This window comes from Bradyrhizobium sp. BR 1433, assembly GCF_051547665.1.
Lineage (GTDB): Bacteria > Pseudomonadota > Alphaproteobacteria > Rhizobiales > Xanthobacteraceae > Bradyrhizobium > Bradyrhizobium australafricanum.
The window spans coordinates 4218643-4275865 of sequence record NZ_JBPUGG010000001.1 but is presented as its reverse complement, the minus strand read 5'-3'; the positions used below and the strand labels follow the sequence as shown (position 1 = coordinate 4275865).

The following is a 57223-nucleotide window of genomic DNA, read 5'->3' as shown; positions in this document are numbered from 1 at the left end:
GGTGACCTGATCCTGTCGGGCGAAGTGCTCGGCGACATCTATCTCGGCAAGATCACCAAGTGGAATGACGCGGCGATCGCCAAGCTCAATCCGAAGCTGACCCTGCCGGGCGATGCGATCACCGTCGTGCGCCGTTCGGACGGTTCGGGCACCACCTTCAACTTCACCGACTATCTCTCCAAGTCGAACGCCGACTGGAAGTCCAAGGTCGGTTCCGGCACCGCGGTCGAATGGCCGGTCGGCGTCGGCGCCAAGGGCAACGAAGGCGTTGCCGGCAACATCAGCCAGACCAAGAACGCGATCGGCTATGTCGAATATGCCTACGCCAAGCAGAACAAGCTGACCTACACCGGGCTGGTCAACAAGGCCGGCAAGACCGTGCAGCCGACCATGGCTGCCTTCCAGGCTGCCGCCTCGAACGCCGACTGGGCCAAGGCTCCCGGCTACTACGTGATCCTGACCGACCAGCCGGGCGAGGCCTCCTGGCCGATCACCGCGGCGACCTTCATCCTGATGCACAAGGACTCGACCGACAAGGCGGCCTCGCAGGAAGCGCTCAAGTTCTTCAAATACGCCTTCGAGAAGGGCGACAAGGCGGCCGAAGAGCTCGACTACATCCCGATGCCGGACTCGGTCGTCAAGCTGATCGAGAAGACCTGGTCGTCGGACATCAAGAGCTAAGTCCGACGCTGCGACAGGACCTGTGCCGATCGCGGCACAGGTCGAGCGACCAAGACCCGGTCTCCATCACCGCGGCGACAAGCGCGGGATCGAGGCCGGGGTTCGCGCCTCAAGGGGCGTGGCTGGAACGACGACGCCCGGCCAAATGCGTCAGTGACGATCGCTTCGGGGCGTAGCGGTTTGCGTGGCTTTTGCATACTAAAGAGGGGATCGGCGTGGCAGACATGGCTGTTCAGAGCGATGTGATGGAAGCCGCGGGACCTTACGATCGCGCCAAGGCCCTCAGCGCCTTCAAGCTCGGTGACCTCACTTTCTATTGGATCACCCGCATCTCGGCGATTTCGGTTCTGTTGATCCTCGGCGGCATCATCCTGTCGCTGATCGTCGGCGCCTGGCCGGCGATGAAGGAATACGGCATCGCCTTCCTCTGGACGCAGCGCTGGGCACCCTCGGCCGATCCACCGGTGCTCGGCGCGCTCGGCCCGATCTACGGCACGCTGATCACCTCGGTCATCGCGATGCTGATCGCCATTCCGGTCGGCATCGGCATCGCCGTGTTCCTCACCGAGCTCTGCCCGCAAATGCTGCGCCGCCCGATCGGCATCGCGATCGAGCTGCTCGCCGGCATCCCCTCGATCATCTACGGCATGTGGGGCTTCTTCGTGCTCGGCCCGTTCCTTGCCAACACGTTCCAGCCCTTCATGATCCGGATCTTCGAGGGCGTCCCGGTGCTGGGTGCGGTGTTCGCCGGCCCGCCGTCCTATCTCAGCCTGTTCAACGCTGCGCTGATCCTTGCGATCATGGTGCTGCCCTTCATCACCGCGATCTCGGTCGACGTGTTCAAGACCGTGCCGCCGGTGCTGAAGGAAGCCGCCTACGGCATGGGCTGCACCACCTGGGAAGTCGTTCGCAGCGTCGTGATCCCCTACACCCGCGTCGGCGTGATCGGCGGCATCATGCTGGCGCTCGGCCGCGCCCTCGGCGAGACCATGGCGGTGACCTTCATCATCGGCAACTCGTTCCGCATCTCGTCGTCGATCTTCGCGCCGGGCACCACGATCTCGGCGGCGATCGCCAGCGAATTCGCTGAGAGCGACGGCCTGCACCAGTCCGGCCTGATCCTGCTCGGCCTGCTGCTGTTCGTGCTGACCTTCTTCGTGCTCGCCGGCGCGCGGCTGATGCTGATGCGGCTTGAAAAGAAGGCGGGGAAGTAACGCCATGAACCCGATCTACAAATCCCGCCGCCGCAGCGACATCGTCATCCGCGCACTCTGCGTCGGCGCGGCTCTGTTCGGCGTCACCTGGCTGGCGCTGATCCTGATCACGCTGCTCTATAACGGCCTTGCCGGCCTCAGCGTGCAGCTGTTCACCCAGAACACGCCGCCGCCCGGCTCGACCGAAGGCGGCCTGCTCAACGCCATCGTCGGCTCGGTCATCATGACCGTGATCGGCGTCGGCATCGGCGCGCCGCTTGGCCTGTTCGCCGGCACCTACCTCGCCGAATACGGCAAGCACGACAAGCTGACCTCGGTGATCCGCTTCATCAACAACATCCTGCTCAGCGCGCCCTCGATCATCATCGGCCTGTTCATCTATGGTGCGGTGGTGGTGCCGATGCGCGGCTTCTCGGCGATCGCAGGCAGCCTCGCGCTCGCGGTGATCGTGATCCCGGTCGTGCTGCGCACCACCGAGGACATGCTGCTCTTGGTGCCCAATCCGCTGCGCGAGGCCGCCTCCGCGCTCGGCCTGCCGCGTTCGCTGGTGATCAAGCGGATCGCTTATCGTGCTGCGCGATCGGGTCTGATCACCGGCGTGCTGCTGGCGACCGCCCGCGTCGCCGGCGAGACCGCGCCGCTGCTGTTCACCGCGCTGTCGAACCAGTTCTTCAGCCTGGATCTGACCAAGACGATGGCCAACCTGCCGGTGACCATCAACAACTTCGTGCAGAGCCCCTACGCCTACTGGAAGGAGCTGGCGTGGAGCGGTGCGCTGCTCATCACATTCACCGTGCTCGCGTTGAATATCGGCGCGCGTATCCTTGGTGCCGAAAGGGCCGCAAAATGACCGAGCTTTCCGTCTCCACGACTGCCGCAGGCCACGTTCCGCAGGTTCCGCTGCCGGAAGCGCCGCCGAAAGTCACGGTGCGCAATCTCAACTTCTATTACGGCGAGCACCACGCGCTGAAGAACATCAACCTGACGCTCGGCACCAACCGCGTCACGGCGTTCATCGGCCCGTCCGGCTGCGGCAAGTCGACCCTGCTGCGCATCTTCAACCGGATGTATGACCTGTATCCGGGCCAGCGCGCGGTCGGCCAGCTGATGCTGGACCAGACCAACATTCTCGACCCCAAGCTCGACCTCAACTTGTTGCGCGCGCGCGTCGGCATGGTGTTCCAGAAGCCGACGCCGTTCCCGATGACGATCTACGAGAACATCGCCTTCGGCATCCGCCTCTACGAGAAGATCTCGAAGTCCGAGATGGACGACCGGGTCGAGAAGGCGTTGCGCGGCGGCGCGCTTTGGAACGAGGTCAAGGACAAGCTGAACGCCTCCGGCCTGTCGCTCTCCGGCGGCCAGCAGCAGCGCCTGTGCATCGCGCGCACCGTGGCGGTGCGCCCCGAGGTGATCCTGTTCGACGAGCCGTGCTCGGCGCTCGACCCGATCTCGACCGCCAAGGTCGAGGAGCTGATCCAGGAGCTCTCCGAGGACTACACGATCGCGATCGTCACCCATAACATGCAGCAGGCGGCGCGCGTCTCCGACAAGACCGCCTTCATGTATCTCGGCGAGCTGATCGAGTTCGACGACACCAACAAGATCTTCACCTCACCGAGCGATCGGCGCACCCAGGACTACATCACCGGCCGGTTCGGTTGACCGGCGCATGATCCGGAAAAGTGGAAACCGGTTTTCCGATCAGGTCATGCTAAAATTCACGACACGATACCATGATCCCCGGGATCATGGTTGAGGGAGACAAGCGATGGCTTCTGAACATACCGCCAAGGCATTCGACAGCGACCTGCAGGAGTTGACCCGCCTGGTCGCCGAGATGGGCGGCCTGGTCGAACGGATGATTACCGAGTCGGTCGACGCGCTGATCCGTCGCGACGTCGCGCTCGGCAAGCGCGTGGTCGCCGCCGACATCGAGATCGACAATCTGCAGCGCAACATCGAAGAGCGCGCGGTGCTGACGATCGCCCGCCGCCAGCCGATGGCGATCGACCTGCGTGAGATCGTTAGCGCGATGCGCGTCGCCACCGACCTCGAGCGGATCGGCGACCTCGCCAAGAACATGGGCAAGCGCGTCGCGGCGTTGGAGAGCGATTTCCAGCCGCTGAAGCTGATCCGCGGCCTCGAGCACATGACCGACCTCGTGCTGTCGCAGGTCAAGTCGGTGCTCGACGCCTATGCCGCGCACGACCTGCCGGCGGCGATGAACGTCTGGAAGGGCGACGAGGAGGTCGATGCGATCTGCACCTCGCTGTTCCGCGAACTGCTCACCTACATGATGGAAGATCCGCGCAACATCTCGTTCTGCATCCATCTGATGTTCTGCGCCAAGAACATCGAGCGGATCGGCGATCACGCCACCAATATCGCCGAGACCGTGTTCTACATGATCGAGGGCCAGCAGATCACCGACAAGCGCCCGAAGGGCGACATGACCACTTTTGCCACCACGGTGCCGGGCAACTGAGGCATGATCGGCAAGCGCGGAACCGGCAAGAGCGAAACTGGATGATCCTCGCGACAACTCGTTTCCGCGGGGACTATGCTCGAGGAAGTAAGCGTTTCGGTTTGCGTCTGGGCAACGGATCACCACAGAGAAAGAACTTAGACCGATGAGCGCACGCATTCTGGTAGTCGAAGACGAGGAAGCGCTGACGACGCTGTTGCGCTACAATCTCGATGCGGAAGGCTACGATGTCGAGACGGTGGGGCGCGGCGACGATGCGGATACAAGGCTGAAGGAGCGCGTTCCCGACCTCGTGGTGCTCGACTGGATGTTGCCGGGCCTGTCCGGCATCGAGTTGTGCCGCCGCCTGCGGGCGCGGCCCGAGACCAAGCAGCTTCCGATCATCATGCTGACCGCGCGCGGCGAGGAAAGCGAGCGCGTGCGCGGGCTTGCCACCGGCGCCGACGATTACATCGTCAAGCCGTTCTCGGTGCCGGAGTTGCTGGCGCGGGTGAAAGGCCTCTTGCGCCGGGCCAGCCCGGAGCGGCTTGCGACCGTGCTGACCTATGGCGACATCGAGCTCGACCGCGAGAAGCGCCGCGTGGCGCGCTCGGGCCGTCCCATCGATCTCGGGCCGACCGAGTATCGCCTGCTCGAATTCTTCCTCGAGCATCCCGGCCGCGTGTTCAGCCGCGAGCAACTGCTCGACAGCGTCTGGGGCCGCGACATCTACATCGACGAGCGCACCGTCGACGTGCATATCGGCCGCCTGCGCAAGCTGCTCAATCCGGGCCGCGAGCAGGATCCGATCCGCACCGTGCGCGGCGCCGGCTACGCGCTCGACGACCGCTTTGCCAAGGCCGAGCCGCAGCCGTAACGGGCGTTGGCTTAGCCCCGGCCCATCCAGCGTCGTCATTGCGAGCGTAGCGAAGCAATCCATTTCACCGCAAACGCGGAACGATGGATTGCTTCGTCGCTAACGCTCCTCGCAATGACGGTGGAGGCCACAAAAAAATCCCCGCTTTCGCGGGGATTTGTTTTTGAGGTCTTCCGTCGTTTTCCCGAGTGCTCACTTGATCTGCGGTTTCGCCGACGGCCGGCGGCGATCAGCGGCGGGCTGGTAGGCGACGCGCGAGTGATGCGCGCAATAGGGCAGGCCGCCGAGCGCTTTGCCGCCGCAGAAGAAGAATTCCGGGCTCGAGGGATCGCCGACCGGCCAGTGACAGGTGGCCTCGTTGAGCTCGAGCAGCGACAGCCGCTGGCTCATCGGCACCACATTGTCGTAGGAGATCGGATCGGGCTCCATCTCGGCCTCGAAGGCGTGCGCCAGCGCGGTGTTGCCGCGCGAGACCGGGCGCGCCACCCGCATCATGTGCTGGGCGGGGCGGGCCTTGCGCTGCCGCGGCGCGGCCGTGGAGGGTGCCTTGGCGCGGCCGGAGAGGCCGAGCCGATGCACTTTGCCGATCACGGCGTTTCGCGTCACATTGCCAAGTTCCGCCGCGATCTGGCTGGCCGACAGGCCGGACTCCCAGAGCTTCTTCAGCTGCTCGACGCGATCGTCGGACCAGGTCAATACAGTCATCGCATTCTTCCCTTCGCGTAGCGCCGGCCAAGCATTGGAGCGGCGCTGCGAGCCAATCTGGACAAATATCCCTGCGGCCAGAATCCCTTAGCCCTCGCCGGGCACGGTGTTGCGCCCGAACGTTTACGCGAGACACAAAGGCTACTTAGAGGGTCCAGTACCGCCGCACGAGATGTCGTACCCGACAGGCCAAACGCTACAATATGGCGTGACTCTGGCGCAAGAGTCCGCGGCCGTGCGTCCACATGTTCCCACACAGTTAAGCGTTGCGATGAGGCTTTTCCACCGCACCGGAATGCCCCGGATTGCGCTCGTTTCGCATTGCAGGAAGGCCACTTCGTGGCGATTGACACTTACCGACCGCAGCATACAATGCCCGCCACGTGCCGCCCGCAAAGGCGGCCGTTTTGTTTTCCGAAGCTGGCCGTTGCTGCGCTGGCGTCAAGGCGCGCGGCAATTGTCGGCTCAAAAGCCGTCAGTGATCGCCATGACCAACGCTGCCACGTCGCATCTGCTCCCCGTCTTCGCCAGGGTCGATCTCGGTTTCGAGCGCGGTGAGGGCGCCTGGCTGATCGCAACCAACGGCGACCGCTATCTCGATTTCACCTCGGGCGTCGCGGTCAACGCGCTCGGGCACGCGCATCCGTATCTCGTCAAGGCGCTGCAGGAACAGGCGACCAAGCTCTGGCACATGTCGAACCTGTTCAAGAGCCCGGACGGCGAGGTGCTTGCCGCGCGGCTGTGCGAGCAGAGCTTTGCCGACTTCGTGTTCTTCTGCAATTCCGGCGCCGAGGCGATGGAGGGCGTGATCAAGCTGGTCCGCCATTATCACTTCTCCAAGGGCCATGGCGAGCGCTACCGCATCATCACCTTCGAGGGCGCCTTCCACGGCCGCACGCTGGGCACGCTGGCGGCGACCGGCTCGGCGAAATATCTCGAGGGCTTCGGCCCGCCGATGGACGGTTTCGACCAGGTGCCGCATGGCGACATCGAGGCGGTGAAGAAGGCGATCGGCCCGCACACCGCCGGCATCCTGATCGAGCCGGTGCAGGGCGAGGGCGGCGTGCGCTCGGCGCCGCAGGCGTTCTTCAAGGCGCTGCGCGCGCTGTGCGACGAGCATGGCCTGCTGCTCGCTTTCGACGAGGTGCAGACCGGCATGGGCCGCACCGGCGAGCTGTTCGCCTACAAGCGCACCGGCGTCACGCCGGATGTGATGTCGCTGGCCAAGGCGCTCGGCGGCGGCTTCCCGATCGGCGCGGTGCTGGCGACCGCGCAGGCTGCTGCCGGCATGGCGCCCGGCTCACACGGCTCGACCTTCGGTGGCAATCCGCTCGCGGTCGCCGCCGCCAATGCCGTGCTCGACGTCATGCTGAAACCCGGCTTCTTCGAGCATGTGCAGAAGATGTCGCTGCTGCTCAAGCAGAAGCTCGCCTCCGTCGTCGACCGCTATCCCGGCGTGCTGTCGGAGGTGCGCGGCGAGGGGCTGTTGATCGGCGTCAAGGCCGTGGTGCCGTCGGGCGACCTGATCGCCGCGCTGCGCAGCGAGAAGCTGCTCACCGTCGGCGCCGGCGACAATGTGGTGCGGTTCCTGGCGCCGCTGATCGTGACCGAGGCCGAGATCGACCAGTCGATCACCGCGCTCGAGCGCGCCTGCGCGACATTGTCGGCGGCGCAGCCGAAGAAGGCGGCTGGATAATGAGCAAGCCGGTCCGTCACTTTCTCGATATCAACGAGCTGCCGCTCGGCGAACTGCGCAACATGCTGTCCGCCGGAGCCGCCATGAAGGCGAAGCTGAAGGCGCATGAGAAGGGCAGGAAGCCGCTCGAAGGCAAGACGCTGGCGATGATCTTCGAGCGCCCGTCGACCCGCACAAGGGTGTCGTTCGACGTCGGCATGCGCCAGCTCGGCGGTGAATCCATCATGCTGACCGGCGCCGAGATGCAGCTCGGCCGCGGCGAGACCATCGCGGACACCGCGCGCGTGCTGTCGCGCTATGTCGATGCGATCATGATCCGCATCCTCAACCATGACGCGCTGCTCGAACTCGCTGCTCACGCCACCGTTCCCGTCATCAACGGCCTGACCCGGCGTTCGCATCCCTGCCAGGTGATGGCCGACCTCATGACCTATGAGGAAAACCGCGGCTCGATCGAGGGCAAGACCGTGGCCTGGACCGGCGACGACAACAACGTGCTGGCCTCCTGGGCGCATGCCGCCGAGCGGTTCAAGTTCCAGCTCAATGTCGCGACCCCGCCGGAGCTCTCGCCGAAGAAGCCGATGCGCGACTGGATCAAGGCGACCGGCGCGCCGATCATGCTCGGCGCCGATCCGGAAGCCGCCGTGCGCGGCGCCGACTGCGTCGTCACCGACACCTGGGTGTCGATGGGCGACAAGGAGGGCGAGCACCGCCACAACGTGCTGCGGCCCTATCAGGTCAATGCCAAGCTGATGTCGCTCGCCAAGCCGGACGCACTGTTCATGCACTGCCTGCCCGCGCATCGCGGCGAGGAGGTCACCGACGAGGTGATCGACGGGCCGCAATCCGTGGTGTTCGACGAGGCGGAAAACCGCCTGCATGCGCAGAAAGGCATTCTGGCCTGGTGTTTCGACGCGGTCGCGTCGTCGTAGATCAGTATGCGTTGTCGTCCCGGGCAAGCGAAGCGCGACCCGGGACCCATAACCACCGCTGTCAATTGTTGCGAAGGCTGGGGCACCAGCTTGATGCAAGCAACTCACATCGGTGGTTATGGGTCCCTGCTTTCGCAGGGACGACGGAACCATCCGCGTTAGTGAACCCCTTTATTTCATGGTCCGAGATCCCAGATAGAGCGCCATGGTTTCACAATCCCCCGACATCAAAATCACGCCCGAGGCGCCGGTTCGCGCGCCGTCAGCGGTTCCGGTCGACGATGCCGTGCTGGCCTTCGAGGTCGGCGCGCTGGACCTGCGCGGCCGGCTGACCCGGCTCGGCCCCGCGCTCGACGAGATCCTGCACAAGCACGATTATCCGCCCGCGGTCGGCAAGCTGCTCGGCGAGGCGATCGTGCTGACCACACTGCTCGGCTCGTCGGTCAAGTTCGAGGGGCGCTTCATCCTGCAGACCCGGACCGAAGGTCCGGTCTCGCTCCTGATCGTCGATTTCCAGGCGCCCGACCGGCTGCGCGCCTATGCGCGCTACGACGCATCGCGCCTGAAGAACGGCCAGAGCTCGGGCGAGCTGCTCGGCAAGGGCCACCTTGCGATGACCATCGATCAGGGCTCGAACACCAGCCGCTACCAGGGACTGGTCGCGCTCGACGGCGGCGGCCTGGAAGAGGCGGCCCACGAATATTTCCTGCGCTCGGAGCAGATCCCGACCCGGGTGCGGCTTGCGGTCGGCGAGGAGATGCGCGGCGGCGAAGGCGGCAAGCTGCGCTGGCGCGCCGGCGGCATCCTGCTGCAATTCCTGCCCAAGGCGCCCGAGCGCGCCAAGCAGGCCGATCTGCATCCCGGCGATGCGCCGGAAGGCACGGGCACGCATAGCGTGCCGGACGATGACGCCTGGGTCGAGGGCCAGTCGTTGATCTCGACCGTCGAGGACGTCGAGCTGATCGATCCCGATCTGTCCGGCGAGCGGCTGCTCTATCGCCTGTTCCACGAACGCGGCGTTCGCGTCTTCAACCCGCAAACGCTGCGCGCGCAGTGCTCCTGCTCGCGCGATGCGGTGTCGTCGATGCTGAAGAGCTTTGCGCCGAACGACCGCGCCGAGATGGTCAAGGACGGCAAGGTCGTCGTGACCTGCGAGTTCTGCTCGTCGGTGTATGAATTCACGCCGCAGGAAGCCGGCGTGGAGTAGACGCGTTCGTCATCGTAGCCCGGATGAAGCGCAGCGAAATCCGGGGCCGCTCCAACCGCGGATGCATCTGCCCCGGATTGCGCTTCGCTCCATCCGGGCTACGCAGGCGTCAGTTCAGCACCCTTTTGCCGCCCGGGCTCGGGCTGTCCAGCGAGAATGTCGGCACGTCGATGTCGAAGCGCTCGCCGGCTTCGGTGACCATCTGATAGCTGCCGGTCATGAAGCCGGAGGCGGTCGGCAGCGGCACGCCGCTCGTGTATTCGAAGCGTTCGCCGGGCGCGAGCACCGGCTGCTCGCCGACCACGCCCTCGCCGCGCACTTCCTGTCGGCGGCCGGTGGCGTCGGTGATGATCCAGTGCCGCGTCCGCAGTTGCACCGTTTCCGGGCCCGAATTGACGATCACGATCTTGTACGACCAGAAATATTCGCGCCGGTCGACCGACGAGCGCTCCGGCATGAAGTTCGGCTCGACGGTGACTTCGATCTGGCGGGTAACGGCGCGGTACATGCGGCTCAATCCGATGGTCCTGGCGCATGGTCCGTTTTCGACCGGATCATGCTCAAACAGGGCGCTATCATAGCCAATTGAACCGCCGGAACCAATCGCCTGCCAGGCCGCGAAAGGGCGGGCTTGGAAAGCCGGATTTGGGGCGGCCCGTTCATCGCGGTTTCAACATAGTTCCGCTCTAAAGCGCGGCCGCATGCCGCCGCACTCCGTGCTTTGTCGGCAACTCGCGGACCGATATTATCTTTTCAGCACGGCGTGCGGGGCGTCCGCGGCCGACACGGTGTTTGATGAGCTCGATTGCCGACCCCATAGCCGGTTCGCCGGTGGCTGACGCCAAGGCCGAAGTAAAGGTTGAGGCCGAGGCGAAGGTTGCTGCGCCCGCGATCACGCTGCCGGCGACCGGCGAGCGCGAGCTCCGCCTCGATCTGTTCCGCGGGCTCGCGCTGTGGCTGATCTTCATCGATCATCTGCCGACCAATCTTCTGACCTGGCTGACGATCCGCAATTACGGCTTCTCCGACGCCACCGAGATCTTCATCTTCATCTCCGGCTACACCGCAGCCTTCGTCTACGGCCGCGCCATGCTGGAGGGCGGTTTCGTGATCGCGACGGCGCGCATCCTGCGCCGGGTCTGGCAGATCGATGTCGCGCACGTCTTCCTGTTCACGATCTTCCTCGCCGAGATCTCCTATGTCGCGACCTCGTTCGAGAACCCGCTCTACAGCGAGGAAATGGGGATCATGGATTTCCTCAAGCAGCCCGACGTCACCATCGTCCAGGCGCTGCTGCTGCGCTTCCGTCCGGTCAACATGGACGTGCTGCCGCTCTATATCGTGCTGATGCTGTTCCTGCCGCTGATCCTGTGGCTGATGAAATGGAAGCCCGACGTCACGCTCGGCCTCTCGGTCGTGCTCTACGCGCTGACCTGGCAGTTCGACCTCTATCTCTCGGCCTATCCGAATGGCTTCTGGGCGTTCAATCCGTTCGCCTGGCAATTGCTGTTCGTGTTCGGCGCCTGGTGCGCGCTCGGCGGGGCGCGGCGGATGTCGCGGATACTGTCGTCGAATATCACGATGTGGATCTGCATCGTTTATCTGGTCGCGGCGTTCTTCGTGACGCTGACCTGGTACGTGCCGCAGCTCGGCCACATAATGCCGAAGGTGATCGAGCAATGGATGTATCCGATCAACAAGACCGACCTGGACGTGTTGCGGTTCGCGCACTTCCTGGCGCTCGCCGCGCTCACCGTGCGCTTCCTGCCCAGGGACTGGCCGGGGCTGAAATCGCCCTGGCTGCGACCTTTGATCCTGTGTGGCCAGCATTCGCTTGAGATATTCTGCCTCGGGGTCTTCCTCGCCTTCGCCGGTCACTTCGTGCTTGCCGAAGTATCTGGCGGTGCTGCACTGCACGCCTTGATCAGCGTCTGCGGCATCCTCATCATGTGCGGCATGGCGTGGATCATTTCGTGGTACAAGCACTCCGCCGACAAAGGCGCCTCGAAAAAGGCGCCGCCGGCAACGCCGATCTGGCGGGAGGGGGAGCATGAAGTCCGCGCGGACGATGCTGGGCCTGACGCTGCTCGCAGCCTGCCTGACGGCCGGTTTGGCGGCGGCGCCCGCGTGCGCCGGCGACACCGCGGAGCCGCCCCCGCCGCCGCCCTGCGACGTGCCCGCCTATCTGCTTACGAGCGAGAGCTCGCTGCCCAAGGTCACCGACGCCATCAAGTCCAACCGGCCGCTCAACGTGCTGGTGGTCGGCAGCCGCTCCTCGACCATCCAGGGCAACGAGGCGAGCGCCTATCCGGCCACGCTGCAGGCGGCGCTGAAGGAAGCGTTGCCGTCGTCGACGATCGATCTATCCGTAGAATTACAGGGAAAGAGCACCGCCGAGGAGACCGCGGGAACTCTTGTTAAGCTTGTTGAAGCAAAAAAGCCTACTTTGGTTATCTGGCAGACCGGAACCGTCGATGCTATGCGAGCAATCGATCCCGACGATTTCCGTACCGCCATCAACGAAGGCGTTGTTGCGTTGCGGGACGCCGGGACCGACGTGGTGCTGGTCAATCTGCAATACAGCCCGCGTACGGAGACGATGATCTCAGCACCGCCCTATCTCGACAACATGAAGGTGGTGGCGCAGCAGCACGACGTTCCGCTGTTCGACCGGTTCGCGATTATGAAGCAGTGGAGCGACGCCGGATATTTTGACCTGTTCAGCACCTCGCATGGTGTCGATCTGGCCAAGAAGGTTCATGCCTGTCTCGGCCGCGCACTGGCGAAATTCGTGATCGATGCGGCCCATCTGGGCCCGGTGCAGCAGAATTAAGGAAGCAGAGTAAATGCGTTTTGCCTTCCCTTTTCGCGCTTCCGCAGGGCGAGGTCTGTGCGCCGTGGCGATGCTGGCGCTGCTCGCGGTCGCGCCGTCGCGCGCGCAGACCGACCAGCATGCAGCGCTTTCGTCCGACGGCAAGACCGAGGCTGCAAAGCCTGATGCGACGCAGCCCGCTGCGACGGCCGATGCGACCAATTCGCCGCAACCCGGCGTCGCCGCGAAGGCGCTCGACAAGGTGAAGCAGGCCGCGAAATCCGCCAGCGACATCTTCCACCGCGTGCCCTGTCATCAGCCCAAGGGCGTGCCGAACAGCACCGGCTCGCTGCCGCATGTCGCGGCCAAGCTCGCCGCCGGCAAGCCGGTCGTCATCATCGCGTTCGGCTCGTCCTCGACCCAGGGTTATGGATCGTCGGCGCCGGAATTCACCTATCCGAGCCGGCTCGCCGGACAGTTGCGCCGGCAGTATCCGTCCGCGGACATCACCGTGCTCAATCGCGGCAAGGGCGGCGAGGACGCGCCCGAGATGATGGCGCGGCTGCAAACCGAGGTGATCGACGTCCATCCCGACATGGTGATCTGGCAGGTCGGCACCAACGCGGTGCTGCGCAACCTCGATCCTGCCGAGACCGCCAAGCAGGTCGAGGACGGCGTGGCGCGCCTTCAGGCGTCCGGCGCCGACGTCGTGCTGGTCGATCCGCAATATTCGCCGCGCGTCACCGAGCGCCCCGAGAGCGCGCGCGGCATGGTGAAGCTGCTCGGCCGCATCGCCGCGCTGCGCCATGTCGGCATCTTCCCGCGCTTCGAGGTGATGCGCGACTGGCACGAGAAACAGGCGATCCCGATCACCGATTTCGTCATCGCCGACGGCCTGCACATGAACGACTGGGGCTACGCCTGCTTCGCCCAACTGCTCGGCGACGACATCATCCGCTCGGTCGGTGCGATCAAGATCGGGGTCAACGTCCCCGCCGATGTCAGGACGTACCGGCCGATGTGATCGGGCTGCCCGGCCGCTCCAACCGTCATTGCGAGCGAAGCGAAGCAATCCATTCGTCCGCTTGCGCTGATGGATGGATTGCTTCGTCGCTTCGCTCCTCGCAATGACGGTGGAGGCGGTGTGCTCATTTCCATCACCGTCACCCTGAGGTGGCCGCTTCTTCAGCGGCCCTCGAAGGGTCGACGGCCCGGCTGGTGGCCGTGCATCCTTCGAGGCTCGCTCCGCTCGCACCTCAGGATGACGGGACTGATACCCTTGCGGACTCTTGCCTCGACCATCCGGCCACGCCCGCCTCCAATCTTGACCTCGCCGCGGTAATCCGCTCCCTTGGCGCTTGCACCAATCCCGCTCGGGATGAAGCTCTCTAAGGGAAACGCTCATGTCTTTCGTGCTGGCCATCGATCAGGGCACCACGTCGTCGCGCGCCATGGTGTTTCGCGGCGACATCTCCATCGCCGCCGTCGCGCAGCAGGAGTTTCCGCAGCATTTCCCCGCCTCCGGCTGGGTCGAGCACGAGCCGGAGGACATCTGGACCTCGACCGTGATGGTGTGCCGCGAGGCGCTGGAGAAGGCCGGCCTCAAGGCGAAAGATATCGCCGCGATCGGCATCACCAACCAGCGCGAGACCACCGTGGTGTGGGACCGCGCCACCGGACAGGCCGTGCACCGCGCCATCGTCTGGCAGGACCGCCGCACCGCCGACATCTGCGCAAAACTCAAGGCCGAGGGCCATGAGCCGGCGATTTCGGCCAGGACCGGTCTCATCATCGATCCCTATTTCTCCGGCACAAAAGTCGCCTGGATCCTCGATCACGTGCCGGGCGCGCGCGAGCGCGCCGAGCGCGGCGAACTCTTGTTCGGTACCGTCGACTGCTATCTGTTGTGGCGGCTCACCGGCGGGAGAGTCCACGCCACCGACGCCACCAACGCCTCGCGCACGCTCCTGTTCAACATCCACACCGGCGCCTGGGACGATGACCTCGTCAAGCTGCTGCGCGTACCGCGTTCGATGCTTCCCGAGGTGAAGGATTCCTCCGCCCGCTTCGGCGAGAGCACGGCGGACTTGTTCGGCGGCCCGATCGCGATCTCCGGGATCGCCGGCGACCAGCAGGCCGCGACCATCGGCCAGGCCTGCTTCGAGCCCGGCATGATGAAGTCGACCTATGGCACCGGCTGCTTCGCGCTGCTCAACACCGGCACCACGCCGGTGGCCTCGAAGAACAAGCTGCTCACCACCATCGCCTACCAGCTCGGCGGCCAGCGCACCTACGCGCTCGAAGGTTCGATCTTCGTCGCCGGCAGCGCGGTGCAGTGGCTGCGCGACGGGCTCGGCATCATCAAGCACGCCGCCGAGACCGGGCCGCTCGCCGACAAGTCGGACAGCATGCAGAGCGTCTATTTGGTGCCCGCCTTCGTCGGCATGGGCGCGCCGTACTGGAATCCGCGCGTGCGCGGCGCGCTGTTCGGGCTCACCCGCAACACCGGCCCGGCCGAGCTCGCGCATGCGACGCTGGAAAGCGTCTGCTACCAGACCTTCGATCTGTGGGCCGCGATGCGCACCGACTGGCCGGAGGCCGAATGCCGCCAACACCGTGCTGCGCGTCGACGGCGGCATGACCGCTTCGGACTGGACCATGCAGCGCCTCGCCGATCTGCTCAACGCCCCGGTCGACCGCCCGATGATCCAGGAGACCACCGCACTCGGCGCCGCCTATCTCGCCGGCCTCGATGCCGGCGTCTATCCGGAGCCCACCAAGTTCGCCGACAATTGGCGGCTCGAGCACCGCTTCAGGCCGGCGATGAGCCAGGCGACGCGCGAGCGCAAGCTCGCCGGCTGGGCCCGCGCCGTGAAGGGCGTGCTGGCGAGCGACGAGGGGGAATGATGAACTGATGCTGCGGCAAGCTCGCTGCACCTCTCCCGCTAGCGGGGTCGAGACGAGCGAAGCTCGCTCTTAGGTCGTAGTGCATCATCAGATGCGCTACGGGTGGGGGCTCTCTCCACACCAAGCAAGCGGCGCCGCTACGGCTGCCGCTCAATCTCGCCAAGTGTGCGCAACAATCAATAACAACCATCGGAGAACAACATGAACACGGATCTCAACCGCGTCGCCAAGCTACTCACTGCCGCACTCTGCGCCGCAATACTTGTTGCACCCGCCACCGCGCGCGAGAAGCCGAGCCCGCTCGTCGCGGCGCGCGAGGTCAAGACCGACGTCGCCGGGCTGAAGGCGCCGGGGCAGATCCTGGTCGATGTCTGGGGCATACCGCACATCTATGCCGGCAACGAGCACGACCTGTTCTTCCTGCAAGGCTTCAACGCCGCGCGCGATCGGCTCTGGCAGATCGATCTCTGGCGCAAGCGCGGGCTCGGCCTCTTGGCGAAGGATTTCGGCCCTGCCTATGCCGAGCAGGACAAGGCGTTGCGCCTGTTCCTCTATCGCGGCGACATGAATGCGGAATGGGCCGCCTATGGCCCGAAGGCGAAATCCTATGCAGAGGCGTTCGTCGCCGGCGTCAACGCCTATGTCGCCGACGTCCAGGCGGGCAAGCGCGCGCTGCCGATCGAGTTCAGGATCGCAGGCACGATGCCGGATTTGTGGTCGGCAGAGGATGTCGTGCGCGTCCGCAGCCATGGCCTGACCCGCAATGTCGCCTCCGAGGTGAAGCGCTCGCGGGTCGCCTGCGCTGCAGGCCTCGATGCCGATCGCTTCCGCGTCAAGCTGGAGCCCACCTGGACCACCAGGATCCCCGATGGGCTCGATCCCTGCAGCGTGCCGAAGGCGGTACTCGCCGCCTACGATCTTGCCACGCGGCCGGTGAAGTTCGCCGCGCCGAAGGACCAGAAGGCGGCGCTGGCGCATGATCCCGACACCTACCTCGCCGAGGCCGACCAGCAGCGCGACACCATCGGCTCCAACAACTGGGTGATCGCGGCATCGCGCACCGCGACCGGACGTCCGATCCTCGCCAACGATCCGCATCGCGAGCACTCGGTGCCGTCGCTGCGCTACATCGTCGGCCTCAACGCGCCCGGCATCTCCGTGATCGGTGCCGGCGAGCCTGCGCTGCCGGGCATCTCGATCGGCCACAACGACATCATCGCGTTCGGGCTGACCATCTTCAACGTCGATCAGGAAGACCTCTACGTCTACGAGCTCAACCCGGACAATCCGAACCAGTACCGCTACGGCAGCGGCTGGGAGGACATGCGGATCGTGCATGAGAAGGAAGCGGTGAAGGGCGAGGCCGACCGCGATCTCGAGTTGAAGTTCACCCGCCACGGCCCGGTGATCTTCGTCGACGCCGACAAGAAGCATGCGTTCGCGGTGCGCTCGATCTGGTTCGAGCCGGGCACCTCGGCCTATTTCGGCTCGTCCGACTACATGACGGCGAAGAATTGGAACGGCTTCCTCGGCGCGATGCGGCGCTGGGGGGCGCCGTCGGAGAACCAGGTTTATGCCGACACGTCAGGCAATATCGGTTGGGTCGCCGCCGGCAAGACGCCGCGCCGCGCCAGTTTCGACGGCCTGATGCCGGTGCCCGGCGACGGCCGCTATGAGTGGCAGGGCTTTCTGTCGCTCGACGAATTGCCGAAGCTGTATCAGCCGAAGCAGGGCTTTATCGCCACCGCCAACCAGATGAACCTGCCGGCGGATTATCCGGTGGGTGAGCGCAGGGTCGGATTCGAATGGGCCGACAGCGCGCGCTGGCTGCGCATCACCGAGGTGCTGCAGGCCAACAGCAAGGTGACGCTGGCGGACGCGATGGCGCTGCAGAACGACGACACCGGCATGCTCGCGCGGCGCCTCGTCGCGCTGCTGAAGCCGCTCACGTCGGATGATGCGAACGTCAGGAAGGGCCTCGATCTGCTCAAGGCGTGGGATGCGCGCGACGCGGCCGAGAGCGCAGCCGCCGCGGTCTACGAGGTGTGGATCGCAAACCATCTCGGCCCGGTGCTGCTCAAGACCACCGCGCCGAAGGCAGCCGAGCTGATCGCGCCGGAGGCCTCCAGCATCTCCGCCATTGTCGGCTATCTCGAAAAGCCGGACGCGGCGCTCGGCAGCGATCCCTCAGCCGAGCGCGACCGCGTACTGCGCGACAGTCTCGGCGAGGCGGTCGCCGATGTTGCCGACAAGCTCGGCCCCGATGCGTCGACCTGGCGCTGGGGCCGGCTGCATGTCGCGCAATTCAATCACGCGCTGATGCCGCTCGCCGACAAGGCGACCGCGGCGCAGATGCAGGTCGGCCCACTCGCCTTCGGCGGCGCCGCCAACGTGCCGCGCGCCGCCACCTATCGCCGCTCCGACTATCATCTGATCTCCGGCGCTTCATTCCGCATGGTGCTCGATGTCGGCAATTGGGATGCGAGCCGCGCCGTCAACACGCCGGGCCAATCCGGCGATCCCTTCAGCGGCCACTACCGCGACCTCGCGCCGCTATGGGCGACGGGCCAGTATGTGCCGCTGCTCTACAGCCGGCCGGCGGTGGAAGCCGCAACTGCGGAGGCGATCACGCTGACGCCGAGATGAGGGAGCGAGTACGTCTCATCGGCTGCGCCACAAACTCTAATGTCGTCCCGGCGAAGGCCGGGACCCATAACCACGAATGCCAATTGTCCTGCGATGTTGGGGCCGCAGCGTCGTTCAACAACGTAGTCCTGTGGTAATGGGTCCCGGCTCCCGTGCGCAATTGCGCACTGGGCCGGGACGACGTCAAGCGTGTGGCGAGCACCGCGCTCACTCTTCCTGCTTCTCCTGAAGGCGGAAGCGCGACCCGGGATTAACCGATGCGAATGCCGACGCGGACAGCAGCCGTCAGCCACTATTCACTTTGTGCCATCAACTTGGCGCATCTGGATCACTACAAGTTGACGTTTGCGATTTGCGCACGGACTTCCCGCGACGCTGTGCGCGGGGGTCCAAGAAGCGTCGGCTTCTGCCTGCTAGTCTGACCGATCGTGATCGGCGCCGGCCCGTGACGGTTTTCACATCCGGCGCGAGCACGTATTTTCTGGAAGCGATTGAAAGCTCAGCTGGTTACTTCACAGGAGCTGACCATGACGAAAATCATTCTTGTTTCGATAGCAGTTGCTTCTCTGTCCACAGCGGCACTCGCCGATGCACGCACGGCACAACACCGGACCCACCAGCGTCTCGTGATGGGTACCGCACTAAGTCCAGCCGTGCTCAATGCCAACGCCAGTCTCAATGGCGATGTCAGCGACCGCGCGATGCGTATGCGGAGTCTTCGCGAGTCCGGCTACAACCCGAAGAACGATTTCGACGCCAACGGCAACGTGTGGGTCGGCAACTAACCGGGTACGGGAGGGCCTGGGAGCCCTCCCTCAAAGCGCGTTCAAGCTGGTTTATCCCGCTCGTTGGACCTGGCCGCTCGAATGAGCAGCAGCGGATGCGGCGGGTTACCTCGTCTGCTTCTCCTGACCAGGCATTGCGCGCAGCGTTGCATTGCATCCGCGGCGACGTGCGGTTATGTCCCGCCGACAGCCTGCAAACAGAGGTCGCGATGCTGCTGCCCGACGGTTACTCCGACATCCCCCACGGCAAGATCGCTGCCGTCGTCACCCATCTGGAAATGACCGCGCGTCCGCCGCTGCGCGACGATCCGCCCGGCGCGTGGCGCCTGCGCAAGGTCGATCCGCCCGCGCTCGACTGGTATCGCGATATCTATCGCCGGGTCGGCGAGGAGTGGCTGTGGTTCACCCGCACCGGGCTCGATGACGCCGATCTCGCCTCGAGGATCCACGGCCCCGGCAACGAGCTCTACGGGCTGGCCGTCGACGGCCAGGATGAGGGTCTGCTCGAACTCGACTTCAGCGTGGCCGGCGAATGCCAGCTGCTGTATTTCGGCGTCACCGCAAAATTCATCGGCACCGGCGCCGCGCGCTTCCTGATGAACCGCGCGCTCGAGATTGCCTGGTCGCGCGACGTCAGCCGCATCTGGGTGCACACCTGCACGTTCGATCATCCCTCGGCCGTCGCGTTTTACCAGCGCTCCGGCTTCCGTCCGTTCCTGCGGCAGATCGAGGTGGCCGATGATCCCAGGCTCGACGGCAAATTGCCGCGCGATGCGGCGAGGCATGTGCCGGTGATTTAAGATTGAGTTGGGCCCTTAGGTGGTGCTGGGGTGCGGACCGCAACAAATGGTTCGGGCGCGCCCTTGAAAAGCCCTGATCGCAACCCACTTAGATCAAGCACTTCTCTAGGTTGTTTGGATTGGTGTTATCTGGCTACGATGATTTGTTCGGGGGAGCCAGAGCAATTGTTGAAACTGTCAAGGTTGACGTTCGCGATGATGCTGATCGCCATGATTGTGGTGAACTCCGTATCGTTGTCGACGCCGCCGAGCCAAGCGCGTAGCGCCTGGACTGCAGTGTAGACTATATAGTCGATATGTTGCGGACTGAGAGTCTTCGACGAGGACTCGCTTACTAACGGTGCAGGGTGAGGCAATAGCCGGACCGCAACCGGCTGCCTCACCCTCTCTCGCATTTCGGGGGAATGGATGCTGACTTGGCAGCTTAAGTCGCCTGACCTGAAGCGGTATCCTCATTTCGACTCGGAGCTATCTGTCCAAGATGCTACTGCCCTAGCGACCAATCCGGTAGCTGTAGCGAGCCACAAATTCTATCCATTTATGCTCTATAACAATCGTTGGACGCGCTTCGCAAAGAAGGGTGAGTTTGGCGACGTCAAAACGCGTCCGATCCGTTACGCTTCTCGGGCTGACGCCTATATCTTCTCCTACTATCGGCATCAGCTGTCGATGGCTTACGAGGCGGCTCTATCGAAGTACGGCTTGAGCGACTTGATCACCGCCTATCGACGCATTCAAGATGCGGATGGCAAAGGGAAATGCAATATCCACTTCGCTCGCGATGCCTTCGATAGAATTTCAGCTTTAGGCAATTGTTGCGTCGTCGCACTTGATATTAGTGGATTTTTCGAGTCGCTCGATCATCAGATTCTGAAGGCAGCTTGGTGCGACCTTCTCGGTGTTAACAAGCTGCCCGAGGACCATTTTAGGGTCTTTAGGGCTATCACCCGCTACGCGGTCGTTGAGAAACAAGATGTCTATCGACGGCTCGGTTATTTTGGTAGCAAGCATAATCCGACGACGGGAAGCATAAGTAATGGCTATCTTGTTCCGTACAAGAATATGCCGAGGCGGCTTTGCTCGGGCCAAGAGTTTCGGCAAAAGATTGGTGGCGGTGATGGCTCAAAAAGCCTCATTGATGTGAATCTGAAAACTTACGGAATTCCGCAAGGTTCGCCTGTCTCAGATCTCCTAGCTAACGTCTACCTACTGAAATTTGACTGTGCCGTCCGCAAGCGTGTTTCTGACCTTGGCGGCTACTATTATCGCTACTCTGACGATATCCTTATTATTTGCCCGGGAGATGAAGCAACGGGCGCAGCGCTTGCTGCAGAAGTTAGGGAGATGATTAAGCATCATGGCTCGAAGCTTCTCATCAAAGAGAAGAAGTCGTCGGTGTTCGAGTTCAAGGCGACGGCATCGGGCCAAGCTTGTAGACTCACCGAAGGCACGCAGGGTGAGAATGGCCTCGAATATCTCGGGTTCAAATTCGATGGCAAACGGATTTTTATCCGCGATAGTACACTTTCAAATCTCTATCGGAAGGTTACGCGCTCTGCTCGTTACGCAGCCATCGCAACTACGAAACGGTATCCAGGAAAAGGGATAGCTTTCCTGGAAGCAAATTTTGACTACGAGCAGCTTATCGAAAAGTTCGGCAGAGTGCAGGACTTTGGGGAATTCGGCGACGACTTCAGGAATTGGACATTTTGGACTTATGCTCGCCGGGCCGCCGCAATTTTCGGTCCCAGGGGCTCCTCGATACATCGCCAACTTCGAAAGTTTCGAAAGAATGTGAGAGAGCGAGCTATCGAAGAGTTAAAGAGAGCCGTCGGAAAAGTTTGACCCCGGACGCCGCTGACAAATTCAATGCGTGTTGCAAAGCCGCGCGGTCCATCTACCCTTGACCTCGGCTTGGCCGCCACACCTCGAAAGCCCTGCTTTCGCGGCAACGGCTTGCCGCGGCATGACCGACGAGATGAAAGATGTTTTTGATCGGCCAGTACGACTCGCCCTTTGTCCGCCGCACCGCGATCGCGCTACGGCTCTATGGATTGCCGTTCGAGCACAAGCCGTGGTCGACCTTCGGCGATGCGGAGAAGGTTGCGGCCTACAATCCGGTACGGCGGGTGCCGACGCTGGTGCTCGATGACGGCGAGGCGCTGATCGAGAGTGGCGCGATCCTGGATTATCTCGACGAGCTGGTCGGGCCGGACAAGGCGATGATCGCGCGCTCGGGCGAGGGGCGGCGCAAGCATCTGCGCATCACGGCGCTGGCGACCGGGCTTGCCGACAAGGCGGTGAGCCTTGTCTATGAGCGCGTGCTGCGCAAGGAGCAGTTGAAGCTCTGGGTCGAGCGCTGCGAGGCGCAGATCGCGGGCGTGCTCGCGGTGCTGGAGCAGGAGCGCGCGGCCGTGCAGACGCCGTACTGGCTGGAGAATCGCATCGGTCATGCCGACGTCGCGGTGGCATGCGCGCTGCGCTTCACCGGTGAGGCGCATCCGCACCTGTTCGACGCGCGCTATCCGGCGCTCAAGGCCCACGCCGCGCGCTGCGAGGCGCTGCCGCCGTTCCAGGAGATCGTGCAGCCGCTGGCGCCGCCGAGCGGTTAGTGGATGGCGCGACCCGCGCTGATTGGCTGTACCCCTCGCGCGCGGATGTCGCGAGAACGCGTGATTATGACTTCACAAGCGGCACCACACATTTGCTGTCGTCCCTGCGAAAGCAGGGACCCATAGCCACGAACGGTCATTGTTGAGCGATGCAGGAAGGACAGATCCCGTTCACCACTTCCGCCGCGGAGTATGGGTCCTGCTTTCGCAGGGACGACGGTTGTGTTTGCGGCGCGCCCGCCAATCTCCCTCAGCAACGCCACGCACTCGCCCCGCGACCCCGAGGCGCGCGCTTCGGGCTACCCATTGCTGGTCCGATCTTCTATGGTGAACCGTTCGGGTCGCATGAAGCGAACTCGATAATTCCATGATATCAAAGGCTTAAGGCTCGGATCGAAGCCTTTGGAGGGCGGTTTGACGCGGTATATTTCGACCAGGGGTGAGGCCCCGGTGCTTGGCTTCTGCGATGTGATGCTGACCGGGCTTGCCCGTGACGGCGGGCTCTACGTGCCCGAGACTTGGCCGCAACTGTCGCCCGAGACCATCGCCACCTTCTTCGGCCGTCCCTATTGGGAGGTCGCGGTCGAGATCATCCGTCCGTTTGTCGCCGGCGAGATTTCCGACGCCGAGCTCGGCCGCATGGCCAACGAGGCCTATGCCACGTTCCGCCATCCCGCGGTGGTGCCGCTCGACCAGGCCGGGCCGAACCAGTTCCTGCTCGAGCTGTTCCACGGGCCGACGCTGGCGTTCAAGGACGTCGCGATGCAGCTGATCTCGCGGCTGATGGATCACGTGCTGGCCAAGCGCGCGCAGCGCACCACCATTGTGGTCGCGACCTCGGGCGATACCGGTGGCGCCGCGGTCGAGGCTTTTGCCAATCTCGACAATGTCGACCTCGTGGTGCTGTTTCCGAACGGCCGCATCTCCGAGGTGCAGCGCCGCATGATGACGACGACCGGCGCCGCCAACGTCCACGCGCTCGCGATCGAAGGCACCTTCGACGATTGCCAGGCGCTGGTGAAGGCGATGTTCAACAACCATCGCTTCCGCGACCAGGTGGCGCTGTCGGGCGTCAACTCGATCAACTGGGCGCGCATCGTGGCGCAAGTGGTCTATTACTTCACCTCGGCGGTCGCGCTCGGCTCGCCGGCGCGCACCGTCGATTTCACGGTGCCGACCGGCAATTTCGGCGACATCTTCGCCGGCTATGTCGCCAAGCGGATGGGCTGCCGATCCGGAACTTGCGCATCGCCGCCAACGTCAATGACATCCTGGCGCGCACGCTGAAGACCGGCATCTACGAGGTCCGCGAGGTGCACGCCACGACGTCGCCATCGATGGACATCCAGGTGTCCTCGAACTTCGAGCGGCTATTGTTCGAGGCGAGCGGCCGCGACGCCGATCAGGTCCGCCGCCTGATGGCCTCGCTGAAGCAGTCCGGCCGCTTCGTGCTGCCGGATGCGACGCTGGCCGCCGTGCGCCGTGATTTCGACGCCGGCCGCGCCGACGAGACCGAGACGGCGGCGGCGATCCGCGCCGCCTGGCGCGAGGCGGGCGATCTGGTCGATCCCCACACCGCGGTGGCGCTTGCGGTCGCCGACCGCGACAGCTCGGATTCCAGGATCCCGAACATCGTGCTGTCGACCGCGCACGCGGCCAAATTCCCCGACGCGGTGGAAGCCGCCTGCGGGGTGCGTCCGCAGCTGCCGGTCTGGCTCGGAGGCCTGATGAGCAAATCCGAACACATCACGGTCATGAAGAATGATTCCGCCGAGGTCGAGCGCTTCGTGCTGTCGGTCAGCCGTGCTGCCAAGCAGGGAGTTCGCCTGATGGGCGTTGAAATCACCAAGCTGCCGAGCGGGCTGACAATCGTCACCGACACCATGCCGCATCTGGAAACCGCGGCGCTCGGGGTCTGGGCTGGCGTCGGCGGGCGCGACGAGAAGCCGAACGAGCACGGCATCTCGCATCTGCTCGAGCACATGGCGTTCAAGGGCACGGCGCGGCGCTCCTCGCGCGAGATCGTCGAGGAGATCGAGGCGGTCGGCGGCGACCTCAATGCCGGGACCTCGACCGAGACCACGGCCTATTATGCGCGGGTGATGAAGGCGGACGTGCCGCTGGCGCTCGACGTGCTGTCCGACATCCTCGCCAACCCATCCTTCGTGCCGGACGAACTGGAGCGCGAGAAGAGCGTCATCGTGCAGGAGATCGGCGCGGCGCAGGATACCCCCGACGACGTCGTGTTCGAGCACCTCAACGAGCTCTGCTATCCGGAGCAGCCAATGGGGCGCTCGCTGCTCGGCACCGCCAAGACGCTGAAGGCCTTCGACCGCGACATGCCTGCGCGGCTATCTGTCGACGCATTACCGCGCCCCCGACATGGTGGTCGCGGCCGCCGGCGCGGTCGATCACGCGCGGATCGTCGAGGACGTCACGCAGAAGTTTGCAAGCTTCGACGCCACGCCGGCGCCGAAGCCGCAGGCCGCGATGTTCGGCAAGGGCGGCTCGCGGGTGGTGCATCGCGATCTCGAGCAGGCGCATCTGACGCTGGCGCTCGAAGGCGTGCCGCAGACCGACCCGTCGCTGTTCTCGCTGCAGGTCTTCACCAACACGCTCGGTGGCGGGATGTCGTCGCGGCTGTTCCAGGAGGTGCGCGAGAAGCGCGGGCTGTGCTACTCGATCTACACCTTCCACGCGCCCTACACCGACACCGGCTTCTTCGGCCTCTACACCGGGACCGATCCGGCGGATGCGCCGGAAATGATGGAAGTCATCGTCGACGTCATCAACGACGCGGTGGAAACCCTGACCGAGGCCGAGGTCGCCCGCGCCAAGGCGCAGATGAAGGCCGGCCTGTTGATGGCGCTGGAAAGCTGTTCATCGCGGGCCGAACAATTGGCACGCCATGTGCTAGCCTATGGCCGGCCGCAGACGGTGGAAGAACTGGTGGCCCGGATCGACGCGGTCAGCGTCGAATCGAGCCGCAACGCCGCCCGTGCCCTGCTGGCGCGCAGCCGGCCCGCCGTTGTCGCGCTCGGCAGCGGCAGGGGTCTGGACACGGCGGTGGCTTTTGCGGAAGGATTGACGAATTCGAAGGCAAAGACGCTGTTGCATTGAGAATTCTGCTTACCTCGCCCCGCGCTTGCGGGGAGAGCATAGGCCGCCTACCGGCGGCCGTTGACGGACATACGCCGAGGCGGAGCCTCAGCTATGGCCGAAGGCTTCGGGTGAGGGGTAGAGCCGCAAGACCGAATCTGCGGTAAGACCCCTCACCCCGACCCTCTCCCCGCAAGGGCGGGGCGAGGGAGAAGTGGCGGGGAGTGTTGGGCCATGGCCCTGTTTCGTTTGCCGTCCAATGGACCCGCTGCACTGATGCCGCGCGGTCACGGGCTCTTGCTGCGCGCGCCGCAGATGTCGGATTTCCCGCAATGGGCGCAATTGCGCGAATTCAGCCGCGCCTATCTCACGCCATGGGAACCGATCTGGCCCTCCGACGACCTGACCCGCGCCGGCTTCCGCCGCAGGCTGCGCCGCTACACCGAGGATATCGCCGCCGACCGCTCCTATCCGTTCATCATCTTCCGCGAATCGGACGGGGTGATGATCGGCGGCATCACGCTCGCCAATGTCCGCCGCGGCATCGTGCAGGCCGGCACGATCGGCTATTGGGTCGGGCTGCCGCATGCCCATCGCGGCTACATGACGACGGCGCTGCGGGTGCTGCTGCCCTCGCTGTTCGGCGAGCTCAATCTGCACCGCATCGAGGCGGCCTGCATTCCCTCCAATGCCTCGTCGATCCGCGTGCTGGAGAAGTGCGGCTTCACCCGCGAGGGCCTGGCGCGGCGCTATCTCTGCATCAACGGGATCTGGCAGGACCACCTGCTGTTCGGCCTGCTGCACGAGGATTTCCGCGGCTGATCCGTAAGCCTTTTTGCGGATGGCGGTGCCGCCCTCGATGCCTTGGGTTCGCCGCCATTGCCTTGCTATAACGGCCGCGAAACAGGGAACCTGGTGGGGAAATTAGAGGATATTGATGGGTGAAAGGGTGATCAGGTTCGCGCTCGCAGCGGCGGTATCGATCGGTCTCGGTGCCACTTTGCTGCCTTCGGCAGCTCCTGCGCAGTCGCTGAGCGACCGCTTCAAGAGCCTGTTCGGCGGCGGCTCGTCCGACCAGGACAAGCCGGCGACGCCCGCGGCGCCGCAGCAGCTCAACGATGCCGACGCCGAACTGACCTGCCCGCCGGTGCAGATCCGCTCCGGAGCCTCGACCTATTCGGTGGCCGCGAACGGCAAGGAAGCGGTCGGCAACGACGTCAGGTTCCTCGCCTCGATCACGCGCACGGCGCGGCAATGCAATCTGAACAGCGGCCAGATCACGGCCAAGATCGGTATTCAGGGGCGGATCATTGTCGGTCCCCAGGGCGCGCCACCGAGCATTCAGGTGCCGCTGCGCGTTGCCGTGGTGCAGGGCGGCGTCGGCGAGAAGACCATCATGACCAAGGCCTACACCACCACGGTGCAGATGGACGAAAGCGGCAGCGTGCCATTCAGCTTGGTCGCCGAGGACGTCGTCTATCCGGCGCCGTCTCCGGCCGACAACGACAATTACATCTTCTATATCGGCTTCGACCCGCAGGCCCTGAAGCCGGAGCCCAAGGCCCGCGCGCCACACAAGAAGAAGTAACAGCGCGTTTTCGAGCGAAGTGGACGCCGGTTCGCGTGACGAAAACGCGTCAAACGGACGAATTTGGACAAAACAAAAGGCCGGCGCGATGAGCTCGCGCCGGCCTTTTTTAAGGAGTTCAGATCGCGTCAGTTCAGCTTGGAGCGGACTTCGGCGATGCCCTTGCCGACGAGGTCGTCGGCAACCGAGCCCTTGACCGACTGCGACAGGATGGTCGAGGCGGCCGTCACCGCGGCGTTGGCCGCGGCGGCGCGGACATCGGCCACGGCCTGGGCCTCGGCCTGGGCGATCTTGCTCTCGGCGGTCTTGGTCCGCCGCGCGACAAAATCTTCCATCTTGGTCTTGGCCTCGGCCGCGATCCGTTCGGCTTCGGCCTTGGCGTTGGAGATGATCTCCTCGGCCTCGCGCTCCGCGCTGGCGCGGCGCGCCTTGTACTCGCCGAGCAGCTTATCGGCCTCGTCCTTCAGACGGCGGGCGTCTTCCAGCTCGGCCTTGATGCGCTCGGCGCGGTGGTCGAGCGCCGTCAGCAGGGTGCGATGAACGCCGAGATAGCCGAACACGACCAGCAGAAGGACGAAGGCGATCGCAACCCAGGTTTCCGGTTCGTAAAACATCGTCTATCCCTTCAGCGACGCGTCGACGGCGCTGTTGACCGCATTGGCGTCCGGCGTGACGCCGGCAAGTTGCTGGACGATGGCGCCGGCCGCATCCGCCGCGATGCCGCGGACGTTGCTCATGGCGTTGGTCCTCGTCGTTGCGATCTGCTTCTCGGCGTCGGCGAGCTTTGCCGCCAGCTTCTCTTCCAGCGCCTTGCGCTCGGCTTCCGAGGCCGCGTTCAGCTTCTCGCGGGTCTCGTTGCCGATCGCCTGCGCGTTGGCGCGCGCATTCGCCAGTTCGGTCTCGTAGGCCTTCAGCGCCGCGTCGGACTCGTCCTTCAGCTTCTGCGCCTCGGCCAGATCGCCCTCGATCTTGTTCTGACGTGCATCGATCGTCCCGCCGACGCGCGGCAGGGCGATACGCGACACGATCAGGTAGAGCGCGACAAATGCAATCGCCAGCGACACCAGCTGCGAGGCGAAGTTGGACGAATCGAACGGCGGAAAGGCTCCGCCGTGATGTCCGCCGTCGGTCTCGGTGTGGGCGCCGGCTTTCTGGCCTTTTGCCTCGCCATGACTCTCAGCCATGGTGTTCTCCTGTCGCTGTCATGCGCGCCGCCCTTGGGACGATCCTTGGGAGAGCCCTTGGGCGGCGCGAAGGGGTTACCGCAGAGCGGAACCGGGTTGCCGCAGAGCGGAACCGGAGTGCCGCTCAGAGCGGAACGAACAGCAGCAGCAGCGCGATCAGCAGCGAGAAGATGCCGAGCGCTTCGGTCACGGCGAAGCCGAAGATCAGGTTGCCGAACTGGCCCTGAGCGGCCGACGGGTTACGCACCGCAGCGGCGAGGTAGTTGCCGAAGATGATGCCCACGCCGACGCCCGCGCCGCCCATGCCGATGCACGCGATGCCCGCGCCGATAAGTTTTGCTGCTGCCGGTTCCATATGTAGCTCCTTGAGAAAGATAGACAGATTGGTGGGTGGAGATTCCCCGGACCGCTTAGTGTCCCGGATGAATGGCGTCGTTGAGGTAGATGCAGGTCAGGATCGCGAACACGTAGGCCTGCAGGAACGCGACCAGCAGTTCGAGGGCATACAGCGCAATCGTGAGCGCCAGCGGCAGCACGCCGCCGACCCAGCCGAGCGCGCCCAGCGAGAAGCCGAGCATCGCGACGAAGCCCGCGAACACCTTCAATGCGATGTGGCCGGCCAGCATGTTGGCGAACAGACGAACGCTGTGCGAGACCGGCCGCAGGAAGAACGACAGGATCTCGATGAACATGACCAGCGGCAGGATGTAGATCGGAACGCCGTGGGGGACGAAGATGCTGAAGAATTTCAGGCCGTTCTTGTAGACGCCGTAGATCAGGACGGTGAAGAACACCAAAAGCGCGAGCGCCGCGGTGACGATCAGGTGGCTCGCGATCGTGAAGGTGTAGGGGATGACGCCGACCAGGTTCGAGACGCAGAGGAACATGAAGAGCGAGAAGATCAGCGGGAAGAACTTCATGCCTTCCGCGCCGGCCGTGCTGCGAATCGTGGTGGCGACGAACTCGTAGGAGATCTCGGCAACCGACTGCAGCCGTCCCGGAACCAGTTCCCGGCCGCTCGCCAGCATCAGCAGCGCAATCAGCAGCACCGCGATGAGCATGAAGAGCGAGGAATTGGTGAAGGCGATCGTGTGATTGCCGATGTGGCCGAGCGTGAAGAGGGGCTCGATATTGAACTGGTGGATCGGGTCGATTTTCATCCGCGCGGCTCTTGGTCCACCGGCTATCGTGCCGGTAATCGAATTTCAAATGTCGTGACTTCCCGCCAGCGCTCAGCGCTTGCCCGAGGCCACGCCCGCGGACCTCACCACGTTGACCACCCCGGCGACGAAGCCGAGCAGCGTTAACACGATGAAGCCGAATGGCGACGTCGACAGCAAACGGTCGAACCCCCAGCCAATCGCCGCTCCGACGGCAACGCCCGCGATCAGCTCCGAGGAAAGACGAAAACCGAGCGCCATAGCCGAAGCTCTGGCCGCACTGTCCCCGCTTTCATTACCGGATTGATCAGTCTTGCTCCTGCGGCTGTCGCGAATTTCTGACAACCGATGATCGAGACTTCCGAGCCTTGCGGAAAGCGCAGCTTCGTCAGGAGGCGATTGATCGCGACTTCCATTTGCGCCGTCGTTGGTGTTCTCAGCCATGCTGCAAACACTAACCGATGCCGCGGATGATGGAAATTGCGCCCGTCCCCGTCAAAAGCCGCGCGGACCATACTTACCGCGTCTAATCAAGTCAAGATTGCGTCGTAACCAGTTATTGCTTTGATTCTGCTGGTTTTATTTGGAGATATTCAAGGTCAGAGTGACGCAGTGATCGCAGTGCAACAGCTTGCGTGGCATTGAGCGATATTGCGTGGCTATTCCCGCTCTGCTGGGATCGCCGAAAGTCCCGTCCTCTCACGCAGTCAGGTTCCGCATGTCGCGCCAGATCGATTACTACTTCTCGCTGCAATCCCCCTGGGCCTATATCGGCCACAAGCCCTTCGTTCGGCTCGTAAGCACTTACGATCTCAAGGTAAATTACCGGCCTGTGCTGCTGGTCGATCTGTTCTCCGAGACCGGCGGACTGCCGCTCGCCAAGCGCCATCCGGTGCGGCAGCGCTATCGGATGATCGAGTTGCAGCGCTGGCGCGACAAGCGCGGACTGAATTTTCATTTGCAGCCGGCCAACTGGCCGTTCAACGGGCGCCTTGCCGATGGCGTGGTGATCGCGATGCTCGAGGCCGGCCTCGACCCCGAGCCGTTCTTGCAACGGGCCTATCCCGCGGTGTGGGAGCAGCAGCTTGATCTTGCTGATCCTGAGACGCTGGTGAAGCTCGCCGACGATGCCGGTTTGCCCGGCCGGCAGCTGGTCGAGCGCTCGAGCACTGAAGCGATCAGCGCGGCCTATGAGCAGAATCGCCAGAATGCATTGGACGCCGACGTGTTCGGCTCGCCCGGATATGTGCTCGATGGCGAGGTGTTCTGGGGCCAGGACCGGATCGAATTGCTTGAAGACGCGTTGAAGTCGGGCCGCAAGCCCTATAGCTCTGTGGTCTAGGGGCAGGAATCAGGTTGAGGCGGAGCAAGCCATGCCCATCGCGATGTCGCCGTCGAAATTGTCCATCGCAATTGCTGCCATCCTGATCGCAAGCGGCGGCACGGCGATCGCGCAAACCGCGCCTGACACCGAGAATGGCCGCTACGCCTTATCACCCGCCGGCGATGGTTTCCTGCGGCTCGACACGCGCACCGGCGCGGTGTCGACCTGCACCAATTCCAGCGCCGGCTGGGCCTGTTACATGGTGCCGGACGAGCGGGCGGCGCTGGATGCCGAGATCGGGCGCCTGCAAGCCGACAATGACAAGCTCAAGGATGAGCTCGCCGCGCGCGCACCGTCGGCCAAGACCGACGAAGCGTTGCCGAAATCCGATCAGCTGAAGAAGCCGGAGCCCAAGACCGAGCCGAAGGTCGCCGAGGGCGAGCGCAAGATCGAGATCCCGCTGCCGAGCGACCGCGACATGGATCGCATGATGTCGTTCGTGGAGCGGGCCTGGCGGCGGCTGATCGAGATGGCCAACCGCGTGCAGCGCGACGTCAATGGCGGCAAGATTTGATACGGCTCTCTCGTAGTGTGCAATTGCGCACGCAAGCCGGGACCCATAACCACCGCTGGGAGTTGGGTGGCTAAGCTGGCAACTCCAAATCTTCGTAGCTGAGGGGCCGCGGAGTATGGGTCCCGGCTTTCGCCGGGACGACATAGTGAGAGTTACAGATGAACTCATCGAGGACCATCACGCACTCGGCGCCATCCTCCGTCGCGGCAACCAGCATCGTGTCGTCGCGCCTGGCGGTCGAAACGTCGGGCGCCGGCTTTGCCGACATCACGCGCGAGGTCACCAAATTCCTGCGCGAGGTGCGTGCCGGCGAGGGTGTGGTCACGCTGTTCATCCGCCACACCTCGGCCTCGCTGACGATCCAGGAGAATGCCGATCCGACCGTGCAGGTCGATCTGATGACGGCGCTCGATCGTGCCGCGCCCGAAGACGGCGGCTGGCGTCACGACACCGAAGGCCCTGACGACATGCCGGCGCACATCAAGACCATGCTGACGGCGACCTCGCTGCAGGTCCCCGTGCTCGACGGCGAGATGGCGCTCGGCACCTGGCAGGGCATCTATCTGATTGAGCATCGCGCCCGCCCGCACCGGCGCGAGATCGTGCTGCAATTCGTCGGCGCCACGCGCTGACGCGCTGGACCTGTCCGGAGATCTGGCTTCCAAAATGACATCGGCCGCGGATCGCTCCGCGGCCGATGCATCTTGATCCCGATGTCGACGGGTCAGGTTTTGCTAATGTCGACGTCCTTGGTCTCCGGCAGGAAGATCAGGCCGACCACCGCCGTGATGGCGGCGAAGATGATCGGATACCAGAGGCCGGCATAGATATCGCCGGTCGAGGCCACGATCGCGAACGCGGTCGCAGGCAACAACCCGCCGAACCAGCCGTTGCCGATGTGATAGGGCAGCGACATCGAGGTATAGCGGATCTTGGTCGGGAACAGCTCGACCAGCATCGCGGCAATCGGGCCGTAGACCATGGTGACGAAGATCACCAGGATGAACAGCAAGCCGATCACGGCCGCGACCTGCGGGCGGAAGATGTCGAACGGATGCGCCATCTTCACGATGCCCGCATCGCCCGCCTTCGGATAGCCGGCGGCGGCCACCGCGGTGGTGATTGCCGCGTTGCCGTCCTTGGCGTTGGCGTAGAGGACGTCCTTGCCGTTGACGACGACCTTCACGCCGGAGCCGGCCGCGCCATAGGTCGTCGAGTACTTGACCGACGATTGGGCGAGGAAGGCGCGGGCAGTGTCGCAGGGCGCGGTGAACACACGGGTGCCGACCGGGTTAAACAGGTCGCCGCAGCCTGCGGGATCGGCAACCACCTCGACCTTGGTCGATTCGATCGCCCTCTCCAGCGCCGGGTTGGCATTGGAGGAGATCATCTTGAAGATCGGAATAAAGGTCAGCGCCGCGATCGCGCAGCCCGCCAGGATGATCGGCTTGCGTCCGATCCGGTCGGACAGCGCACCGAACACGATGAAGAAGCCGGTGCCGAACAGCAACGACCAGGCGATCAGAAGGTTCGCGGTGTAGCCGTCGACCTTGAGGATCGATTGCAGGAAGAACAGCGCATAGAACTGGCCAGTGTACCACACCACGCCCTGACCCATGGTGCCGCCGAGCAGTGCCAGGAGCACGATCTTGGCGTTCCCCCAGTTGGCGAAGGCCTCCGTCAGCGGCGCCTTCGAGCTCTTGCCTTCGTCCTTCATGCGCTGGAACACCGGCGATTCATTCAGCCGCAGCCGAATCCAGACCGAGATGCCGAGCAGCAGCACCGACACCAGGAACGGAATGCGCCAGCCCCAGTCCGCGAAGTCCTTCTCGCCGGTGATCGAGCGGGTGAACAGGATCACCAGCAGCGACAGGAACAGGCCGAGCGTTGCGGTGGTCTGAATGAACGAGGTGTAATAGCCGCGCCTGCCGTTTGGCGCGTGCTCGGCGACATAGGTCGCCGCACCGCCATACTCGCCGCCGAGCGCGAGGCCCTGCAGCAGGCGCAGCGAGATCAGGATGATCGGCGCCGCGAGGCCGATGGTCTTGGCGTTGGGCAACAGGCCGACGATGAAGGTCGACAGGCCCATGATCAGGATGGTGACGAGGAAGGTGTATTTGCGACCGACGATGTCGCCGACCCGGCCGAACACGATCGCGCCGAACGGGCGCACCAGGAAGCCCGCCGCGAAGGCCAGCAACGCGAAGATGTCGCGGGTCGCCGGCGGATAGTCGGAGAAGAACTGCGCGCCGATGATGCCGGCCAGTGAACCGTAGAGATAGAAGTCGTACCACTCGAACACGGTGCCGAGCGACGACGCGAGGATGACGAAACGCTCATCCTTCGTCATGCCGGCGGGCCGCGCCGAACTTGCAGTCATTGTGGACATCTGGATAGCTCCCCCGAAATATTGCTGCCATGCTCGCCCCCGGCTGGCGGGTGAGGCCCGAATGGGCCCTCGGCTTGAGATGAAGGTAACATCGCAGTGAAACCCGCCCCAATAAGACTTTTGGCCTTTTCAGGATCGAACCTATCTTCAGAAGGAAGAGCAGGATGGAACGCCTCCGCATGCGTCTATTGCGGCGCACAAGCTGCGCGGGTTAACCGCGTTGGCATCTGGTATTATCAAGCGCTTGCGTGATACTGCCGCGCGGGCGAAAACCGAGCGACGCGGGTTTGCCTAAGCCCGCTTGTGGGACTGAGATGACTGCTGCTGCCAATACTCATCTTGTCATCGCCGACGACCATCCGTTGTTCCGCGATGCGTTGCGCCAGGCGGTGTCGAGCGTCGTGACTTCGGCCGCGATCAGCGAGGCCGGATCGTTCGAGGACCTGACCGCGCTGCTGGAACGGGACTCCGAGGTCGACCTGATCCTGCTCGATCTGAGCATGCCGGGGATCAGCGGTTTCTCCGGCCTGATCTATCTGCGGGCGCAGTATCCGGCGATCCCGGTGGTGATCGTCTCCGCCAGTGACGATGCCGGGACCATCCGCCGCTCGCTCGACTTCGGCGCTTCCGGTTTCATCCCCAAGCGCTTCGGCGTCGAGACGCTGCGGGATGCCATCATGAAGGTGATGGAGGGCGACGTCTGGGTGCCGCCGGACACCGATCTGTCGGCGGCCGGCGATCCCGACATGACGCGGCTGCGCGACCGGCTGGTGACGCTGACCCCGCAGCAGGTGCGGGTGCTGATGATGCTGTCCGAGGGGCTGCTCAACAAGCAGATCGCCTATGAGCTCGGCGTTTCCGAAGCGACCATCAAGGCCCATGTCTCGGCGATCCTGCAGAAGCTCGGGGTCGAAAGCCGCACCCAAGCCGTGATCGCCGCCGCCAAGATCGCCGGCGGCCAATGGCGCCAGGGCGCGCCGCCGACGTAGTCCCGAGCAACTCCAGCTGTGATTGCCGGGCTCGGGCTACGGCATAGCGAGCCGGCGGGTGGCACGAAAGCGCGCCCGATGGCACGCTTTCGCGAAGCCATCCAGATCCCATTCAAACTGCGCATCGGTCGAAAACCGAGTATCCTGTCCGGCATCGGCCCGTGAGAGGCCGCGTGCTTTTTTGGGGAGAACGCCATGATTTCCGTCACTCGCGTCGCCGGACTATCTCTGGCTGCGGTAATCCTTCTCGGTACCAGCTCTTTCAATTGCGCTCAGGCCAAGCCCCTGATGATCGTCGGCCTGGACGAGAAGCTGTTGTGGGACGACGACGGCAAGCCGGTGCTGTCAGCGCCCGGCAAGGATCAAGTGCTGATCATCGATCTCGCCGATCCCGAGAACCCGAAGATTGCGGCTTCTCTCCCATTGAAGAACTCGGTAGTCGGCCCCCCGGTCAACGTCGCTATCGATCCGACCGGAACGGTGGCGCTGGTCGCGGATTCGGTCGACGTGGTGAAGGAAGGCGACGCTCTGAAGCAGGTGCCGGATAACAAGATCTATGTGATCGATCTCAAGGCGACCCCGCCCAAGCTGGCAGCGACCATTGTTGGCGGAAAGCAGCCATCAGGCTTGAGCTTCAGTCCCGATGGCAAGATGGCGTTGGTTGCCAACCGCGGGGACAGTTCGATCAGCGTACTTTCGGTCAACGGCACTGACGTCAAGGTCACCGACACGATATCGATGCCTGACAGTGTCGCACATGTCGCGTTCGCGCCTGACGGCAAGCACGCGCTGGTCGCGCGTTTTCCGGGGCACAAGATATCGGTGCTCGATATCGCCGGCGACAAAGTCACCTACACCAAGATAGACCTGCCGGCCGGCCAATGGCCTTACAATGTCGCAGTGACCCCGAACAGCAAGATCGCGTTGACGTCGGACAATGGCAACTCAGGCGCGTCGGACGGCAGCGTCGACACGGCCAGCGTCATCGATCTCGAAGCGAAGCCGCCGCGCATCATCGATCGCGTGGTGGTCGGCGATGGACCGGAGGGGCTTGGCGTCAGTCCGAAGGGGGATCTCGCAGTCTCGGTGATCCTGCGCGGCTCGAACATGAAGAATGCGTTCTTCCATGAGAAGAACGGCAGCGTCTCGGTCCTGAAGATCGACGGCAAGAAAGTGACCAAGACCGGAGATATCGAAGTCGGCGGACTGCCTGAGGCCGCGGTCTTCACGCCTGACGGAAAATACATCCTGGTCGGGAACTGCCTCAGCCAGGATTTCTCGATCCTCAAGGTCGACGGAACCAACGTTACCGACACAGGCAAGCGCTTTCAGGTGCCAGGGCACCCGGCGTCGGCCGGAATGGGACCGAACTGAACCGACGCTCGGCGATCTTGCTGGAGCATGTGATTTTCGGTCGAGCCGGCCACTCCGCAGGCTCGCTTCACCTCTCGCGCTTGCGGGAGGGAGCGCAGTGTCCTTGCGGCGCCCTCATGATGCGATTCGATCCAATTGCATCATCATCCAAAGCGAGATGCGCGCCAGATTGCGCCGCCCGCGCGCTACTCCGCCGCCACCATCTGCTGGGTGCGCCATTGTCCGAGCAGGGCGCGCAGCGAGGCGGGTTTGACCGGCTTGTTCAGCACCGCGATGTTTTCCTCGCGCGCGGCGGCGCGCACCGCGGGGCTGCGGTCGGCGGTGATCAGGATCGCCGGAATGCCGTCGCCGAAGCGGCGGCGGATCTCGCGGATCGCGGCGACGCCGTTGCCGCGGTCGAGATGGTAGTCGACCAGGACGCCGGTGACGCGGCCACCGGCGGCCTCGATCGCGCTGATCGCGCCGTCGGCGTCGAGCACCGCGATTACCTCGGCGTCCCACGCCGTCAGCAGCGTCTTCATGCCGTCGAGGATGGCGGGATCGTTCTCGATGCAGACAATCAGCGAGCCGCTCATCGGCGTCTTCGACAGCGGCGTCGCGGTGGTGACGGCCGCAGTATGGTTGACCGCGGTCGCGACCGGCACGGTGACCGAGAACGCCGAGCCGCCGCTGACATTGGCCGAGATCGCGATGCGGTGGTTGAGCACCCGCGCCAGCCGTTCGACGATCGACAAGCCGAGGCCGAGGCCGCGGGCGATCCGGGCGCCCTGCTCGAGGCGGTGGAACTCCTTGAAGATCTCGCCGCGCTTCTGCACGGGAATGCCGACGCCGGTGTCGAAGATGCTGATCTGGAGCGTGGTGCCGCGGCGGCGGCAGCCGATCAAGACGCGGCCGCGCGGGGTATATTTGATCGCGTTGGAGATGAAGTTCTGCAGCAGCCGGCGCAGCAGCGAGCGGTCGGATTCGACCGGCAGCGAGCACGGCACGAAGCGCAGATCGAGGCCCTTGTCGCGAGCGATCGGCATGAACTCGATCTCCAGCGAGCGCATCAGGTCGGCCATCCGGAAGCTCGTGATCGCCGGCGTCATGGCGCCGGCATCGAGCCTGGAAATGTCGAGCAGCGCGCCCAGAATGTCCTCGATCGCCTCGAGCGAGTCGTCGATGTTCTCGACCAGGCGGGAATCCTCGCCGCCGTTCTGGCGCTCGACCAGGCTCGTGACATAGAGCCGCGCCGCATTGAGCGGCTGCAGGATGTCGTGGCTGGCGGCAGCCAGGAAGCGCGTCTTGGAGGCGTTGGCGTCTTCCGCGATGCCCTTGGCGAGCGCGAGCTCTGAGTTCAGCCGCGTCAGCTCCTCGGTGCGGTCGCGCACCCGCTTTCCAGCGTCGCGTTGGCGCGCTCCAGCGCCTCCGCCGCCTCGAAGCTCGGCGTGACGTCGGAGAAGGTGATGACGAGCCCGCCGCCCGGCATGCGGTTGGCACGTACCTCGATCACCAGATGGCGGTCGGTGAAGCGTTCCAGATAGGGCTCGCCCTCGGTGGTGTAGGCGCGCAGGCGGGCCTGCAGCAGGCTGTCGCCGTCGCCGGCCGCGGGCGGACTGATCGCGCCCATGAATTCGAGAATCTCGGACAGCGGGATGCCGAGCTGCACCAGATGCTGCGGCAGCCCCAGCAATTCGGAGAACTGGCGGTTGGAACAGATCAGCTGCAGATCGGCGTCGAACACCGCGATGCCCTGGCGCACGTGATTGAGCGCGGTCTGCAGGATCTCGCGGTTGAAGTGCAGGGCGGCGTGGGAGTCGTCGAGCAGTTTCAGCGCGGCCTTGGCCGACACCGTGCGCCGTTGCAGCAGCAGCGACATCACGAGGCGCGAGGACGCCGCCCCGATCGAGGAGGCGATCAACCGCTCGGCATGCTGCAGCAGCTCGAAATCGGCCGGTGCCGACGCCAGCAGCACGATGTTGCGGTCGACGGCGAAGGAGGCGAAGGCCTCGCGGGTGCGGTCGGGGCCGAGATATTGCGTCACCGTGCTCTGGATGTCCTCCACCGTCACCGTGGTGCGCCAGCGCCGGAAGCTGGGCGCGATCGGGGCCAGCGCGTTGGGCACGAACACGTCGGCCTGCAACAACTCGATCGAGGACGGCGCGCGCGCCAGCGAGAACAGCACATAGGTGAGGATGTTGAGCGCAAGGCTCCACAGCACGCCGTGCAGCAGCGGCGGCAGGTCGGCGCCGAACAGCGCCTGCGGCCGCAACGCCTCGATCCCGAACGGCCCGTGCTGCAGCAGCACCAGGCCGGCGGTCGAGGTTTCCAGGAAGCTCGGGATGAACAGCGTGTAGAGCCACGTCGCGAAGCCGACCAGCATGCCCGCCATGGCGCCGCGTGCGGTGGCTCTGCGCCAGAACAGGCCGCCGAAGAACGCCGGCGCCAGCTGGGTGATCGCGGCAAACGACAGCAGGCCGATCGCGACCAGCTGGGTGTTGCCGAGCGCGCGATAGTAGAAATACGCCAACACCATGATGGCGAAGATAGAGAAGCGGCGCGCCTTCAGCAGGAAATCGCCAAAGTCCTTCTGGCCGGCGCTGGCGTCGTCGCTGCGCGGCAAGACCAGCGGCAGCACGATGTCGTTGGAGACCATGATCGACAGCGCGACGCATTCGACGATCACCATCGCGGTCGCCGCCGACAGCCCGCCGACGAACACGGCGAGGCTGAGCAATTGCGAATTGCCCTCGATCGGCAGCGCCAGCACGAACATGTCGGCATCGACCGCGCCGAACGGGAAGATGACGAGGCCTGCGATCGCGATCGGAATCACGAACAGGTTGATGGCGATGAGGTAGAGCGGGAACAGCCAGCGCGCCCGGGTGACTTCGGCGGGCGTCGAATTCTCCACCACGCTGACATGGAACTGGCGCGGCAGCAGCATGACCGCGCAGAACGACAGCAGCGTCATGATCAGGAAATTGCCGATCGACGGGACATATTCGATCGCGCGCACCGCCTCCGGCGTCTTCAGGGCGCGCTCGTAGAGCTCGACCGGCGAGAACATCCAGAAGGTGACGAAAGCGCCGGCGGCGATGAAGGCGACCAGCTTGACGATGGACTCGGCCGCGATCGCGAGGATCAGGCCGTGCTGGTGCTCGGTCGCGTCGGTGTGGCGGGTGCCGAACAGCACCGCGAACACCGCCATCGCCAGCGTGACCATCAGCGCGATGTCGCCGATCACGGGGATTTTCGAGAACGCCTGGTCCTCGCTCAGGATGGTCTCCAGCGACGCCGCTACCGCCTTGAGCTGCAGCGCGATGTAGGGCACCGAGCCGATGATCGCGATCAGTGCCACGGTCGCCGCCACCGCCTGGCTCTTGCCGTAGCGCGCGGCGATGAAGTCGGCGATCGAGGTGATGTTCTGCGACTTGGCGAGCGCGATCACCCGGCGCAGCAGCGGCGTGCACAATCCGACCATCACGATCGGGCCGACATAGATCGCCAGGAAGTCGATGCTGGTGCGGGTGGCGAAGCCGACCGAGCCGAAGAAGGTCCAGGAGGTGCAGTAGATCGCCAGCGACAGCGGATAGATCCACTGGCTGGTGCGGCCGCGCTCGCCCGGCGAGCTGCGGTCGCCGCGGCTGGCAATGAAGAACAACAATCCGATGTAGGCGAACGCCGTGGCAATTACGCCCCAGTCGTGCAGCATCGCTGCTCATCTCCTGTCCCGGCCGCTGGGGAAGGGCCGGTTGTCAGGATTATAACGCAAAGGACCGGCCGCGCGATGCACGGCCGGCCCAAATTCGGGGTCGGAAGCGGATAGGGTTACTCGGCGGCCAGCGACTTCTGGTGCAGGGGCAGGCCGAGCCGGTCCCAGACCTGGAGCAGCGCCTCGGCCAGCGCGTCGATCAGGCCGTCGTCATGGTAGGGCGAGGGCGTGATGCGCAGCCGTTCGGTGCCCTTGGCGACCGTCGGATAGTTGATCGGCTGGATGTAGATGCCGTGGTCCTCGAGCAGCAGGTCGGAGGCCCGCTTGCACTTCTCGGGATCGCCGACGAACAGCGGCACGATATGGGTGTCGCTCGACATCACAGGCAGGCCGGCGGCGGTCAGGATCGCCTTGGTGCGGGCGGCCCGGTCCTGGTGGCGCTCGCGCTCCCAGTTCGAGGTCTTCAGGTGCCGGATCGCAGCCGTGGCGGCCGAGCAGATTGCAGGCGGCAGCGCGGTCGTGAAGATGAAGCCCGGCGCATAGGAGCGCACCGCGTCGATGACCTCGGCGCGGCCCGCAATGTAGCCGCCGAGGCAGCCGAAGGCTTTTGCCAGCGTGCCCTCGACGATATCGATCCGGTGCATTACGCCGTCGCGCTCGGCGATACCGCCGCCGCGCGGGCCGTACATGCCGACCGCATGCACCTCGTCGAGATAGGTCATGGCGCCGTATTGCTCGGCGAGATCGCAGATCTTGCCGAGCGGCGCGACGTCGCCATCCATCGAATAAAGGCTCTCGCAGACGATCAGCTTCGGCCGGTCGGGACCGGCGGCGATCAAGAGCTCCTCGAGATGCGCGACGTCGTTGTGGCGGAAGATCTGGCGTTCGCAGCCGGCCTGGCGCACGCCTTCGATCATCGAATTGTGGTTCAGCGCGTCCGACAGGATCAGGCAGTTCGGGATCAGCTTGGCGAGCGTCGAGATGCCGGTCTGGTTCGAGACATAGCCCGAGGTGAACAGCAGCGAGGCTTCCTTGCCGTGGAGGTCGGCGAGTTCCGACTCGAGCTGCACCAGCGGATGATGGGTGCCCGCGATGTTGCGGGTGCCTCCGGCGCCGGTGCCGACCCGGGTCGCGGTCTCGACCATGGCGCCGACCACCTTGGGGTGCTGGCCCATGCCGAGATAGTCGTTGGAGCACCAGATCACGACGTTGCGGCTGCCCTTCGGCGAATGCCAGGTGGCGTGCGGGAAGCGTCCCGCGATCCGTTCGAGGTCGGCGAACACCCGGTAGCGCCGCTCGTCGTGCAGGCGGTTGAGGGCGGCATTGAAGAACTGGCTGTAATCCATCGGCAAACCCAGAAAGCGGAACCTGACCGGAATGACTGCTTCTTCTTAGAGCTTTTCCAGCTCTAATGTCCATGCATTGACCCACATCTGGGCATGCGTCGCAGTTGGGCAAATTGCCCTAGCCGGGGCCGTTCGGCTCGATTTCGGTCAAATCGCCGGGCGACGCTTGCCGCCAAGCCGGGTTCAGGTGGTCTTGAAGCGCAGCATGCCGTCGGCGTGCATCTCGGCCGTCAGGCGGCCCTCGACCAGCATGTAGTTGACATGGGCGACCAGCTCGCCGGCGGCAAATCCCATCTGGTGCTCGTCCAGCACGTGCTTGTGGAACACCACGGGCACCAGCTCCTTGGAGGTCTGCGGCACCTCGCGGCAGGCCTCGGCGATCAGCCGGCAGCGCTCCTCATGGTGATCGGCGAGCTGCTTGATCCGGGTCTTCAGCCCGTAGAACGGCACGCCGTGGCCCGGCAGCACCATCACGTCGTAGGGCAGGGTGGTGGTCAGGCTTGCCAGCGAGGCCAGATATTCGCCGAGCGAGTTCTGCTCGGGCTCGACCGCCCAGACGCTGACATTGGGCGAGATCTTGCTCAGCACCTGGTCGGCGGACAGGAACAGCTTGTCGGCCGCGCAATACAGCATCACCTGGTCGAGCGCGTGGCCGCCGCCGGTGATCACCTTGAAGCGCCGCGTGCCGATCACGACCTCGTCGCCATGGGTGAGGCGATGATAGGACGGCGGCAGCACCGACACGCGCTTCAGGTAGTCCTGACCGCGGCCGAGCAGCTTCTCGGTGAGGTCCTCGTCCATGCCGTGGCGGCGGAAGAACAGCCGCTGCGCGTTGCGCCGCTCCTCGGTGCCGCGGTTCTGGTGATAGACCGACTGCAGATATTCCACCTGCGACATGAACAGCGGGCAGCCGAAGCGCTCGGTGATCCAGCCGGCGAGACCGACATGATCGGGATGCGAATGCGTCACGATCAGACGGGTGACCTTGATGTGCTTCAGCGGCCCCTCGAACAGCGTGGTCCAGGCCGCGATCGATTCCTCATTGCCGAAGCCGGCATCCACCATGGTCCAGCCGTCGCCGTCGGCGAGCAGATAGATGTTCACATGGTTGAGGCGGAACGGCAGCTTCAGCCGCGCCCACAGCACGCCGGGAGCCACCTCCACGACCTGATCGTGGCCGGGATGGTTTTCCCAAGGGTATCGCAGTGCCTCCGCCGAGGAGTGCACGGGGTCGGTCTTCGTATGCATGCTACCGGCTTAGCGGCACACGGGCCGCCGCGCCAGCCGAAAAATCAGATAGTCGTCCGGAGAATGGGACGAGAAGCGCCCGAATTCCGTCACCCGGATGGCGCGAACGGTCTTGCGAATGCGTGCCCGTCATTCCGGGGCGCCTCGAAGAGGCGAACCCTCAGGGATGCAATTGCGCCCCGAGAATCTCCGAGGTTCCGGGTTCTCTGCTTCGCATAGCCCCGGAACGACGCTGTACCTACGCCGCGCGGATGTTCGACAGGAAGCCGTCGATCTCCGAGCGCAGCACGTCGGCCTCGCGGCGCAGTGCGTCGGAGGCGCTCAGCACCTCGCCAGCGGCTGTGCCCGCCTCGGCCGAGGCGGTCGAGACGCCGACGATGTTGCTCGACACCTCGCTGGTGCCGCCCGCCGCGTGCTGGATGTTGCGGGCGATCTCGCGGGTCGCCGCGCCCTGCTGCTCGACCGCGGCGGCGATCGCGGTGGTGACGTCGTTGATCTCGCCGATCGTGCTCGAGATGTTGCGGATGGCGGAGACGGCCGTGGTCGTCACCTCCTGCATGCCGACGATCTGCTGGCGGATTTCCTCGGTCGCCTTTGCGGTCTGGCTCGCGAGGTTCTTCACCTCGGAGGCGACCACGGCAAAGCCGCGGCCGGCCTCGCCGGCGCGCGCCGCCTCGATGGTGGCGTTGAGCGCGAGCAGATTGGTCTGCGAGGCGATGGTCTGGATCAGGTCGACCACGACGCTGATGCGTGCGGCATTGTCGGCGAGCCCCTGCATCGTGCTGTCGGTGGCGCTGGCTTCCTCCACCGCCTTGCGGGCGATCTCCGCCGAGGTGACGACCTGGCGGCCGATCTCCTGGATCGAGGACGACAGCTCCTCGGTGCCGGCCGATACCGTCTGCACGTTGACCGAGGTTTCCTCGGCGGCCGACGCGACGGCGTTGACCAGCGCGCTCGACTGGTCCGCGGTCGCCGACATGCTCTGCGCGGTCGACTGCATCGAGTTCGCCGCGGTCTGCAGGCTGCCGAGCGCGCTGCGGACGTTGGATTCGAACGTGACGATCTGCGCTTCCATGCGCGAGGCGCGCTCCGCCTTGGCGCTGCGGTCCTTGTTCTGGTTTTCCGTGAGCTCGCGGCTCTCGACCATGCTCTCGCGGAACACCTGCAGCGCGTCGGCCATGACGGCGATCTCGTCGCGCTGGCGGCTCTGCGGGATCTCGGTGTCGAGGTCGCCGTCGGACAACAGCTGCATCGAGCGCTGCAGGCCGCGGATGCGGCGCAGGATATTGCGTCCGACATAGAGCCAGACGAACAGGAACGAGCCGACCAGCGTCAGGGCGCCGAGGCCGATCATCACCATGGTGGCGAGCGAGATCTGCTGCCGTGCCTGGAAGGTCGAGCTGTCGGTCTCCTTCTGCACCGCGTCGACCAGCTGCTGGACGCTGATGCCGAGCCCGACATTGAGCTTGCGCGTCTCTTCCAGGATGGTCTGGCCGTAGTCGATCGTGTCGAGCTCCTTCTGGCGGATCTTGAACACGCCGGTCTTGCCTTCGCCGAGCACGAGCAGCCTCGAGGCGGTGTCGCGCACCGCGACGATCGCGGGATTGTTCGGCAGGTCCTCGAGGTTGGACTTGACGCGTTCGCGCCCGGCCTTGAACTCGGCCTCGATCGCATCGAGGGTTTCGCTGGAATTGGCCGACAGCGCCGCGGTCATGTCGGCGGCCATCAGATTGCCGGCGGCGAGCACGTTGCTGATCTGGCCGACGGTGCGGGCCGCTTCAGTGGCGTCGTACGCGGACACCTCGGCCGCGGCGAGGATGGCGTTGAGCCGGGTCTGCGCGTCGAGCATCGCCGGACTTGCCGCGGAGACGAACGCCGCCTGCGCCTTGCGCAGTGCGTTGTACTGCTTGTCGCGCAGCGCGCCGACCTCGAGCCGCTCGCGCGCCGCCGAGATCAGGCTCTTGGTCGCCTCGTCGGTGTTCTTGACGTTCTCCTGCAATGCGCTGACCACGGATTTGTCGGCGCCGAGCTCGATGATCTCGCCAAGCTTGGCGCTGGTGAGCCGCGCGACGTCCTGCACCTTCTTGGTGCGATCGTTCAGCGCGTCCTCGCTCTGCACGGCGAGCAGGCCGGGGCCTTGCGCCGCCAGCGAAGCGCTTTGCGCGGCAAGTTGCAGGCTCGCGGCAAGCCGCGGAATGTCGCGGCCGCTGAGGTCGGTCATGGTGCCGCCGAGCTGATGCAGCACGATGCCGGCGCCTGCGCTGATCACCAGCGCCATGCCTGCGATGACCGCGAATGCCGCGAACAGGCTGCCCCTGACGCCCATCTGCGGCAGATGGATACGCTTGAGATTTGGTTTGCCGAGCTTGAACCGAAACGCCATTGCCCCTGTGCCCCCTGGCCCACTACGCTTGGCCACTATCCTTGGCCACTACTCTTGGATGTTTCCCCGGCGCGGGAGTATCGGTGCGGCCGGTTAACAAAATCGGGAAAATTGCGACGATCTGCGGATTTTTCAGGGCTGCCGCTCAGTGGCGACGTCTCGGTTCGCCGTGCGGAATCGATGCACGCGATCGGATCGAAAAGGCCGGCTTGCGCCGGCCTTTTCCACTGTTGGTTGTGGGCGTGCTCTCAGTAGCGGCCGTAAGCAGGGCCGCCGAGGTTGCCGAGATTGAAGCGGTAGTTGAGGCCCGCCTTCACCGTGTGCTCGTCATTGTGGAAGCTGCCGACCGGCACCAGCGCGCCCGGCGCGGTGAAGCGGCTGTCGCCGAAGTCGTAGTACTGGTACTCGACCTTGGCCGACCAGTTCGGCGCGAACATGTATTCGGCGCCGCCGCCGATGGTCCAGCCGTTGTTGTGGTTGTCGCTGAGCGTGAAGCCGACCGGCGCGCCGCCGAGCGTCACCGTTTCGTTGTTGTCGGAATAGGCATAACCGCCCTTCACATAGATCAGGCCCGGGCCCCAGGTGTAGCCGACGCGGCCGGTGATCGAGCCGATGCCGCGCTGGTTGTTGTTGTAGACGTAGCCGCCCGGGAAGATCGCGTTGAGCTGATGGCCGCCGACCCAGGAATACTGGCCTTCGAGGCCGATCACCCACATCGGCGACAGCTGCCAGTCGTAGCCGGCCTGCACGCCGCCCATGAAGCGGGCGTCGGAGTCGGACAGCGCGAGGCCGTTGAAGTTGTTGTTCTGGGAGAACACGCCGCCGAGATGGCCGCCGAGATAGAAGCCGGTCCAGTTGTAGAGCGGAGCGGCGTAAACAGGCGCGGGCGCCTTCTGATAATAGCCACGGTTGAAATCGGCGGCGTTGGCGGTCGCGCCAAAGGCAGCGACGGCCGCCGCGACGGCGGCGGTTGCGAGCAGGAACGTCTTCATTGGGGCAGTCTCCGGACAAGTCATGAGGCGCAGCGTGAATGGCGCCATCCACGGCGACGGGTTAGACCGCATTTGAATAAAATGCAGTCACCGGAACGCTGCGCGGAGCGTTAAGTCGCAGCCTTTGCGGCGAAACGTTTTGTTGTGCCTAACGAACGCTTAAGGCGGAATGAAGCAAGGCTTAACGCGGTGCGCGAGCCGCCTTTCCTGTTAACCAAGCCGCCGGCTGGAGCATGATCCGGAAAAGTGCGAAGCGGTTTTCCCTCGCGACAAACGCGGAACGCGTTTGCGCGGAGATCATGCTCAAACAAAGAGATTGGATCGTGATGCGATTCTGTGGAATCGCATCACGATCTAGCCAGTCGCTTGCGCACATCGTCGCGCATCTGCTCGCGGAACGCCTGGCGGCGCGCGGCGCGATCCCTGACCGGAACGTCGTGGCGATCGAACACGTCGAACTTCTCCAGGATCGGATAGTGCTCGCTCGCCATCGCCAGCACGCGCAGCAGGGCGGCAACCTTCGGGGTCGGGCCGGTGACTTCCCACCTGCGCAGCTTCTCGGCGCCGCCGGCGGCCGATAGGCCGCACAGCTTCGCCATGTCAGCCGCCGTCAGCTCGCGGCCGAGCGCCTTGCCGAGATGTTCGCGCAGTTTCTTCAGTTCTGGGCCGGTCACGCTTGGGTCCGTTCCGCAATGGCAAAATGTGAAATGAGTCACATGAGGTGCTCGAGGCGCGGGTTATACGCCACGCAGGCGACTTCTAAAGGAAACCATCATGCACGGCATCATCGAAAGCCTCAGCCCCGAACACGATCAGATCGATTGGAAATGGGTCGGCAGTGTGTTCGCCTTCTACGTCGTGCTGACGATCGGCGGGATGGGCGCGCTGCTGGCGCATTGATTCCAGCGCACGCGGGCGCACCGCGTGCCTGCGACTGCCATCGTTTTGCGAAGATCCTGGTGCTGCCAGACAGGATTGAACTGTCGACCTCTCCATTACCAATGGAGTGCTCTACCACTGAGCTACGGCAGCATGCCCGGGAAAAATTGAATCGGCCCCGAGGGCCCGTCCAAGCGGGCGGTTCTTGCCACAGGCCTCCCTTTGGCGCAAGCGAAACAGCGCCCCTGTCGCCCTTGAAATCGGCAGAAATCGACGGCCTCGCCGCTGATTCCGGCCAATCTGGCCGATTTCGGCCGGATTGGGTTCCCGATCGCGCGCCGAAACTATCCCGATCCGCGCGTGCCGCCGAATCATATCGCCGCAACTGGCCGACCGGGCAGGATGCGCGGGCATCCGCCATTGGCTATGCTCGCTTCCGTCGGGCGGCGGCGGTTCGAGAGTTTTGCAATGACAGGCGATCAGGACAGAGGCGGCGGGCAGGCCGGAGCCCGTGTGAAGGATTCACGACAGGATCGTCTCAAGCTGGCGCTGCGCGAAAACCTGAAGCGGCGGAAATCGCAGGCGCGCGGTCGTGACGATGCGGCCTCTTCCGAAGCTGCCCATGGTTCGCTAGATGGCGGCTCGCCAGATGACGCCGGCGGAAGCGAGCCGCGCCGTTAACCCGGTTCGTGCGCATTGTTATAAGGAAACGAGTCGCCGAGATGGCTGTAGATGAGACGACGATCGATCGGCTGAGCGCAACCGCCTACGCCTTCCCGCGCCATGAGCAGACCTTTCCTACCCTGACCGCGCACGAGATCGAGCGGATGCGCCGCTTTGGCGAGCCGCGCTCATACAAGGACGGCGAGGCGCTGTTCGAGACCGGCAAGCCCGGGCCCGGCATGTTCGTGGTGCTGTCGGGCAATGTCTCGATCACCCAGCGCGACGGCCTCGGCCATGTCGCGCCGATCATCGACCAGGGACCGGGCCAGTTCCTCGCCGAGATCGGCCAACTCTCCGGCCGCCCGGCGCTGGTCGACGGCCATGCCGATGGGGTGGTCGAGACGCTGCTGCTGCCGCCCGACCGGCTGCGCGCGCTTTTGGTTGCGGAGGCCGATCTCGGCGAACGCATCATGCGCGCGCTGATCCTGCGCCGCGTCAGCCTGATCCAGGGCGGCGCCGGCGGGCCGGTGCTGATCGGCCCCGTCTCGGTCGGCAACATGGCCTCGCTGCAGAATTTTTTGGCGCGCAACGGCCAGCCGCACCACTTCCTCGACCCCGAGACCGACAAGGATGCCGCCGACCTCGTCGCGCGCTATTCGCCGACGCGCGCCGAGCTGCCGCTGGTGGTCTGTCCCAACGGCACGGTGCTGCGCAATCCGTCCGAGACCGCGCTTGCGATGGCGCTCGGCATGATCGGCAACAGCGCGCATGAAAAACTCTACGATGTCGCCGTGGTCGGCAGCGGCCCGGCCGGGCTTGCCACCGCGGTCTATGCGGCGTCGGAAGGCCTGTCGGTCGCGGTGTTCGACTCCCGCGCCTTCGGCGGCCAGGCCGGCGCCAGCATGCGCATCGAAAACTATCTGGGCTTTCCGACCGGCATCTCGGGCCAGGCGCTGGCCGGGCGCGCCTTCAACCAGGCGCAGAAATTCGGCGCCGAGATGCTGATCCCGGTCTCGATCAAATCGCTCGACTGCACGAAAGCATCCGGCGCATTCGTGCTCGACACCGCCTGCGGGCATACGCTGCGCGCGAAATCCGTGGTGGTCGCCAGCGGGGCGCGCTATCGCCGGCCCGAGATCGACAATCTCGATGCGTTTGAAGGCCGCGGCGTCTGGTACTGGGCCTCGCCGATCGAGGCGCGGCTCTGCGCCAACCAGGATGTCGTGCTGGTCGGCGGCGGCAACTCCGCGGGGCAGGCGGCGGTGTTCCTGTCGGCGCATGCCCGCAAGGTCAACATGATGATCCGCGGCGGCGGGCTTGGAGCCAGCATGTCGCGCTATTTGATCGAGCGCATCGAGGCGACGCCGAACATCGAATTGATGTTCAACACCGAGGTGATCGGGCTCGACGGCGCGGAGACGCTGCAGCGGGTGCGCTGGCGCAGCCGGCTCGCGCCCGACGAGTTCACCATGGATATCCGCAATCTCTTTTTGTTTGTCGGCGCCGATCCGGCGACCGGCTGGCTCGAGGGCTGCGGCGTGCAGGTCGACCGCGGCGGCTTCGTGATGACCGGCGTGCAGACCGGCGAAGGCGCGCGCGCCGTGCCGCTGCTCGAGACCACGGTGCCCGGCGTGTTCGCGGTCGGCGACGTCCGCTCCGGATCAGTCAAGCGCGTCGGCGGCGCGATCGGCGAGGGCGCGCAGGTGGTGGCCGCGCTGCACGGCTATCTCGCTGACGCGGGCAGTCCGACGCTGTAGCAACGTCGATGCGACGCACGCAAACGTTTTCCCGTCATCCTGAGGAGCCGCGAAGCGGCGTCTCGAAGGATGAATCGGCCACAGCGTGGCCGTGCATCCTTCGAGGCTCGCAAGAGCTCGCACCTCAGGATAACGGATCAGATAGCTGCGACAGTTAAAGGCCGAGAAAATGTCAAAAGGCTGCACCCATATCGCCGGCATCCAGGATGTCACGCCGAGCGCGCTCGGCTGCGAGGAATGCCTGAAGAGCGGCAGCCGCTGGCTGCATTTGCGCATCTGCCGCACTTGCGGCCATGTCGGCTGCTGCGACGATTCGCCGAACCGGCATGCGACGGCGCATTTCCACGCCACCGGCCATCCCGTGATCGAGGGCTACGATCCGCCGGAAGGCTGGGGCTGGTGCTATGTCGACGAGGTGCTGTTCGACCTGTCGAAGCGCAAGACACCGCATAACGGACCGATCCCGCGCTATTATTGATTCAGCTTCTTACACGGCGCACGTGCCGCATCGTGTGACATGCGTGCGAAAATTTTCAGCAGTCGCCGGCGCCGGCAATTTTTGATGAGATGTCGGCCGTCCTGCCATCGAAGCATGTAGCAATTTTCCGTCACGCATCGTAACCTCGCACGCGGGTCTCAACGGGGAGTGCGCCACATGACGACATTGGTGCTTGTGCACGTCATTATCAGCCTGATTGCAATCGTCGCCGGCGTGCTCGTGATGTTCGGGCTGCTCGGCTCGCGCGCGATGCCGGGGCTGACCGCGACCTTCCTCGCGCTCACGATCCTGACCAGCGCCACCGGCTTCGTGATCCCGCCTTTGGTGACCGAGAAGCTGTTGCCGTCGCACATCATCGGCGGGCTTTCGCTGGTGCTGCTCGCGATCGCCTGCATTGCGCTCTATGCGATGCAGCTCAAGGGTGTCTGGCGTCCGATCTATATCGTGACCGCGATGGTCTCGCTCTATCTCAACGTCTTCGTGCTGGTCATCCAGAGCTTCCTCAAGGTGCCGGCGTTGCAGGCGCTGGCGCCAGCCGTGCCGCCGAACCCGCCATCCGGGCCGGTCTTTGCCGTGGTGCAGGGCATCGTGCTGGTGTTCTTCGTCCTGGTGACCATCGGTGCCTGGCGCCGGTTCAGGCCGGTCACGTTCGCCTGATCCGGGGCGGATGACCTCATTTCGTGGCGACGCGCAGCATAGAAGACGAGATGCGGTGGCGTGTCCGCGATGCGCCGTCGCCCAAGGTTCGTTCACGCCTGGCGTGTCCGGAATGACGATCAGCTGAAGGAGTGCTTCCAATGCCCACCATCACCACCAAAGACGGCGTCGAGATTTTCTACAAGGATTGGGGCTCGGGCCAGCCGATCGTGTTCAGCCATGGCTGGCCGCTGTCGTCGGACGACTGGGACGCGCAGATGCTGTTCTTCGTGGGGCACGGCTTTCGCGTCGTCGCCCACGACCGCCGCGGTCACGGCCGCTCCGCCCAGGTCGCCGACGGCCATGACATGGATCACTACGCCGACGACCTCGCGGCCGTCACCGCGCATCTCGATCTGAAGAACGCCGTCCATGTCGGCCATTCCACCGGCGGCGGCGAGGTGGTGCACTATATCGCCCGCCACGGCGAGAGCCGGGTGGCGAAGGCGGCGATCCTGAGCGCGGTGCCGCCGTTGATGGTGCAGACGGCGAACAATCCCGGCGGCTTGCCGAAGTCGGTATTCGACGGATTGCAGGCCCAGCTCGTCGCCAACCGCTCGCAATTCTACCGCGACCTGCCGGCCGGGCCGTTCTACGGCTACAACCGGCCCGGCGCAAAACCGTCGGAAGCCGTGATCCAGAACTGGTGGCGGCAGGGCATGATGGGCGGCGCCAAGGCGCATTACGACGGCATCGTCGCGTTCTCGCAGACCGACTTCACCGAGGATCTGAAGAAGATCAACGTGCCGGTGCTGGTGATGCATGGCGACGACGACCAGATCGTGCCCTACGCCGACTCCGCCCCGCTCTCGGCCAGGCTTTTGAAGAACGGCACGCTGAAGACCTACAAGGGTTTTCCGCACGGCATGCCGACGACGGAGGCCGAGACGATCAACGCCGACCTGCTGGCGTTCATCAAGGGCTGAAGGTGAGAGAGGCTGTGCTCTGCGCCGCGCGTCTCAACATTCACCTCGCCCGGTGGCTTACTCCTCTACCCACAAGGGGCAGGGCAATCGCATATGGAATGAACCGATTCTTCCGCGCCGTCATGGCCGGGCTTGTCCCGGCCATCCACGTCTTTTCTTCGCGTGGAAACGAAGACGTGGATGCCCGGGACAAGCCCGGGCATGACAAGTTTGTGGGAACTCCGATCGCCTCAAACGGCCATATGCGATTGCCCTACCACAAGGGGGAGGAGTCCGAAGCATGTGCTCGCCTTACGGAGACTATGTTTCGGAAGCGCCGTGATCGGCTAGCTCACTCGAAAATCGCGCGGATCGCGGCGAACAGGCGCTTGGCGACCAGGTCCGGCTTCTCGCGGGCGCCATCGTCGGCCCAGAGCTCGCTGCCGACGCGCATCGCGCCGGTCGTGATCATCGCGACCAGCCGGGCTTTCATCCGGTCGTTCCTGTGGTTGGCGCGCTTGAGCAACGCGTTGGCGAGCTCACGCTCAAGCCTTTCATATTTGGCCTGATCGCGCGCCTGCAGCGCTGGATTGTCGCGCTTCAGCCGCGCCAGCGCGACCGCCTCGCGCGGGTCGATCTGCTTGACCATGTCGGCGATGGCGTTCTCGGCGGCCTGCAGCATGGATTCAGTGGCCGGGCGCGCCGCAACGGCTGCGATCAGTGCCGCGGTGCCGTCCTCCTGCCAGGCCAGCACCACGTCTTCCTTCGAGGCGAAATAGTGAAAGAAGGTGCGGCGCGAGACGTCGGCGGCGGCGACGATGTCGTCGAGCGTGGTCGCCTCGAAGCCGCGCTCGAGAAACAGCATCATCGCCGCCTTGGTCAGCCGCTCCCGGGTCTCCTGCCGCTTGCGCGCGCGCAGGCCCGACGCCGGCGGCGCCGGATTCGCTTTGGATTGCATCGACTTGACCGGTTTCTTGGCCGATTTCTTGGCCGGTTTGCGCGCGGACGCCGGACGCTGCAATTTTTCACCCCTTGCAAAAATGCACTTAGTGCACATTTCGTCGGATGCGGCTGGACCCGCAAGAACCCGACGAGAAACCCGAATCGTGTCGCAAGGAGATATAAGCATGACCGGCTGGAGCACTGCAGACATTCCGCGGCAGGGCGGCAGGACCGCCGTGATCACGGGCGCTACCGGCGGACTCGGCTACGAGACCGCGCTGGAACTGGCGCGCGCCGGCGCCAATGTCGTGCTCACCGGCCGCAACGGCGCCAAGGGGCAGGACGCGCTGGCGCGGATCCGCGCGCAGCTTCCCGATGCCGCGGTGAGCTATGAAACGCTCGACCTCGCGAACCTCGCATCGGTCGCCGATTTCGCCGGGCGCTTCGCCGCCACGCATACCGCGCTCGATCTCCTGATCAACAATGCCGCGGTGATGTCGCTGCCGAAGCGGCAGGTCACCGGTGACGAGTTCGAGATGCAGTTCGGCACCAACTATCTCGGCCACTATGCGTTGACCGCGCTGCTGTTGCCGCAGCTCCGCCGCGGCCACAGCACCCGCGTCGTCAATCTCTCCAGCCTTGCGCATCGCTCCGGCGTCATCAATTTCGACGATCTGCAGGCCCGCCGTTCTTACGCGCCGTGGCGCGCCTACTGCCAGTCGAAGCTTGCGATGCTGATGTTCGCGCTCGAATTGCAGCGTCGCAGTGCGATCAACGGCTGGGGATTGATGAGCAATGCCGCGCATCCCGGCTACGCGCGCACCGAGCTGATCCCGAACGGTCCCGGCACCGACAGCCTGTCGTGGCGGCTCGGTCGATATTTGCAGCCGATCATGAGCCACTCCGCGGCGGCGGGCACGTTGCCGACGCTGTTCGCGGCGACCTCAGCCGCGGCCCAGCCGGGCGGCTATTACGGCCCCAACGGGTTCTACGAGTTGAAGGGCCCACCTGCGCCGGCGCGCATCATGCCGCACGCCAGGGACACCGCGGTAGCGCAGCGGCTATGGGATATCTCGGCGGCGCTGACCGGTGTATCGTTTGATCAGGTCGCAACCGCCGCCTGAACGGATCGGGCGGCAGCAGGGCAATCGAGATGAAGGTCATCCTGTTCGGCGCGACCGGCATGGTCGGGCAGGGCGTGCTGCGCGAATGCCTGCTCGATCCCGGCGTCGAGCGCGTGCTCGCGGTTGGGCGCAGCCCGACCGGGCAGCGCGATGCCAAGCTTGTCGAGTTGATCCACGACAATTTCGTCGATTACAGCGCGATCGAGCCTCAGCTTGCCGGCTACGACGCCTGCTTCTTCTGCCTCGGCGTCTCCTCGATCGGCATGGATGAGGCGCGCTACCGCCATCTCACCTACGACATCACGCTGGCCGCGGCGACTGTGCTGGCGCGGCTCAATCCCGGCATGGTGTTCACCTATGTCACGGGGCGCAGCACCAATTCCACCGAGCGCGGCCCGCTGATGTGGGCGCGGGTGAAGGGCAAGACCGAGAACGATTTGCTCAAGCTGCCGTTCAAGGCCGCCTACATGTTCCGGCCCGCCGGGATCCAGCCGCTGCATGGCGTCCGCTCCAAGACCGGCTGGGTGCAGGCGATCTATGTCGCGACCTCGCCGCTGCTTTCCTTTCTGGTGCGGGTCGCCCCGAGCTATATGACGACATCGGAACAGCTCGGCCGCGCCATGCTGAAGGTCGCCCGCGACGGCTACCCCAGGCCGGTGCTGGAGAGCGAGGACATCAATCGCCTCTGAAGCGTGCTGGCCGGTTCCCTCGAGCGGCGATTTCGCCAGGTCTCTTGGTACCTCCCGGGCCGCGAGGCGTTATAACCACCGTCATGTCCCCACCCGCACCGCTGAAGCTGATCGCCCTCGATGCCGATGACCTCGCGGTCATCTCGGCCCATGTGCAGGACGCCCACGTCCAGCCCTCCGACATCGTCTGGCGCCAGGACGAGAAGCGGCTCGTGGTCGGCCTGAACCGGCTGGACTGGGAGCAGACCCTGTCGGGCGGCACCTGCTCGCGGCGGCTGATCGCCGCGCTCAGGTTCGACCGGGTGCTGGCATGCAAGTCGCGCAATATCGACCTGGAGGCCACGGAGGCCACCCTGGAACTGCTCGGGATCGAGTTCTATGCCTCCGACCCGCCGGGCGGCAGCGCGCTCCTGATGTTCGGCCATGGCGGGGCGCTGCGGCTGGATGTCGAGTGCCTGGAGTGCGAATTGACTGATCTGGGCATCGACGATCTCGGCGTGGCGCCGGGGTAGTCACCGTCGTCCCGGCGAAGGCCGGGACCCAACCCCAAATGCCGGTTGTTGCGGACGCTGCGGCCGTTTCCGGTCCCAACAACCGGCTTCGGTGGTTATGGGTCCCGGCCTTCGCCGGGACGACGACGCACAGGGTTGACGGCCATTATCCGTCGCGCCATTGAGCAGGGACCCGAATTCCTCCTAAGAAAGCCGTCATGCCCGTTCGCCTGGACCGACAGAGCGCCGATTTCGAGCAGCGATTCCGCGATTTCCTGGCGGCCAAGCGCGAGGTGTCGGCCGACGTCGAGCGCGCCACCCGCACGATCGTCGACGACGTGGCGGCCCGCGGCGACGCGGCGCTGCTCGAGGCGACCAAAAAGTTCGACCGCCTCGATATCGAGGCGGCCGGCCTGCGCATTACCGCAGCCGAGATCGACGCCGCGGTTGCGGCCTGCGATCCCAAGACCTTCGACGCCCTGAGGTTCGCGCGCGACCGGATCGAGACCTTCCACCGCCGCCAGTTGCCGAAGGACGAGCACTTCACCGATGCCGCCGGCGTCGAGCTCGGCTGGCGCTGGAGCGCGGTCGATGCGGTCGGCCTCTACGTGCCCGGCGGCACCGCGGCCTATCCGTCCTCGGTGCTGATGAACGCGGTGCCGGCCAAGGTCGCCGGCGTGCCGCGGGTGGTGATGGTGGTTCCGGCGCCGGACGGCAAGCTCAACCCGCTGGTGCTCGCCGCCGCCCATCTCGGCGGCGTCTCGGAAATCTACCGTGTCGGCGGCGCCCAGGCGGTGGCGGCACTGGCCTATGGCACCGCGACAATCGCGCCGGTCGCCAAGATCGTCGGCCCCGGCAACGCCTATGTCGCCGCGGCAAAACGGCTGGTGTTCGGCAAGGTCGGCATCGACATGATCGCCGGCCCCTCCGAGGTGCTGGTCATCGCCGACGACACCGGTAATGCCGACTGGATCGCGGCCGACCTCTTGGCCCAGGCCGAGCATGACGTCAGCGCGCAGTCGATCCTGATCACCGACAGTGCACGGCTCGCCGCCGACGTCGAGCGCGCGGTCGAGGCGCAGCTTGCGACCTTGCCGCGCGCCGAGATCGCCCGCACCTCGTGGAACGACTTCGGTGCCGTGATCAAGGTGGCAAAACTCGACGACGCGGTCGAGCTCGCCAATGCGATCGCCGCCGAGCATCTCGAGATCATGACCGCGGACGCCGAGGGCCTGTCGAACAAGGTCCGCAACGCCGGGGCGATCTTCCTCGGGGCCCATACCCCGGAGGCGATCGGCGATTATGTCGGCGGCTCCAACCATGTGCTGCCGACCGCGCGCTCGGCGCGGTTCTCCTCGGGCCTCGGGGTGCTTGACTTCATGAAGCGAACCTCGATCCTGCGGTGCGGGCCGGATCAACTCCGTGCGCTCGGGCCCGCCGCGATGACGCTCGGCCAGGCCGAGGGTCTCGATGCCCATTCACGTTCCGTCGGATTGCGCCTCAACCTCTCATGAACAAACCACCAGACGACGAGGATTCCAACAATCGCATCGTCGCGGTGACGCTCGACGAGGAATCGATCGGCCGTTCCGGGCCCGATATCGAGCATGAGCGGGCGATCGCGATCTACGATTTGATCGAGCAGAACCTGTTCGCGCCCGAGGGCGCCGCCGGGCCGGGGCCTTACACCCTGCATATCGCGATCACCGGCAACCGGCTGATGTTCGATATCCGCAAGGAGGACGGCGCGCCGGTGGTCGCACATCTGTTGTCGCTGACCCCGTTCCGCCGCGTCGTGAAGGACTACTTCATGATCTGCGACAGCTACTATCAGGCGATCCGGACCGCGACGCCGGACAAGATCGAGGCGATCGACATGGGCCGCCGCGGCATCCATGACGAGGGCTCGCGCACGCTGCAGGAGCGGCTCAAGGGCAAGGTGCGCGTCGATTTCGAGACCGCGCGGCGGCTGTTCACGCTGATCACTGTGCTGCACTGGAAGGGTGAGGGCGCATGATCGGTGAAGCGGTGATTGACGGGGGCGTACCCCGATCGAAAAAAGCCTGATCGCATGGAAGCGCCGCGCGCGCGCAACCCCCAGGCCGTGCTGTTCGCATGCGGCCTGAACAGCGTGCGGTCGCCGATGGCCGAAAGCCTGCTGCAGCAGATGTTTCCGCAAGGCCTCTATGTGCGCTCGGCCGGCGTCAAGAAGGGTGAGCTCGACCCGTTCGCCGTCTCGGTGATGGCCGAACTCGGCCAGGACATTTCCAGCCACAAGCCGCAAACCTTCGAGGAGCTCGAGGACTGGGAGGGGCTGAACTTCGATCTCATCATCACGCTGTCGCCGGAGGCGCACCACAGGGCGCTGGATCTCACCCGCACGCTCGCCGCCGACGTCGAATACTGGCCGACGCAGGATCCGACCGGCACCAGCGGCAACCGCGAGCAGAAGCTCGCCGCCTACCGCGAGGTCTGCGACGGCCTGTTGCTTCGCATCCGCCGCCGCTTTGCCAGGGCCGGCGCGGCAAACCTGTGAGGCGCGGCCAGGCGAGGGGACCAGCGTGTTCCGATTCGCAGAACCGCCGCTTGTCGCCAGACTGACAAACAGCTGTGCTTATGGGGCCTGGTCTCAGGCGGGGCGCGATTCGCGGCCGGTTCCAAGGTTGTGCATCCATGCCCCATCCGATAGGTTCCGCCCGCGTCTGTCCCCCGATTCAGCCCAAAAGCCCGCATGCTAGGCCGTCCCAAATTCGTTCTTGCTTCCGGTTCGCCGCGGCGGCTGGCCCTGCTCAACCAGGCCGGCATCGAGCCCGATGCGCTGCGCCCGGCCGATGTCGACGAGACCCCGCGGCGAGGCGAGTTGCCGCGCGCCTGCGCCAACCGCCTGGCGCGC

49 protein-coding genes, 1 tRNA gene and 5 pseudogenes (2 of these 55 running past the window's edge) are annotated in these 57223 nt (G+C 64.8%); 39 read left to right on the top strand and 16 right to left on the bottom strand.

The window, feature by feature from the left end:
- From pstS to phoB, 6 genes are all read left to right on the top strand, one after another.
- A protein-coding gene (gene pstS, locus ACSKB9_RS20850; protein WP_092078490.1) for a phosphate ABC transporter substrate-binding protein PstS crosses the window boundary here: on the top strand, positions 1–681 show its 3' portion. Its footprint begins 330 nt before the window's first position; only the last 681 of its 1011 coding nucleotides appear in the window; the start codon falls outside the window, past its left edge; the stop codon is at positions 679–681.
- Positions 682–905: 224 nt separating this feature from the next.
- The gene (gene pstC / locus ACSKB9_RS20845) at positions 906–1895 is read left to right on the top strand and encodes a phosphate ABC transporter permease subunit PstC (protein ID WP_076830982.1); all 990 of its coding nucleotides are present in this window, start codon (positions 906–908) and stop codon (positions 1893–1895) included.
- Between the two features lie 4 nt (positions 1896–1899).
- On the top strand, positions 1900–2745 hold the full coding sequence (gene pstA / locus ACSKB9_RS20840) for a phosphate ABC transporter permease PstA (RefSeq protein ID WP_438075395.1): 846 nt from the start codon (positions 1900–1902) through the stop codon (positions 2743–2745).
- Positions 2742–3560 (top strand): phosphate ABC transporter ATP-binding protein PstB, encoded by an 819-nt coding sequence (pstB, locus tag ACSKB9_RS20835; RefSeq protein ID WP_016844065.1) that lies wholly within the window; start codon positions 2742–2744, stop codon positions 3558–3560. Before pstA ends, pstB begins: the two co-directional genes overlap by 4 nt.
- Before the next feature lie 106 nt (positions 3561–3666).
- On the top strand, positions 3667–4383 hold the full coding sequence (phoU, locus tag ACSKB9_RS20830) for a phosphate signaling complex protein PhoU (RefSeq protein WP_016844066.1): 717 nt from the start codon (positions 3667–3669) through the stop codon (positions 4381–4383).
- Positions 4384–4528: 145 nt separating this feature from the next.
- A complete protein-coding gene (gene phoB / locus ACSKB9_RS20825; protein WP_016844067.1) occupies positions 4529–5239 on the top strand; it encodes a phosphate regulon transcriptional regulator PhoB in 711 nt (236 codons plus the stop codon).
- Between the two features lie 192 nt (positions 5240–5431).
- Here phoB and ACSKB9_RS20820 read toward each other — a convergent pair whose 3' ends face one another.
- A complete protein-coding gene (locus ACSKB9_RS20820; RefSeq protein WP_076830977.1) occupies positions 5432–5944 on the bottom strand; it encodes a GcrA family cell cycle regulator in 513 nt (170 codons plus the stop codon).
- Between the two features lie 487 nt (positions 5945–6431).
- Between ACSKB9_RS20820 and ACSKB9_RS20815 the strand changes: the two genes are divergently transcribed.
- From ACSKB9_RS20815 to ACSKB9_RS20805, 3 genes are all read left to right on the top strand, one after another.
- On the top strand, positions 6432–7640 hold the full coding sequence (locus tag ACSKB9_RS20815) for an aspartate aminotransferase family protein (RefSeq protein ID WP_438075391.1): 1209 nt from the start codon (positions 6432–6434) through the stop codon (positions 7638–7640).
- The gene (gene argF / locus ACSKB9_RS20810; RefSeq protein WP_438075389.1) at positions 7640–8572 is read left to right on the top strand and encodes an ornithine carbamoyltransferase; all 933 of its coding nucleotides are present in this window, start codon (positions 7640–7642) and stop codon (positions 8570–8572) included. The genes ACSKB9_RS20815 and argF overlap by 1 nt, the downstream gene beginning before the upstream one ends.
- Before the next feature lie 205 nt (positions 8573–8777).
- The gene (locus ACSKB9_RS20805) at positions 8778–9779 is read left to right on the top strand and encodes an Hsp33 family molecular chaperone (RefSeq protein WP_438075387.1); all 1002 of its coding nucleotides are present in this window, start codon (positions 8778–8780) and stop codon (positions 9777–9779) included.
- A 109-nt stretch (positions 9780–9888) separates the two neighbouring features.
- Here ACSKB9_RS20805 and apaG read toward each other — a convergent pair whose 3' ends face one another.
- Positions 9889–10287 (bottom strand): Co2+/Mg2+ efflux protein ApaG, encoded by a 399-nt coding sequence (gene apaG, locus ACSKB9_RS20800; RefSeq protein ID WP_028333747.1) that lies wholly within the window; start codon positions 10285–10287, stop codon positions 9889–9891.
- Between the two features lie 287 nt (positions 10288–10574).
- Between apaG and ACSKB9_RS20795 the strand changes: the two are divergent.
- From ACSKB9_RS20795 to ACSKB9_RS20735, 13 genes and pseudogenes are all read left to right on the top strand, one after another.
- Positions 10575–11833: pseudogene (locus tag ACSKB9_RS20795) on the top strand (OpgC domain-containing protein).
- On the top strand, positions 11830–12612 hold the full coding sequence (locus tag ACSKB9_RS20790; RefSeq protein ID WP_141339786.1) for an SGNH/GDSL hydrolase family protein: 783 nt from the start codon (positions 11830–11832) through the stop codon (positions 12610–12612). The pseudogene ACSKB9_RS20795 and the gene ACSKB9_RS20790 overlap by 4 nt, the downstream one beginning before the upstream one ends.
- 70 nt (positions 12613–12682) lie before the next feature.
- The gene (locus tag ACSKB9_RS20785; protein WP_438080319.1) at positions 12683–13615 is read left to right on the top strand and encodes an SGNH/GDSL hydrolase family protein; all 933 of its coding nucleotides are present in this window, start codon (positions 12683–12685) and stop codon (positions 13613–13615) included.
- A gap of 379 nt (positions 13616–13994) precedes the next feature.
- Positions 13995–15498, top strand: a pseudogene (gene glpK, locus ACSKB9_RS20780) (glycerol kinase GlpK).
- A 201-nt stretch (positions 15499–15699) separates the two neighbouring features.
- On the top strand, positions 15700–18144 hold the full coding sequence (locus tag ACSKB9_RS20775) for a penicillin acylase family protein (RefSeq protein ID WP_438075384.1): 2445 nt from the start codon (positions 15700–15702) through the stop codon (positions 18142–18144).
- Positions 18145–18671: 527 nt separating this feature from the next.
- Positions 18672–18929, top strand: coding sequence for a hypothetical protein (locus ACSKB9_RS20770; protein ID WP_438075382.1), 258 nt, complete (start codon positions 18672–18674; stop codon positions 18927–18929).
- A 209-nt stretch (positions 18930–19138) separates the two neighbouring features.
- Complete coding sequence (locus ACSKB9_RS20765; RefSeq protein ID WP_438075380.1) at positions 19139–19729, top strand: GNAT family N-acetyltransferase; 591 nt, start codon at positions 19139–19141, stop codon at positions 19727–19729.
- Between the two features lie 408 nt (positions 19730–20137).
- Positions 20138–21574, top strand: coding sequence for a reverse transcriptase domain-containing protein (locus tag ACSKB9_RS20760; RefSeq protein ID WP_438075378.1), 1437 nt, complete (start codon positions 20138–20140; stop codon positions 21572–21574).
- A 140-nt stretch (positions 21575–21714) separates the two neighbouring features.
- Positions 21715–22341 (top strand): glutathione S-transferase family protein, encoded by a 627-nt coding sequence (locus ACSKB9_RS20755; protein ID WP_438075376.1) that lies wholly within the window; start codon positions 21715–21717, stop codon positions 22339–22341.
- A 414-nt stretch (positions 22342–22755) separates the two neighbouring features.
- Positions 22756–24164: pseudogene (thrC, locus tag ACSKB9_RS20750) on the top strand (threonine synthase); the annotation flags it as partial.
- Between the two features lie 6 nt (positions 24165–24170).
- Positions 24171–25461: pseudogene (locus tag ACSKB9_RS20745) on the top strand (M16 family metallopeptidase).
- A gap of 213 nt (positions 25462–25674) precedes the next feature.
- Entirely contained in the window at positions 25675–26262 is a 588-nt protein-coding gene (locus tag ACSKB9_RS20740; protein ID WP_026191927.1) for a GNAT family N-acetyltransferase, read from the top strand.
- Between the two features lie 115 nt (positions 26263–26377).
- Positions 26378–27028 (top strand): hypothetical protein, encoded by a 651-nt coding sequence (locus tag ACSKB9_RS20735; RefSeq protein WP_438075374.1) that lies wholly within the window; start codon positions 26378–26380, stop codon positions 27026–27028.
- A 128-nt stretch (positions 27029–27156) separates the two neighbouring features.
- On the opposite strand, the gene ACSKB9_RS20730 is transcribed toward ACSKB9_RS20735, so the two are convergent.
- The 5 genes from ACSKB9_RS20730 to ACSKB9_RS20710 form a co-directional block, all read right to left on the bottom strand.
- A complete protein-coding gene (locus ACSKB9_RS20730) occupies positions 27157–27642 on the bottom strand; it encodes a F0F1 ATP synthase subunit B family protein (RefSeq protein ID WP_438075372.1) in 486 nt (161 codons plus the stop codon).
- Positions 27643–27645: 3 nt separating this feature from the next.
- Entirely contained in the window at positions 27646–28212 is a 567-nt protein-coding gene (locus ACSKB9_RS20725; RefSeq protein WP_076830944.1) for a F0F1 ATP synthase subunit B, read from the bottom strand.
- Positions 28213–28336: 124 nt separating this feature from the next.
- Complete coding sequence (locus tag ACSKB9_RS20720; protein WP_016847054.1) at positions 28337–28567, bottom strand: F0F1 ATP synthase subunit C; 231 nt, start codon at positions 28565–28567, stop codon at positions 28337–28339.
- A 55-nt stretch (positions 28568–28622) separates the two neighbouring features.
- Positions 28623–29372: a F0F1 ATP synthase subunit A gene (locus ACSKB9_RS20715; RefSeq protein WP_016847053.1), complete on the bottom strand. Its 750-nt coding sequence runs from the start codon at positions 29370–29372 to the stop codon at positions 28623–28625.
- A gap of 72 nt (positions 29373–29444) precedes the next feature.
- Positions 29445–29816 carry an AtpZ/AtpI family protein gene (locus tag ACSKB9_RS20710; RefSeq protein WP_028338953.1) on the bottom strand — a complete coding sequence of 124 codons (372 nt, stop codon included), beginning with the start codon at positions 29814–29816 and terminating at the stop codon, positions 29445–29447.
- A 274-nt stretch (positions 29817–30090) separates the two neighbouring features.
- Here ACSKB9_RS20710 and ACSKB9_RS20705 point away from each other — a divergent pair, with 274 nt between their 5' ends.
- The 3 genes from ACSKB9_RS20705 (at position 30091) to ACSKB9_RS20695 (ending at position 31902) form a co-directional block, all read left to right on the top strand.
- Entirely contained in the window at positions 30091–30714 is a 624-nt protein-coding gene (locus ACSKB9_RS20705) for a 2-hydroxychromene-2-carboxylate isomerase (RefSeq protein ID WP_438075368.1), read from the top strand.
- A 31-nt stretch (positions 30715–30745) separates the two neighbouring features.
- Positions 30746–31270, top strand: a complete 525-nt coding sequence (locus ACSKB9_RS20700; RefSeq protein ID WP_438075366.1) for a hypothetical protein — start codon at positions 30746–30748, stop codon at positions 31268–31270.
- 158 nt (positions 31271–31428) lie between these two features.
- Positions 31429–31902 (top strand): secondary thiamine-phosphate synthase enzyme YjbQ, encoded by a 474-nt coding sequence (locus ACSKB9_RS20695; RefSeq protein WP_438075364.1) that lies wholly within the window; start codon positions 31429–31431, stop codon positions 31900–31902.
- A 92-nt stretch (positions 31903–31994) separates the two neighbouring features.
- Here the strand turns inward: ACSKB9_RS20695 and ACSKB9_RS20690 are convergent, their stop codons facing one another.
- Positions 31995–33620: an MFS transporter gene (locus tag ACSKB9_RS20690; RefSeq protein ID WP_438080317.1), complete on the bottom strand. Its 1626-nt coding sequence runs from the start codon at positions 33618–33620 to the stop codon at positions 31995–31997.
- 353 nt (positions 33621–33973) lie between these two features.
- On the opposite strand from ACSKB9_RS20690, the gene ACSKB9_RS20685 reads away from it, so the two are divergent.
- Together ACSKB9_RS20685 and ACSKB9_RS20680 are read left to right on the top strand one after the other, a co-directional pair.
- Positions 33974–34648: a response regulator gene (locus ACSKB9_RS20685; protein ID WP_438075362.1), complete on the top strand. Its 675-nt coding sequence runs from the start codon at positions 33974–33976 to the stop codon at positions 34646–34648.
- 195 nt (positions 34649–34843) lie between these two features.
- On the top strand, positions 34844–36022 hold the full coding sequence (locus ACSKB9_RS20680; protein ID WP_438075360.1) for a YncE family protein: 1179 nt from the start codon (positions 34844–34846) through the stop codon (positions 36020–36022).
- Between the two features lie 185 nt (positions 36023–36207).
- Here the strand turns inward: ACSKB9_RS20680 and ACSKB9_RS20675 are convergent.
- The 6 genes and pseudogenes from ACSKB9_RS20675 to ACSKB9_RS20650 form a co-directional block, all read right to left on the bottom strand.
- Positions 36208–39716 (bottom strand): annotated as a pseudogene (locus tag ACSKB9_RS20675) (PAS domain-containing hybrid sensor histidine kinase/response regulator).
- Between the two features lie 116 nt (positions 39717–39832).
- A complete protein-coding gene (gene hemA / locus ACSKB9_RS20670) occupies positions 39833–41062 on the bottom strand; it encodes a 5-aminolevulinate synthase (RefSeq protein ID WP_438075359.1) in 1230 nt (409 codons plus the stop codon).
- A gap of 183 nt (positions 41063–41245) precedes the next feature.
- Entirely contained in the window at positions 41246–42310 is a 1065-nt protein-coding gene (locus ACSKB9_RS20665; RefSeq protein WP_438075357.1) for an MBL fold metallo-hydrolase, read from the bottom strand.
- Positions 42311–42548: 238 nt separating this feature from the next.
- Positions 42549–44693, bottom strand: a complete 2145-nt coding sequence (locus ACSKB9_RS20660; protein WP_438075355.1) for a methyl-accepting chemotaxis protein — start codon at positions 44691–44693, stop codon at positions 42549–42551.
- A gap of 248 nt (positions 44694–44941) precedes the next feature.
- A complete protein-coding gene (locus tag ACSKB9_RS20655) occupies positions 44942–45685 on the bottom strand; it encodes an outer membrane protein (RefSeq protein ID WP_438075353.1) in 744 nt (247 codons plus the stop codon).
- A 347-nt stretch (positions 45686–46032) separates the two neighbouring features.
- Positions 46033–46359 carry a hypothetical protein gene (locus tag ACSKB9_RS20650; protein ID WP_438075351.1) on the bottom strand — a complete coding sequence of 109 codons (327 nt, stop codon included), beginning with the start codon at positions 46357–46359 and terminating at the stop codon, positions 46033–46035.
- Between the two features lie 100 nt (positions 46360–46459).
- On the opposite strand from ACSKB9_RS20650, the gene ACSKB9_RS20645 reads away from it, so the two are divergent.
- The gene (locus ACSKB9_RS20645; protein WP_256521266.1) at positions 46460–46585 is read left to right on the top strand and encodes a hypothetical protein; all 126 of its coding nucleotides are present in this window, start codon (positions 46460–46462) and stop codon (positions 46583–46585) included.
- Between the two features lie 57 nt (positions 46586–46642).
- Here ACSKB9_RS20645 and ACSKB9_RS20640 read toward each other — a convergent pair.
- Positions 46643–46717, bottom strand: a tRNA-Thr gene (locus tag ACSKB9_RS20640).
- A 569-nt stretch (positions 46718–47286) separates the two neighbouring features.
- Between ACSKB9_RS20640 and ACSKB9_RS20635 the strand changes: the two genes are divergently transcribed.
- The 4 genes from ACSKB9_RS20635 (at position 47287) to ACSKB9_RS20620 (ending at position 51105) form a co-directional block, all read left to right on the top strand.
- Positions 47287–48984, top strand: a complete 1698-nt coding sequence (locus tag ACSKB9_RS20635; RefSeq protein WP_438075349.1) for an FAD-dependent oxidoreductase — start codon at positions 47287–47289, stop codon at positions 48982–48984.
- 169 nt (positions 48985–49153) lie between these two features.
- A complete protein-coding gene (locus tag ACSKB9_RS20630; RefSeq protein ID WP_168859099.1) occupies positions 49154–49462 on the top strand; it encodes a UBP-type zinc finger domain-containing protein in 309 nt (102 codons plus the stop codon).
- 177 nt (positions 49463–49639) lie between these two features.
- Positions 49640–50140: a hypothetical protein gene (locus ACSKB9_RS20625; protein ID WP_076830922.1), complete on the top strand. Its 501-nt coding sequence runs from the start codon at positions 49640–49642 to the stop codon at positions 50138–50140.
- A 140-nt stretch (positions 50141–50280) separates the two neighbouring features.
- Positions 50281–51105: an alpha/beta fold hydrolase gene (locus tag ACSKB9_RS20620; protein WP_438075347.1), complete on the top strand. Its 825-nt coding sequence runs from the start codon at positions 50281–50283 to the stop codon at positions 51103–51105.
- Between the two features lie 331 nt (positions 51106–51436).
- On the opposite strand, the gene ACSKB9_RS20615 is transcribed toward ACSKB9_RS20620, so the two are convergent.
- Entirely contained in the window at positions 51437–52042 is a 606-nt protein-coding gene (locus ACSKB9_RS20615) for a TetR family transcriptional regulator (RefSeq protein ID WP_438075345.1), read from the bottom strand.
- A 169-nt stretch (positions 52043–52211) separates the two neighbouring features.
- On the opposite strand from ACSKB9_RS20615, the gene ACSKB9_RS20610 reads away from it, so the two are divergent.
- From ACSKB9_RS20610 to ACSKB9_RS20580, 7 genes are all read left to right on the top strand, one after another.
- Entirely contained in the window at positions 52212–53150 is a 939-nt protein-coding gene (locus ACSKB9_RS20610; RefSeq protein WP_438075343.1) for an SDR family oxidoreductase, read from the top strand.
- Between the two features lie 29 nt (positions 53151–53179).
- Positions 53180–53839, top strand: coding sequence for an epimerase (locus ACSKB9_RS20605; protein WP_438075341.1), 660 nt, complete (start codon positions 53180–53182; stop codon positions 53837–53839).
- Positions 53840–53922: 83 nt separating this feature from the next.
- On the top strand, positions 53923–54351 hold the full coding sequence (locus ACSKB9_RS20600; RefSeq protein ID WP_438075339.1) for a DUF2948 family protein: 429 nt from the start codon (positions 53923–53925) through the stop codon (positions 54349–54351).
- A 197-nt stretch (positions 54352–54548) separates the two neighbouring features.
- The gene (gene hisD, locus ACSKB9_RS20595; protein ID WP_438075337.1) at positions 54549–55844 is read left to right on the top strand and encodes a histidinol dehydrogenase; all 1296 of its coding nucleotides are present in this window, start codon (positions 54549–54551) and stop codon (positions 55842–55844) included.
- The gene (locus ACSKB9_RS20590; protein WP_016841326.1) at positions 55841–56347 is read left to right on the top strand and encodes a UPF0262 family protein; all 507 of its coding nucleotides are present in this window, start codon (positions 55841–55843) and stop codon (positions 56345–56347) included. Before hisD ends, ACSKB9_RS20590 begins: the two co-directional genes overlap by 4 nt.
- A gap of 54 nt (positions 56348–56401) precedes the next feature.
- Positions 56402–56866, top strand: a complete 465-nt coding sequence (locus ACSKB9_RS20585) for a low molecular weight phosphatase family protein (protein ID WP_076828053.1) — start codon at positions 56402–56404, stop codon at positions 56864–56866.
- 195 nt (positions 56867–57061) lie between these two features.
- Positions 57062–57223 carry the start of a Maf-like protein gene (locus ACSKB9_RS20580; RefSeq protein WP_018269043.1) on the top strand. Its footprint extends 468 nt past the window's final position, so 162 of the gene's 630 nt are visible here — the first part of the coding sequence; the start codon lies at positions 57062–57064; its stop codon lies beyond the right edge, outside the window.

Bases quoted from the DNA above. Each gene is read 5' to 3' on its own strand.
- pstC (WP_076830982.1), top strand. From the start codon at position 906: ATGGCTGTTCAGAGCGATGTGATGGAAGCCGCGGGACCTTACGATCGC.
- pstA (WP_438075395.1), top strand. From the start codon at position 1,900: ATGAACCCGATCTACAAATCCCGCCGCCGCAGCGACATCGTCATCCGC.
- pstB (WP_016844065.1), top strand. From the start codon at position 2,742: ATGACCGAGCTTTCCGTCTCCACGACTGCCGCAGGCCACGTTCCGCAG.
- phoU (WP_016844066.1), top strand. From the start codon at position 3,667: ATGGCTTCTGAACATACCGCCAAGGCATTCGACAGCGACCTGCAGGAG.
- phoB (WP_016844067.1), top strand. From the start codon at position 4,529: ATGAGCGCACGCATTCTGGTAGTCGAAGACGAGGAAGCGCTGACGACG.
- ACSKB9_RS20820 (WP_076830977.1), bottom strand. From the start codon at position 5,944: ATGACTGTATTGACCTGGTCCGACGATCGCGTCGAGCAGCTGAAGAAG.
- ACSKB9_RS20815 (WP_438075391.1), top strand. From the start codon at position 6,432: ATGACCAACGCTGCCACGTCGCATCTGCTCCCCGTCTTCGCCAGGGTC.
- argF (WP_438075389.1), top strand. From the start codon at position 7,640: ATGAGCAAGCCGGTCCGTCACTTTCTCGATATCAACGAGCTGCCGCTC.
- ACSKB9_RS20805 (WP_438075387.1), top strand. From the start codon at position 8,778: ATGGTTTCACAATCCCCCGACATCAAAATCACGCCCGAGGCGCCGGTT.
- apaG (WP_028333747.1), bottom strand. From the start codon at position 10,287: ATGTACCGCGCCGTTACCCGCCAGATCGAAGTCACCGTCGAGCCGAAC.
- ACSKB9_RS20790 (WP_141339786.1), top strand. From the start codon at position 11,830: ATGAAGTCCGCGCGGACGATGCTGGGCCTGACGCTGCTCGCAGCCTGC.
- ACSKB9_RS20785 (WP_438080319.1), top strand. From the start codon at position 12,683: ATGCTGGCGCTGCTCGCGGTCGCGCCGTCGCGCGCGCAGACCGACCAG.
- ACSKB9_RS20775 (WP_438075384.1), top strand. From the start codon at position 15,700: ATGAACACGGATCTCAACCGCGTCGCCAAGCTACTCACTGCCGCACTC.
- ACSKB9_RS20770 (WP_438075382.1), top strand. From the start codon at position 18,672: ATGACGAAAATCATTCTTGTTTCGATAGCAGTTGCTTCTCTGTCCACA.
- ACSKB9_RS20765 (WP_438075380.1), top strand. From the start codon at position 19,139: ATGCTGCTGCCCGACGGTTACTCCGACATCCCCCACGGCAAGATCGCT.
- ACSKB9_RS20760 (WP_438075378.1), top strand. From the start codon at position 20,138: ATGCTGACTTGGCAGCTTAAGTCGCCTGACCTGAAGCGGTATCCTCAT.
- ACSKB9_RS20755 (WP_438075376.1), top strand. From the start codon at position 21,715: ATGTTTTTGATCGGCCAGTACGACTCGCCCTTTGTCCGCCGCACCGCG.
- ACSKB9_RS20740 (WP_026191927.1), top strand. From the start codon at position 25,675: ATGGCCCTGTTTCGTTTGCCGTCCAATGGACCCGCTGCACTGATGCCG.
- ACSKB9_RS20735 (WP_438075374.1), top strand. From the start codon at position 26,378: ATGGGTGAAAGGGTGATCAGGTTCGCGCTCGCAGCGGCGGTATCGATC.
- ACSKB9_RS20730 (WP_438075372.1), bottom strand. From the start codon at position 27,642: ATGTTTTACGAACCGGAAACCTGGGTTGCGATCGCCTTCGTCCTTCTG.
- ACSKB9_RS20725 (WP_076830944.1), bottom strand. From the start codon at position 28,212: ATGGCTGAGAGTCATGGCGAGGCAAAAGGCCAGAAAGCCGGCGCCCAC.
- ACSKB9_RS20720 (WP_016847054.1), bottom strand. From the start codon at position 28,567: ATGGAACCGGCAGCAGCAAAACTTATCGGCGCGGGCATCGCGTGCATC.
- ACSKB9_RS20715 (WP_016847053.1), bottom strand. From the start codon at position 29,372: ATGAAAATCGACCCGATCCACCAGTTCAATATCGAGCCCCTCTTCACG.
- ACSKB9_RS20710 (WP_028338953.1), bottom strand. From the start codon at position 29,816: ATGGCTGAGAACACCAACGACGGCGCAAATGGAAGTCGCGATCAATCG.
- ACSKB9_RS20705 (WP_438075368.1), top strand. From the start codon at position 30,091: ATGTCGCGCCAGATCGATTACTACTTCTCGCTGCAATCCCCCTGGGCC.
- ACSKB9_RS20700 (WP_438075366.1), top strand. From the start codon at position 30,746: ATGCCCATCGCGATGTCGCCGTCGAAATTGTCCATCGCAATTGCTGCC.
- ACSKB9_RS20695 (WP_438075364.1), top strand. From the start codon at position 31,429: ATGAACTCATCGAGGACCATCACGCACTCGGCGCCATCCTCCGTCGCG.
- ACSKB9_RS20690 (WP_438080317.1), bottom strand. From the start codon at position 33,620: ATGACGAAGGATGAGCGTTTCGTCATCCTCGCGTCGTCGCTCGGCACC.
- ACSKB9_RS20685 (WP_438075362.1), top strand. From the start codon at position 33,974: ATGACTGCTGCTGCCAATACTCATCTTGTCATCGCCGACGACCATCCG.
- ACSKB9_RS20680 (WP_438075360.1), top strand. From the start codon at position 34,844: ATGATTTCCGTCACTCGCGTCGCCGGACTATCTCTGGCTGCGGTAATC.
- hemA (WP_438075359.1), bottom strand. From the start codon at position 41,062: ATGGATTACAGCCAGTTCTTCAATGCCGCCCTCAACCGCCTGCACGAC.
- ACSKB9_RS20665 (WP_438075357.1), bottom strand. From the start codon at position 42,310: ATGCATACGAAGACCGACCCCGTGCACTCCTCGGCGGAGGCACTGCGA.
- ACSKB9_RS20660 (WP_438075355.1), bottom strand. From the start codon at position 44,693: ATGGCGTTTCGGTTCAAGCTCGGCAAACCAAATCTCAAGCGTATCCAT.
- ACSKB9_RS20655 (WP_438075353.1), bottom strand. From the start codon at position 45,685: ATGAAGACGTTCCTGCTCGCAACCGCCGCCGTCGCGGCGGCCGTCGCT.
- ACSKB9_RS20645 (WP_256521266.1), top strand. From the start codon at position 46,460: ATGCACGGCATCATCGAAAGCCTCAGCCCCGAACACGATCAGATCGAT.
- ACSKB9_RS20635 (WP_438075349.1), top strand. From the start codon at position 47,287: ATGGCTGTAGATGAGACGACGATCGATCGGCTGAGCGCAACCGCCTAC.
- ACSKB9_RS20630 (WP_168859099.1), top strand. From the start codon at position 49,154: ATGTCAAAAGGCTGCACCCATATCGCCGGCATCCAGGATGTCACGCCG.
- ACSKB9_RS20625 (WP_076830922.1), top strand. From the start codon at position 49,640: ATGACGACATTGGTGCTTGTGCACGTCATTATCAGCCTGATTGCAATC.
- ACSKB9_RS20620 (WP_438075347.1), top strand. From the start codon at position 50,281: ATGCCCACCATCACCACCAAAGACGGCGTCGAGATTTTCTACAAGGAT.
- ACSKB9_RS20615 (WP_438075345.1), bottom strand. From the start codon at position 52,042: ATGCAATCCAAAGCGAATCCGGCGCCGCCGGCGTCGGGCCTGCGCGCG.
- ACSKB9_RS20610 (WP_438075343.1), top strand. From the start codon at position 52,212: ATGACCGGCTGGAGCACTGCAGACATTCCGCGGCAGGGCGGCAGGACC.
- ACSKB9_RS20605 (WP_438075341.1), top strand. From the start codon at position 53,180: ATGAAGGTCATCCTGTTCGGCGCGACCGGCATGGTCGGGCAGGGCGTG.
- ACSKB9_RS20600 (WP_438075339.1), top strand. From the start codon at position 53,923: ATGTCCCCACCCGCACCGCTGAAGCTGATCGCCCTCGATGCCGATGAC.
- hisD (WP_438075337.1), top strand. From the start codon at position 54,549: ATGCCCGTTCGCCTGGACCGACAGAGCGCCGATTTCGAGCAGCGATTC.
- ACSKB9_RS20590 (WP_016841326.1), top strand. From the start codon at position 55,841: ATGAACAAACCACCAGACGACGAGGATTCCAACAATCGCATCGTCGCG.
- ACSKB9_RS20585 (WP_076828053.1), top strand. From the start codon at position 56,402: ATGGAAGCGCCGCGCGCGCGCAACCCCCAGGCCGTGCTGTTCGCATGC.